The 57,671-nt window shown below is 44.7% G+C and carries 51 protein-coding genes and 1 other RNA gene (1 of these 52 running past the window's edge); 36 read left to right on the forward strand and 16 right to left on the reverse strand.

Annotated features, from left to right (window positions below; genetic code table 11):
* Window positions 1–98: 98 nt before the first annotated feature.
* The 3 genes from NL643_RS07945 to smpB form a co-directional block, all read right to left on the reverse strand.
* Window positions 99–644: a DUF6795 domain-containing protein gene (locus tag NL643_RS07945; RefSeq protein WP_253644238.1), complete on the reverse strand. Its 546-nt coding sequence runs from the start codon at window positions 642–644 to the stop codon at window positions 99–101.
* Window positions 645–1,462: 818 nt separating this feature from the next.
* Window positions 1,463–1,830, reverse strand: a transfer-messenger RNA (tmRNA) gene (gene ssrA / locus NL643_RS07950).
* A 66-nt stretch (window positions 1,831–1,896) separates the two neighbouring features.
* Window positions 1,897–2,382, reverse strand: coding sequence for an SsrA-binding protein SmpB (gene smpB / locus NL643_RS07955; RefSeq protein ID WP_005391476.1), 486 nt, complete (start codon window positions 2,380–2,382; stop codon window positions 1,897–1,899).
* 118 nt (window positions 2,383–2,500) lie between these two features.
* On the opposite strand from smpB, the gene NL643_RS07960 reads away from it, so the two are divergent.
* Window positions 2,501–2,944 carry an SRPBCC family protein gene (locus NL643_RS07960; RefSeq protein ID WP_005391473.1) on the forward strand — a complete coding sequence of 148 codons (444 nt, stop codon included), beginning with the start codon at window positions 2,501–2,503 and terminating at the stop codon, window positions 2,942–2,944.
* On the forward strand, window positions 2,934–3,287 hold the full coding sequence (locus tag NL643_RS07965) for an RnfH family protein (RefSeq protein ID WP_253644239.1): 354 nt from the start codon (window positions 2,934–2,936) through the stop codon (window positions 3,285–3,287). The genes NL643_RS07960 and NL643_RS07965 overlap by 11 nt, the downstream gene beginning before the upstream one ends.
* A gap of 105 nt (window positions 3,288–3,392) precedes the next feature.
* On the opposite strand, the gene bamE is transcribed toward NL643_RS07965, so the two are convergent.
* The 4 genes from bamE to nadK form a co-directional block, all read right to left on the reverse strand.
* Window positions 3,393–3,752: an outer membrane protein assembly factor BamE gene (gene bamE, locus NL643_RS07970; RefSeq protein ID WP_005391468.1), complete on the reverse strand. Its 360-nt coding sequence runs from the start codon at window positions 3,750–3,752 to the stop codon at window positions 3,393–3,395.
* A 330-nt stretch (window positions 3,753–4,082) separates the two neighbouring features.
* A complete protein-coding gene (gene recN, locus NL643_RS07975; protein WP_104971335.1) occupies window positions 4,083–5,747 on the reverse strand; it encodes a DNA repair protein RecN in 1,665 nt (554 codons plus the stop codon).
* Window positions 5,748–5,915: 168 nt separating this feature from the next.
* Window positions 5,916–7,106, reverse strand: a complete 1,191-nt coding sequence (locus tag NL643_RS07980; protein ID WP_084742357.1) for a DUF3103 domain-containing protein — start codon at window positions 7,104–7,106, stop codon at window positions 5,916–5,918.
* A 265-nt stretch (window positions 7,107–7,371) separates the two neighbouring features.
* On the reverse strand, window positions 7,372–8,256 hold the full coding sequence (nadK, locus tag NL643_RS07985) for an NAD(+) kinase (protein WP_005391462.1): 885 nt from the start codon (window positions 8,254–8,256) through the stop codon (window positions 7,372–7,374).
* A 146-nt stretch (window positions 8,257–8,402) separates the two neighbouring features.
* Here nadK and grpE point away from each other — a divergent pair, with 146 nt between their 5' ends.
* The 4 genes from grpE (at window position 8,403) to dnaJ (ending at window position 14,312) form a co-directional block, all read left to right on the forward strand.
* Window positions 8,403–8,999, forward strand: a complete 597-nt coding sequence (grpE, locus tag NL643_RS07990; RefSeq protein WP_012842091.1) for a nucleotide exchange factor GrpE — start codon at window positions 8,403–8,405, stop codon at window positions 8,997–8,999.
* 417 nt (window positions 9,000–9,416) lie between these two features.
* A complete protein-coding gene (locus NL643_RS07995) occupies window positions 9,417–10,691 on the forward strand; it encodes a dicarboxylate/amino acid:cation symporter (protein WP_012842090.1) in 1,275 nt (424 codons plus the stop codon).
* 354 nt (window positions 10,692–11,045) lie between these two features.
* Window positions 11,046–12,959 carry a molecular chaperone DnaK gene (gene dnaK, locus NL643_RS08000; protein WP_048626076.1) on the forward strand — a complete coding sequence of 638 codons (1,914 nt, stop codon included), beginning with the start codon at window positions 11,046–11,048 and terminating at the stop codon, window positions 12,957–12,959.
* A 204-nt stretch (window positions 12,960–13,163) separates the two neighbouring features.
* Window positions 13,164–14,312 carry a molecular chaperone DnaJ gene (gene dnaJ / locus NL643_RS08005; RefSeq protein WP_005391453.1) on the forward strand — a complete coding sequence of 383 codons (1,149 nt, stop codon included), beginning with the start codon at window positions 13,164–13,166 and terminating at the stop codon, window positions 14,310–14,312.
* Between the two features lie 68 nt (window positions 14,313–14,380).
* Here the strand turns inward: dnaJ and NL643_RS08010 are convergent, their stop codons facing one another.
* A complete protein-coding gene (locus NL643_RS08010; protein ID WP_203347270.1) occupies window positions 14,381–14,812 on the reverse strand; it encodes a type IV pilin protein in 432 nt (143 codons plus the stop codon).
* Window positions 14,813–14,915: 103 nt separating this feature from the next.
* Here NL643_RS08010 and NL643_RS08015 point away from each other — a divergent pair, with 103 nt between their 5' ends.
* The 6 genes from NL643_RS08015 to tadA all read left to right on the forward strand — a co-directional run bounded on the left by NL643_RS08015 (window position 14,916) and on the right by tadA (window position 20,385).
* Window positions 14,916–15,431 (forward strand): GspH/FimT family pseudopilin, encoded by a 516-nt coding sequence (locus NL643_RS08015; protein WP_186584447.1) that lies wholly within the window; start codon window positions 14,916–14,918, stop codon window positions 15,429–15,431.
* A 10-nt stretch (window positions 15,432–15,441) separates the two neighbouring features.
* A complete protein-coding gene (locus NL643_RS08020) occupies window positions 15,442–16,080 on the forward strand; it encodes a PilW family protein (RefSeq protein ID WP_253644240.1) in 639 nt (212 codons plus the stop codon).
* Window positions 16,080–17,375: a hypothetical protein gene (locus NL643_RS08025; RefSeq protein ID WP_253644241.1), complete on the forward strand. Its 1,296-nt coding sequence runs from the start codon at window positions 16,080–16,082 to the stop codon at window positions 17,373–17,375. Before NL643_RS08020 ends, NL643_RS08025 begins: the two co-directional genes overlap by 1 nt.
* Entirely contained in the window at window positions 17,365–17,775 is a 411-nt protein-coding gene (locus NL643_RS08030) for a prepilin-type N-terminal cleavage/methylation domain-containing protein (protein ID WP_134647901.1), read from the forward strand. Before NL643_RS08025 ends, NL643_RS08030 begins: the two co-directional genes overlap by 11 nt.
* A gap of 288 nt (window positions 17,776–18,063) precedes the next feature.
* On the forward strand, window positions 18,064–19,623 hold the full coding sequence (locus NL643_RS08035; protein WP_005383758.1) for an AbgT family transporter: 1,560 nt from the start codon (window positions 18,064–18,066) through the stop codon (window positions 19,621–19,623).
* A gap of 213 nt (window positions 19,624–19,836) precedes the next feature.
* Window positions 19,837–20,385, forward strand: a complete 549-nt coding sequence (gene tadA / locus NL643_RS08040; RefSeq protein WP_253644242.1) for a tRNA adenosine(34) deaminase TadA — start codon at window positions 19,837–19,839, stop codon at window positions 20,383–20,385.
* A gap of 586 nt (window positions 20,386–20,971) precedes the next feature.
* Here tadA and mltF read toward each other — a convergent pair.
* The gene (mltF, locus tag NL643_RS08045) at window positions 20,972–22,549 is read right to left on the reverse strand and encodes a membrane-bound lytic murein transglycosylase MltF (protein ID WP_182033352.1); all 1,578 of its coding nucleotides are present in this window, start codon (window positions 22,547–22,549) and stop codon (window positions 20,972–20,974) included.
* A 299-nt stretch (window positions 22,550–22,848) separates the two neighbouring features.
* Between mltF and purL the strand changes: the two genes are divergently transcribed.
* Together purL and NL643_RS08055 are read left to right on the forward strand one after the other, a co-directional pair.
* Window positions 22,849–26,742, forward strand: coding sequence for a phosphoribosylformylglycinamidine synthase (gene purL, locus NL643_RS08050; RefSeq protein ID WP_253644243.1), 3,894 nt, complete (start codon window positions 22,849–22,851; stop codon window positions 26,740–26,742).
* A gap of 294 nt (window positions 26,743–27,036) precedes the next feature.
* On the forward strand, window positions 27,037–27,345 hold the full coding sequence (locus tag NL643_RS08055; protein ID WP_005391432.1) for a DUF3622 domain-containing protein: 309 nt from the start codon (window positions 27,037–27,039) through the stop codon (window positions 27,343–27,345).
* A 90-nt stretch (window positions 27,346–27,435) separates the two neighbouring features.
* Here the strand turns inward: NL643_RS08055 and NL643_RS08060 are convergent, their stop codons facing one another.
* From NL643_RS08060 to NL643_RS08070, 3 genes are all read right to left on the reverse strand, one after another.
* Complete coding sequence (locus NL643_RS08060) at window positions 27,436–27,879, reverse strand: DNA-directed RNA polymerase subunit beta (RefSeq protein WP_253644244.1); 444 nt, start codon at window positions 27,877–27,879, stop codon at window positions 27,436–27,438.
* Between the two features lie 118 nt (window positions 27,880–27,997).
* Window positions 27,998–30,184 (reverse strand): TonB-dependent receptor, encoded by a 2,187-nt coding sequence (locus NL643_RS08065; protein WP_253644245.1) that lies wholly within the window; start codon window positions 30,182–30,184, stop codon window positions 27,998–28,000.
* Between the two features lie 265 nt (window positions 30,185–30,449).
* Window positions 30,450–31,517: a succinylglutamate desuccinylase/aspartoacylase family protein gene (locus tag NL643_RS08070; protein ID WP_005391426.1), complete on the reverse strand. Its 1,068-nt coding sequence runs from the start codon at window positions 31,515–31,517 to the stop codon at window positions 30,450–30,452.
* A 329-nt stretch (window positions 31,518–31,846) separates the two neighbouring features.
* Between NL643_RS08070 and NL643_RS08075 the strand changes: the two genes are divergently transcribed.
* Complete coding sequence (locus NL643_RS08075) at window positions 31,847–32,386, forward strand: DUF3332 domain-containing protein (RefSeq protein ID WP_253644246.1); 540 nt, start codon at window positions 31,847–31,849, stop codon at window positions 32,384–32,386.
* Window positions 32,387–32,448: 62 nt separating this feature from the next.
* On the opposite strand, the gene NL643_RS08080 is transcribed toward NL643_RS08075, so the two are convergent.
* Window positions 32,449–33,921, reverse strand: a complete 1,473-nt coding sequence (locus NL643_RS08080; protein WP_253644247.1) for an aminoacyl-histidine dipeptidase — start codon at window positions 33,919–33,921, stop codon at window positions 32,449–32,451.
* A 1,024-nt stretch (window positions 33,922–34,945) separates the two neighbouring features.
* On the opposite strand from NL643_RS08080, the gene NL643_RS08085 reads away from it, so the two are divergent.
* From NL643_RS08085 to pgpA, 14 genes are all read left to right on the forward strand, one after another.
* Window positions 34,946–36,235, forward strand: a complete 1,290-nt coding sequence (locus tag NL643_RS08085) for an NCS2 family permease (RefSeq protein WP_054867890.1) — start codon at window positions 34,946–34,948, stop codon at window positions 36,233–36,235.
* Window positions 36,236–36,499: 264 nt separating this feature from the next.
* Entirely contained in the window at window positions 36,500–36,964 is a 465-nt protein-coding gene (tet(34), locus tag NL643_RS08090; RefSeq protein ID WP_005391418.1) for an oxytetracycline resistance phosphoribosyltransferase domain-containing protein Tet(34), read from the forward strand.
* Between the two features lie 91 nt (window positions 36,965–37,055).
* Window positions 37,056–38,303 carry an esterase FrsA gene (frsA, locus tag NL643_RS08095; protein ID WP_253644248.1) on the forward strand — a complete coding sequence of 416 codons (1,248 nt, stop codon included), beginning with the start codon at window positions 37,056–37,058 and terminating at the stop codon, window positions 38,301–38,303.
* 115 nt (window positions 38,304–38,418) lie between these two features.
* On the forward strand, window positions 38,419–38,808 hold the full coding sequence (crl, locus tag NL643_RS08100; protein ID WP_005391414.1) for a sigma factor-binding protein Crl: 390 nt from the start codon (window positions 38,419–38,421) through the stop codon (window positions 38,806–38,808).
* A 121-nt stretch (window positions 38,809–38,929) separates the two neighbouring features.
* Window positions 38,930–40,069 (forward strand): glutamate 5-kinase, encoded by a 1,140-nt coding sequence (gene proB / locus NL643_RS08105; RefSeq protein ID WP_005391413.1) that lies wholly within the window; start codon window positions 38,930–38,932, stop codon window positions 40,067–40,069.
* Between the two features lie 17 nt (window positions 40,070–40,086).
* Window positions 40,087–41,337, forward strand: coding sequence for a glutamate-5-semialdehyde dehydrogenase (locus NL643_RS08110; RefSeq protein WP_253644249.1), 1,251 nt, complete (start codon window positions 40,087–40,089; stop codon window positions 41,335–41,337).
* Window positions 41,338–41,543: 206 nt separating this feature from the next.
* A complete protein-coding gene (nrdR, locus tag NL643_RS08115; RefSeq protein WP_005381578.1) occupies window positions 41,544–41,993 on the forward strand; it encodes a transcriptional regulator NrdR in 450 nt (149 codons plus the stop codon).
* 7 nt (window positions 41,994–42,000) lie between these two features.
* Window positions 42,001–43,128 (forward strand): bifunctional diaminohydroxyphosphoribosylaminopyrimidine deaminase/5-amino-6-(5-phosphoribosylamino)uracil reductase RibD, encoded by a 1,128-nt coding sequence (gene ribD / locus NL643_RS08120; protein ID WP_253644250.1) that lies wholly within the window; start codon window positions 42,001–42,003, stop codon window positions 43,126–43,128.
* Window positions 43,129–43,136: 8 nt separating this feature from the next.
* On the forward strand, window positions 43,137–43,790 hold the full coding sequence (locus NL643_RS08125; protein WP_253644251.1) for a riboflavin synthase: 654 nt from the start codon (window positions 43,137–43,139) through the stop codon (window positions 43,788–43,790).
* Window positions 43,791–43,964: 174 nt separating this feature from the next.
* Window positions 43,965–45,074 carry a bifunctional 3,4-dihydroxy-2-butanone-4-phosphate synthase/GTP cyclohydrolase II gene (gene ribBA / locus NL643_RS08130; RefSeq protein WP_047010155.1) on the forward strand — a complete coding sequence of 370 codons (1,110 nt, stop codon included), beginning with the start codon at window positions 43,965–43,967 and terminating at the stop codon, window positions 45,072–45,074.
* 169 nt (window positions 45,075–45,243) lie between these two features.
* Complete coding sequence (ribE, locus tag NL643_RS08135) at window positions 45,244–45,714, forward strand: 6,7-dimethyl-8-ribityllumazine synthase (RefSeq protein ID WP_005381572.1); 471 nt, start codon at window positions 45,244–45,246, stop codon at window positions 45,712–45,714.
* Window positions 45,714–46,181 carry a transcription antitermination factor NusB gene (nusB, locus tag NL643_RS08140; protein WP_005381571.1) on the forward strand — a complete coding sequence of 156 codons (468 nt, stop codon included), beginning with the start codon at window positions 45,714–45,716 and terminating at the stop codon, window positions 46,179–46,181. Before ribE ends, nusB begins: the two co-directional genes overlap by 1 nt.
* Before the next feature lie 77 nt (window positions 46,182–46,258).
* A complete protein-coding gene (thiL, locus tag NL643_RS08145; protein ID WP_109169997.1) occupies window positions 46,259–47,224 on the forward strand; it encodes a thiamine-phosphate kinase in 966 nt (321 codons plus the stop codon).
* Window positions 47,225–47,315: 91 nt separating this feature from the next.
* A complete protein-coding gene (pgpA, locus tag NL643_RS08150) occupies window positions 47,316–47,822 on the forward strand; it encodes a phosphatidylglycerophosphatase A (RefSeq protein WP_046874310.1) in 507 nt (168 codons plus the stop codon).
* Window positions 47,823–47,868: 46 nt separating this feature from the next.
* Here pgpA and dxs read toward each other — a convergent pair whose 3' ends face one another.
* From dxs to xseB, 3 genes are read right to left on the reverse strand one after another with little or no spacing between them, the layout of a single operon-like run.
* Window positions 47,869–49,734, reverse strand: a complete 1,866-nt coding sequence (gene dxs, locus NL643_RS08155) for a 1-deoxy-D-xylulose-5-phosphate synthase (RefSeq protein WP_048626092.1) — start codon at window positions 49,732–49,734, stop codon at window positions 47,869–47,871.
* A 20-nt stretch (window positions 49,735–49,754) separates the two neighbouring features.
* Window positions 49,755–50,639 (reverse strand): (2E,6E)-farnesyl diphosphate synthase, encoded by an 885-nt coding sequence (gene ispA, locus NL643_RS08160; protein ID WP_253644252.1) that lies wholly within the window; start codon window positions 50,637–50,639, stop codon window positions 49,755–49,757.
* A gap of 21 nt (window positions 50,640–50,660) precedes the next feature.
* Complete coding sequence (gene xseB, locus NL643_RS08165; protein WP_005381566.1) at window positions 50,661–50,903, reverse strand: exodeoxyribonuclease VII small subunit; 243 nt, start codon at window positions 50,901–50,903, stop codon at window positions 50,661–50,663.
* A gap of 263 nt (window positions 50,904–51,166) precedes the next feature.
* On the opposite strand from xseB, the gene pomA reads away from it, so the two are divergent.
* The 7 genes from pomA to rlmM all read left to right on the forward strand — a co-directional run.
* Entirely contained in the window at window positions 51,167–51,928 is a 762-nt protein-coding gene (gene pomA / locus NL643_RS08170; RefSeq protein ID WP_005381564.1) for a flagellar motor protein PomA, read from the forward strand.
* 14 nt (window positions 51,929–51,942) lie between these two features.
* Window positions 51,943–52,890, forward strand: coding sequence for a flagellar motor protein MotB (locus tag NL643_RS08175; RefSeq protein WP_253644253.1), 948 nt, complete (start codon window positions 51,943–51,945; stop codon window positions 52,888–52,890).
* 211 nt (window positions 52,891–53,101) lie between these two features.
* Window positions 53,102–54,550 (forward strand): tRNA uracil 4-sulfurtransferase ThiI, encoded by a 1,449-nt coding sequence (gene thiI / locus NL643_RS08180; RefSeq protein WP_031780206.1) that lies wholly within the window; start codon window positions 53,102–53,104, stop codon window positions 54,548–54,550.
* Window positions 54,551–55,061: 511 nt separating this feature from the next.
* Window positions 55,062–55,982 carry a transcriptional regulator GcvA gene (locus tag NL643_RS08185; protein WP_005391378.1) on the forward strand — a complete coding sequence of 307 codons (921 nt, stop codon included), beginning with the start codon at window positions 55,062–55,064 and terminating at the stop codon, window positions 55,980–55,982.
* Window positions 55,963–56,586 carry an alpha/beta fold hydrolase gene (locus NL643_RS08190; protein ID WP_253644254.1) on the forward strand — a complete coding sequence of 208 codons (624 nt, stop codon included), beginning with the start codon at window positions 55,963–55,965 and terminating at the stop codon, window positions 56,584–56,586. The genes NL643_RS08185 and NL643_RS08190 overlap by 20 nt, the downstream gene beginning before the upstream one ends.
* Window positions 56,576–56,974, forward strand: a complete 399-nt coding sequence (locus NL643_RS08195) for a DUF423 domain-containing protein (protein ID WP_005391376.1) — start codon at window positions 56,576–56,578, stop codon at window positions 56,972–56,974. The genes NL643_RS08190 and NL643_RS08195 overlap by 11 nt, the downstream gene beginning before the upstream one ends.
* On the forward strand, window positions 56,971–57,671 hold the 5' portion of the coding sequence (gene rlmM / locus NL643_RS08200) for a 23S rRNA (cytidine(2498)-2'-O)-methyltransferase RlmM (protein ID WP_005391375.1). The gene runs 391 nt beyond the window's last position; the window shows 701 of its 1,092 coding nt (coding positions 1–701); its start codon is at window positions 56,971–56,973; its stop codon lies off the right edge, out of view. The genes NL643_RS08195 and rlmM overlap by 4 nt, the downstream gene beginning before the upstream one ends.

Raw genomic sequence — 57,671 nt, forward strand, 5'->3', positions numbered from 1 at the left:
ACACTCGAATTTGGCGGCCAAAGCTTCATAACGGGTGTTCAAGAGCATCAGACTCGGCTGCTTAAGCTTCTTGGTGTTCTGTATGAAGCAGTTTATTCCTAAATTGGCTGCGGAATGACGGATCCAAATAAATCACATTGACTATTTACGTAGTAGTCATCGTTTTCGTCATCATCAATTGAAAAAGCAAAGTACTTAAGAGGGTTTGCTGCATCACAGACTAGATTAGCCATATTGTTTTTTACGTAATCCTCTATTTCATAGCCATCGAACGAACCTTCCCAAATAATAACGCTTTCATCAATATCTAGTTCTGTGGTTAAAACAATAGTTACATAATGTTCAATAAGCGGGATCTTAACGCTCTCTTTGTTCTCATACACAGGAGAAAATTCAAACCGACCACTGCTGTCAGTAAATGTTGATAAGTCTATTGATTTTCCTGAAGCGCTTAAACCAATACTAAGACTAACCTTTTGGTTATTAATCGGCTTCCCTTTTTTTGTTAGCACACCATTGATTTGTGGTGTGTATTGGTTAACTTTATCGCTATTCAATATACTCTCTCCAAAACTCATATTAATGCTCAACAATATGATTGTAATAAATCCAACTAAGTAATTTTTCACATCGAATTTTTTCATTTTAAAAATCTATAAATGTATATGTATTGTGTGTTTTTACAATATTTAATGTTAACTATGTGATTAGTACTGCATTGTCCTTGTAACTTGTGAATTTGAAAATTACATTTTTAGATTTATGTTTATCTACTTGACCGATTTTTATTAGCATTAATGAAGTTTAAATCTGGAACACTCAGTCTTCGCTAATCTTTGGTAGTTATATTATATTGGATTTTTGAGGCTTTCATCAGGTAATGTGGAAGCAAAATAAACGAGAGCTATCGAATGGTAAAGATCTCTATAAATACCAGGTTTCAGACAATGAAATCATATTGAAAATAGTTAATTAGTCGCTTGGTCAAGAGGTGTTTTTATTAATTTACATCGTAATGCTAGATTGACTTGATAATTTATGTTTCCGCCAATTGTGATAACCAAGAACAAAAGAAAAGGCTTATTAAGTATCTTTTGATGGTTAGTGATAAACCCAAATTGTTCAACTTTAACCCATCATAATTCTATAACTTAGATTTAGCACTCGTAGTTGTTGATACCCCAAAAACTTAGAACACTTTAAATCGAAGAGCATATAGTACACACTTTTTGGCCTTGAATGAGTTCTTCTGAACTTCCATGTGCTTTTGGTTGTGTATTTATGAGCGTATCGTCTGTTACCTAATACTCAACGAGTTTTTAAATCGGCATACGTTCAGAGTTATGCAGCAATGCTCGTGAAAAGTTATCAGGTAGCATGAGTGCGTGAGAAAAGAAGACAATGTGGAAAGTGGATTGTTGATACAAAAAAGACCACCCGAAGGTGGCCTTTTCCAAACGTTTGGTGGAGCTGGCGGGAGTTGAACCCGCGTCCGAAAACCGTTCATCATTGGTACTACATGCTTAGTCGATCTTTAATTTCGCCACCCACCTGCGAACCGACACGCTAATGAATGACTAGCCTGAATTAAAATTCGCCGTTCATCTCTCAGGCGGGAGAATCCGGGCTAGCGCGTTTGGGTTTGATCCCTCGTTATTCCCCGTCTTACGTGCGGAAGCTAGGGCGAGAGAGCTCTGAGCAGGTTATTAAGCTGCTAGTGCGTAGTTTTCGTCGTTTGCGACTATTTTTTTGCGGTTTTTTAACGAGGCCTACCGCACCTCGGCATGCACCTCAGACTTCTGAATTCCCGTCGAATCCTAAATCAGCCCCAGGTAATATTCGCATAGTAACAGAAAAGCATTGGCTGTCCAGTACTATGCGTTTAAGTGGTCAAGATTAACGCAGTGTACTCTTCATTACGCGTGCTTTCTCTCTTGCCCAGTCTTTTTCTTTTAAATCCGTACGTTTATCGTGCAGCTTTTTACCTTTTGCTACGCCAATTTTTAGTTTCACCCAAGAGCGAGACCAGTACAGAGAGAGGGCCGTTAATGTCATACCTTCACGGTTCACACGTCCGAATAGGTTGTCTAGTTCACGACGACTCATTAGTAGTTTACGCACACGTGTGGGGTTCGCCACAACGTGTGTCGATGCCTGATTTAAAGGAGTGATTGTCATGCCACTCACAAAGGCTTCACCGTCACGCATAAATACGTAACTTTCAGAAATATTGGCTTTACCTTGGCGAAGGGCTTTCACTTCCCAACCTTGGAGCTCCAAGCCAGCTTCGATTTCATCATCGATGAAATACTCGTGGCGAGCTTTTTTATTCAGCGCGATAGTATTGCTACCCGCTTTTTGTTTAGTTTTTTTCTTTGCCATAATAGCGACATTATACGGGTTGGATATCGGATAGGAAATCCTTTTATTTGCGCAATCGTGGAATAAAAGTAAAATTGGCAGGAGCTTTAAACCTGTACATGTATCGATAGGAGTATGTATGAAGCAAGTCAGCCGTTCTGCGCTTGTGTCTTTTAGTGCTGAACAGATGTTCAATCTGGTTAACGATGTTGCTAAATACCCTGAGTTTCTGCCTGGTTGCTCGGGCTCTAGAATCATTGAGTCTTCGGGTAATGGTATGGTGGCTTCTGTCGATGTGGCGAAGGCTGGTATCAGCAAAACGTTTACTACTTCAAATGAGCTGATCCCTGGCCAAGCAATTATGATGAACTTGGTGGATGGCCCGTTTAAGACGTTGCGTGGTGGTTGGATTTTTACCGCGCTAGATGAGCAAGCTTGCAAGGTTGAGCTAAAGCTTGAGTTTGAATTCTCAAGTAAAATGATTGAGATGGCCTTCGGTAAGGTTTTTAACGAGCTTACCAGTAACATGGTAAATGCATTCACTAAACGCGCAAAACAGGTCTACGAGTGTTATGAGTATTGAGTCAGATATGATTCACGTAGAGGTTGTCTATGCTCTTCCTCATGAACAGCGTGTATTTAATTTAGTGGTGAATAATCACGCAACGGTAGAAGAGATCATTCGACAATCTGGCGTGTTAGAGTTATACCCTGAAATTGATTTATCTAAGAATAAAGTGGGTGTGTTTAGTCGTAATGTGAAGTTAGATGCGACCGTTCGAGATCGAGATCGAATAGAGATATATCGTCCGTTACTCGCAGACCCGAAAGAGATTCGTCGTAAGCGGGCTGAGCAGGCCAAAGTCGATGGGAATGCAGACCCAGTCACCGGTGGTAAGCCTAGCTCTGTACGTAAGGATAAGTAGACTTGATATCAGTCCCAATGGATGGCGTCATTGATTCAAAGTGTGATTGCGCGATATCTAGATAATAAAAAACCTCTCATGTGAGAGGTTTTTTGCAAAAGTCGTTTACTGAATCTGTTCGTAAAAAGCGTCACTTTTTGGGAAGTCACCACTGATATCTGCGAGTGTGCCTTGATCGTTAAAGTTAACGATCAGGTCTTTTTGCACTGGATCACCGTGACCAGGAGTATGGTGATAAATGTAGTACCAAGTGTTTGGGTAGCCGTTTTCAATAAGCATTGGCGACCCTAGTACGAAGCGAACCTGTGCTTTAGTCATCCCAAACTTTAATTTATCTACCGCACTTTGTTCTACATAGTTGCCTTGGTTGATATCAATGCGATAAACCAGTTTTTCCAATACCGAACATCCTGTCAGCAATGTCATTGCTAATGGTACGGCAACTAACCACTTCTTTAATTGCATAATAATTTCTTAGTAACCTTTAAAATACTGCGCTGATAATAAACAAGCTCGACGCAGATGTAAAAAGCTATGCGTCGTATGATAGGAAATCTGACAACGAATTTTGAGTTGAGTTGCATTTATTGATTCTCTCACATGTATGTTTATGTCGATGAGCGATTTTCTATCCAGTTTAAGCGGTAACTAATGACAAATAGCCAAGTTATTGAGCTATGGGGTGGCACTGACCATTATTTCGAAAGGGAATCAGAACCCAAGCACTTTGATATGGTGATGGGGGAGGTAGAGTCACGGAGTAGTGTTCGTGACTCTATCTTTGAAAGAGCATGGCTAAGCGGCGATGAGGAGCTCTTTGGCGTTTGCAAGGGTAGAATCTGTAATTTGGCTACCTCCAAGTAGGCGAGCTAATTCTGCCACACGTTGTTGTTCATCTAATGCGTGCATTTGTGTTTCGGTTTGGCCAGCTTTTGTTTGTTTAGCCACGAACATTTGTTGATGGCCACAACCTGCAACTTGAGGGAGGTGAGTGACACACAATACCTGAGTAGACTCGCCAAGCTTGCGTAGCATTTTGCCGACTACAGCTGCTGTTGGACCACTAATACCGACATCCACCTCATCGAAGATCAAGCTTGGTGTATCCACTTTCTGAGCGGTAATCACTTGGATAGCTAATGAGATGCGTGATAGCTCACCGCCTGACGCAACTTTTGCTATAGGTTGCAATGGCTGTCCTGGGTTGGTCGATACTAAGAAGCACACACTGTCCATGCCAAGTGGTGATGGGTGCGTGTTTTCATTGCTGACTTCGATATTGAATACCGCTTTTTCCATGCTCAATTCGTGCATGCTTTGTGTGATCAGTTTGTTCAGTTCTTTTGCGTAACGGCTGCGTGATTTGTGTAGTTTTTCTGCTTGGTTTAGGAAGCTTTGGTACTTTTGTTCCACTTCTTGCGCGAGTTCATCTAAACGTTCATCAGAGCAATCTAACGCTTCTACTTGAGCCAGAAGATCTTGGTGATGTTGGTATAGTTCTTCTGGCATCACGTGGTGTTTGCGAGCAACAGACATCACTTTAGAAAAACGTTCTTCTACATAAGCCATACGAGCAGGATCCACATCTATGCCATCTAGATAACTGCGTAATTCGTTCTTCGTTTCTTCCAGTTGAATCATCGCTTCTGACAACATGTTGGGTAGCTCAGATAGCTTTTCATCTAACTCAGCTAGTTGAATTAGGGAGTGATTGGCCGATTGCAAAATACCAAGCGCATTGACTTCTTCACCTTCGTAAATAAGTTCGATGGCTTGCTGACAGGTAGTGGCGAGTTCACCACTATTGGATAGTCGTTTGTGCTCTTGCTCGAGCTCTGCAAATTCTTCTTCACCTAGCGATAACTCATTTAGTTCTTTGATTTGGTATTCAAGCAACTGTTTTTGCGCCTGGTTTTGCTGGCTATTTTCTTTTAGTTGCTTGAGGTTATTGTCTGCCTGACGCCAATGCTGGTAAGCACTTCGTGTGCTTTTTAGTAGGTTTAGATGACCTGCATATTGGTCGAGCATAGCCATTTGGTGTTCGCTTTTCATCAATTGATGATGAGCGTGTTGCCCATGGATATTGATCAGCAGTTGCCCTAAAGATTTGAGCTGTGATAGTGGGACAGGACTGCCATTAATGAAGGCTCTTGAGCGACCTTCTTTTGTGATGATACGACGCAAAATACATTCACTGCCATCAAGCAGATCGTTATCTTCTAGCCAACGCGTTGCATGTAGGTTGTTGTCCAGTAAAAAAGCGGCACTAACTTCGGTTTTTTCTTCACCTTGTCGAACCATGCCAGCATCGGCTCGTCCGCCTAAGCAGAGCCCTAAAGCATCGATAGCAATGGATTTACCCGCGCCTGTTTCACCTGTGATGGTGGTCATGCCCTTAGACAGCTCGAGTTGTAAAGACTTAACAATCGCAAAATTATTAACACTTAGATGAGCCAGCATTTTTTATTTACCTGTATAACTGAACAATACTGTATAAGAGAACAGTATATACTGTTTCTTTATACAGTAAAGACGGGTGAGAAAAAATTTCTGTGTGGGGTGCTTTTTTGTGATGAAGTGGGAAAAATGAGCCGAAGTGATTACAACGACTCATTAAAATTGAACAGGTTACGGACGAGTTGGGTTAATCGTGAGCGGCTCTAATGTGACTACTGCATTCACACCAGCACCTGGATGATCCACGTATGATGTGTCTTGCATTAGTGTGTAGTAAACGTCGACGAAGTCATCATCATTCGTTAGGACGCCGTCAGGGATCGTGTCGATGATCTTATTAGTGATTTGCGGAATAATCGCGTAAGCCTGAACTTCTGGATCTGGAATCGCTTTCAGCACTTCTCCAGCAACTTGAACGAGGAGTTTTGCCAACTGTTTATAGTCTGTACCATCATCTTGTTCCATGAGCACGATATCTGCAGCGCCCCAGCGGTAACGAGACCAGTGAATAATGATCTGATTCGGGTAGTAATCTTGGTTATCGTAGTCTAAGTATGGAAGCTCCACTAAATCGAGAGTCGGTTCATCACGACTTGGATTGACGCCCGTTACGATAGCGTAGATTTCTGCCTTGCCAGAGATCCAAGGTTCTTTGTCATCGGCTAGACGGATCTTTTTCAACTGCGTTGTTTGAATTGGAGCCGCTTCGCCCACTGTGCTACTTGACAATAGCGGTGCATTTTGGCGTTGTTCATCAGCAACGTATGGTTGAACTAAAGCTGGCTGACCGAGTTTTTTCATCTCAGCTTGCATAGCTTGCAAGCCTGCTTTTAGCTCAGCAGAGCTGTTGTTATCAACAACGAGTACAGGTACATCTGGGAGTTGGTAAACATCGAGTTGATGGATGTTGCCATACACATCAAATGCTTCGATATATTGCCAATTCTCATCATCACCACTTGGTTCAAATGCAAATAATGGCTCGACCTCGCCACTTTGCCATGCTGTTATCATGCTCTCATTCGCTAAACGAACTTCCAGCAACTGATCTGAGTATTCAGAAATACCTTTCCAGCTACGAATTTGAGTGTCAGCTTGTACAAGCTGATGGCTAAACTCGGAGTTGGGGTTTTGTTGAACAAATGCTGATACAGAGACGCTAGTCTGTTGTGGAGTAATATCTCTTCTCAACATGGGTTCAATGGCAGCATAGTTCTCACTCAATTGTTGAGCGAGGGCACGCTTCGTCTTAGTGATATCTTCCGCTTTTGCGTTGGATACACTGTTGACTTGCGTTTCCTCTGATTGGCAGCCAATAAGTGCTAATGTACTGAGAACAGACAGAATGATGGTTTTCTTCATAATATGTCCTTTATTGATTTTATGAAATAGAGTTAATACTCTATTCATGGTGAGAATATCACCGGACATAGGTCATTGAATTTGCTTTTCTATCTTTTGTGTAAACTTTGCCCACAGGATCAAAATTTATAAACTTCTCTTTAATGACAGCAAATATCGTGTCGCCTCACTACTTTGTGTCTATTTCTTGTCTAAGAAAGCCAAAAGCCAGTGGCAATTAAGCTGCTGGCTTTTTTATTGAAGTCATTTCCCTGAGTAACAAGTGTTAGAACAATTTACTAGACCAACCAAGCTTGTTACGTAAAACGTGATAGTAGCTGTAGTCCTTGGGATGGATGAGTTTGAGCACATTTGGACTTTGATAGATGTGGATTTCGTCTCCTGGAGAAACAGGGAGAGACACTTGTCCATCACAGCTAACTTCTTGTGTTCCTCGGTTCTCTGGTGACACCACCAATTTAATTCGACGCTTTCCATCAACCACCAAAGGTCGACTCGACAAGGTATGAGGAAACATTGGCACGAGTGAAATGGCATTCAAGCTAGGCGAAAGAATTGGACCACCGCCAGAAAGCGAATATGCGGTCGAGCCCGTTGGTGTGGAGACAATCAAACCATCGGCTCGTAAAGAGAAGGCGAAGCTTTCATCAATGTACACTTCAAATTCAATCATATGGGCAATTTGCCCTGGGTGAAGTACAGCTTCATTTAGCGCAGCGTTGTGGCTTTTAATTTGCCCGTGACGGTGTACTTCCGCTTCTAAGAGAAAGCGCTCTTCTTCAATATACTCACCGTCGAGTACCGCTTGCAGAGACGCTTGGAACTCGTCTGGGTTTAAGTCAGTTAAGAAGCCCAGGTTTCCACGGTTCACCCCTATGACTGGTACATCAAATCGGGATAAAATTCTTGCCGCGCCTAGCATGTTGCCATCCCCACCAACCACAATGGCTAGATCGGCATTTTTTCCTAGTTCAACTAAACTGGCAAATTGACTCTGCGGGATATCATCCAGTATTGCGGCAAGGCGATCGTCAATAAATACTTTATAGCCTTCAGAGGTCAGCCATTGGTACAACTCTTTATGAGTTTGAATTGCTTGTTGATCTCTTGGTTTTCCGATAATCGCGATCACGTTACATGGATTTTTCATAGCATTTCCGCATTAAAGAGGCTTGAATCAGGAATCTTCATCCCCATAATAATGGCAAGTCACCTAAATATGCGAATTTTTATGTGGTTAAAGCCCGCAAAAACGCGCATGGCTTTAAGGGCATTATGTTGAATTCTGGAGATATCATGAGCAACGAAGAAAACAAAGTTACAGAAGAAGAGCTTGATCAAATCATCGAAGAGGCTGAAAAAGTAGAAGCTGAAGCACAAGAAGTTGAAGCTGAGCTTGAAGAAATTGGTGATGAGACAGACGCTAAGATTGCTCAACTAGAAGCGGCACTATTGTCTAGCGAGGCAAAAGTAAAAGAGCAGCAAGATGCGGTGTTGCGTTCTAAAGCTGAAGTAGAAAACATGCGTCGTCGTACCGAGCAAGAAATCGATAAAGCACGTAAGTTTGCGTTGAACAAGTTTGCCGAAGAGTTGCTTCCTGTTATTGATAACCTAGAGCGTGCAATTCAAGCGGCAGATACAGAGAATGAAACGGTTAAGCCGTTCCTAGAAGGTGTTGAGTTAACACATAAAACGTTTGTAGACGTTGTAGCGAAATTTGGCTTGAAAGCAATCAACCCTGAAGGTGAAGCATTCAATCCAGAGTTCCATCAAGCGATGTCGATTCAGGAGAGCCCTGATCATGAATCAAACACAGTTATGTTTGTTATGCAAAAAGGCTACGAACTAAACGGCCGTGTGATTCGTCCGGCAATGGTAATGGTTGCTAAATAACCTTAACTGCCTGTTTTCAAATATAAAGCGCCCATCATTTTTTGATGGGCGCTTTTTTGTTTTAAACGTAAGTTGTTGTAATGAGCTTCATTGTATATCGATAAAATGGAAGTTTGATCCCCTTCATGTTTTTTCTTATTGGTTAATTATTTTCCTATAGGAGATTTCTTCTCATCTCACTGCGTGTTTATGAACGAAGAGGGCTATAAGTAACTGTAATCATTCGTTGTGTGAATGTTTGTCCTGCATAGGAATGTAAAGATAGTCATTTTTTCTACAATAATTCTGTTAACAAAAGTGTAAATTATCACTTTATTTTGTAACCTTCGTGTGTATGATTTGCGACTAATGCTTTAAAAGTAAGCATATATAACTACAAAGATGTAAATAGCAAACACAACATATCGGAGATTTATAATGGATAAATCGCTTTCTAGTAAGATTTTTATAGGCTTGTTTGCCGGCCTTGTGCTCGGAACAGCAATTCAGTACTTATTTAGCGGTATTGCGATTTTTGATACATACCTACTTGGAGCAGCAGAAGGCGTTGGCGGCATGTTTGTCTCGCTGATCAAATTGCTTGTTGTTCCTTTAGTTTACGTTTCAATCGTATGCGGCATTGTTGACTTGAAAGACATCAGTGCATTTGGTCGTCTTGGTGGAAAAACTTTTACCCTCTACATTCTTAACACCATCATTGCGATTACGGCGGCTTTGACTGTTGGTTTGATTTTCCAGCCAGGAGCGGGTGCTAATCTGGCAGGAACGGTATCTGAGGCCGTACAGCTGACGACGACAGAAACGCCGGACATTTTCTCTCTAGTTGTTAACATTGTTCCTAGCAACCCAGTACAAGCGTTTGCTAACGGCGACATGCTGCAAATCATCTTCATGGCAATTCTGACAGGTCTTGCAATTCAAGCTTTGGATTCTCGTGGTGGTCCTGCCATCCGCACGTTCAAAATGGCAAATGAAATCATGATGAAACTGGTTGGGTTAGTGATGAGTCTTGCGCCATATGGTGTGTTCGCGCTAATGATTCAATTGGGTGCAACACTAAACGCCAATACATTGATGTCCGTGGCTGGTTATGTGGCCTTGGTGGTTGCGATGTTGGTGTTCTGGATCTTCTTCTTCTATCCAATGGCAGTAAGTCTTGCGACAGGGACCTCTCCAAAGACTTTCCTACGTGCAACTCGTGAGCAGATTCTGTTCTCTTTATCTACCGCGAGCTCAAACGCGACTATCCCGGTAACGATGCGAACACTGACAGAAAAGCTTCAGGTCTCTAAATCGGTTGCTGGCTTCGGTGTACCACTGGGCGCAACGATGAACATGTCTGGTGTGTCTATCTATATTGCTCTAGCAACGATGTTTGTTGCGAACGCTTTTGGCCAGCCAATTAACACCGCAGACATCTTCACGCTTGGTTTAACTATTCTTCTATTATCTATTGGTGCTGGTGGCGTTCCTGGAGGCGGCGTGGTAATGGTAGGCGTTTTGCTTCACCAACTAGGCTTACCACCTGAAGGCTTGGCAATTATTGCTGCGGTTGACCGTATTAATGACATGTTCTGTACGTCTTCAAACGTTGTGGGCGACACGGCAGTGAACACCATTGTGGCAAAAACAGAAGGTGAGATTGGTAAAGAAGAAGGCGTTGACGCTGAGCCTGCTCAAGCGAACGCTTAATGCCTTGAATCATTTATTTTAACCCTAATCCTAATATTGAAACGAGCTCTTATGAGCTCGTTTTTTTGTTTAGGAAGAGTCGGGCATAAATACATTTACCTGAGAAATGGTGTTTTGTTGCGCTACAGCAGTGTGACGAGTTCCCAACTAATCAGAAAGAAACACATAAATTTCGAAAAAAGACGCTTTTTTTTAATTCTGCCCTTGAAAAGCATTTTGCCGCCCTTATCTATGTGGCATAGAGAAGCAAACATTGATTATTTTTGTTTGTGAGCAAGGGTTGAAACCCGATTCTCCTCCCCCCACATTGGGGTTATAACCAAACGAAAATAGAATTTATTCGGAGATAGCCAGATGGGTAAAATCATTGGTATTGACTTAGGTACTACTAACTCATGTGTTGCTGTATTAGACGGCGACAAACCACGTGTAATTGAAAACGCAGAGGGCGAACGTACTACTGCATCGGTTATTGCTTACACTGACGGTGAGACGCTAGTAGGTCAACCTGCGAAACGTCAAGCAGTAACTAACCCAGAAAACACGCTATTTGCAATTAAGCGTCTAATCGGTCGTCGTTTTGAAGACGAAGAAGTTCAGCGTGACATCCAAATCATGCCTTACAAAATTGTTAAGGCTGACAACGGTGACGCTTGGGTAGAAGCAAAAGGCCAAAAAATGGCGGCTCCTCAGGTTTCTGCTGAAGTTCTTAAGAAAATGAAGAAAACTGCTGAAGATTTCCTTGGTGAGGAAGTAACTGGCGCAGTTATCACAGTACCTGCTTACTTTAACGATGCTCAGCGTCAAGCTACAAAAGATGCTGGCCGTATCGCAGGTCTAGAAGTTAAACGTATCATCAACGAACCAACAGCAGCAGCGCTAGCTTACGGTCTTGATAAGAAAGGCGGCGATCGCACTATCGCGGTATACGACCTTGGTGGTGGTACATTCGATATCTCTATCATCGAAATCGATGAAGTTGAAGGCGAGAAAACATTCGAAGTTCTAGCGACTAACGGTGATACCCACCTTGGTGGTGAAGACTTTGATAACCGCCTAATCAACTACTTAGTAGACGAGTTTAAGAAAGAGCAAGGTATCGATCTTAAGAACGATCCACTAGCAATGCAGCGTGTTAAAGAAGCAGCAGAAAAAGCGAAAATCGAGCTTTCTTCTACTTCTCAAACTGACGTAAACCTACCTTACGTTACTGCAGATGCAACTGGTCCTAAGCACATGAACATTAAAGTGACTCGTGCAAAACTAGAATCTCTAGTTGAAGACCTAGTACAACGCTCTCTTGAGCCACTAAAAGTAGCTCTAGCTGACGCTGATCTATCAGTAAACGACATCACTGACGTAATCCTAGTTGGTGGTCAGACTCGTATGCCAATGGTTCAAGCGAAAGTTGCTGAGTTCTTTGGTAAAGAAGCGCGCCGTGACGTAAACCCTGACGAAGCAGTAGCAATGGGTGCTGCAGTTCAAGGTGGTGTACTTGCTGGTGACGTTAAAGACGTACTACTACTAGACGTAACTCCACTGTCTCTAGGTATCGAGACAATGGGTGGCGTAATGACTAAGTTAGTTGAGAAGAACACAACTATCCCAACTAAAGCGAACCAAGTTTTCTCTACAGCGGAAGACAACCAGAGCGCGGTTACTATCCACGTTCTACAAGGTGAGCGTAAGCAAGCGATGTACAACAAGTCTCTAGGTCAATTCAATCTAGAAGGCATCCAGCCTGCACCACGTGGTATGCCACAAATCGAGGTTACTTTTGACCTTGATGCGGACGGTATCCTACACGTGTCAGCGAAAGACAAGCAGACTGGTAAAGAGCAGAAGATCACTATCCAAGCTTCTGGCGGTCTAAGCGATGAAGACATCGAGAAAATGGTTCAAGAAGCAGAAGCTAACAAAGAAGCGGACAAAAAGTTCGAAGAGCTAGCGACTGCACGTAACCAAGCTGACCAAATGATTCACGGTACTCGTAAGCAAGTAGAAGAAGCTGGTGAAGCACTACCTGCAGAAGAGAAAGAGAAGATTGAAGCAGCAATTTCTGAGCTAGAAACAGCGCGCAAAGGCGAAGACAAAGAAGCTATCGATGCTAAAGTTCAAGCACTAATGACAGCTTCTCAAAAGCTGATGGAAATCGCTCAACAACAAGCTCAAGCGCAGCAAGCACAAGGTGCTGATGCAGGTGCACAGTCTAAAGAAGACGACGTTGTAGATGCTGAGTTCGAAGAAGTTAAAGACGACAAGAAATAATATTTCTTAACCAGATGGCTGCAAAGCCATCTGGGGTCGATAAGACTTCGTGTGCGGGCGTTTGGGGCAACTCTTACGCCCGTCTGTTTGTAAACGCTGTCTTTCTAGTTAAGTATGTTGCGGATAAGTGCACTTACCTAGAACGATACAAACACCAAGCGGTGAATCGATGCCGTTTGTAGTAATTAACTGGTGACGAAGAACATGTCAAAACGTGATTTTTACGAAGTATTAGGCGTAAGCCGTGATGCCTCAGAGCGCGATATCAAAAAGGCGTATAAGCGTCTAGCGATGAAATTCCACCCAGACCGAAACCAGGGTGATGAGTCTGCGGCGGACAAGTTTAAAGAAGTAAAAGAAGCGTACGAAGTTCTGACCGACCCTCAGAAGAAAGCGGCGTACGACCAGTACGGTCATGCTGCTTTTGAACAAGGCGGCGGTGGTTTCGGTGGCGGTGGCTTTGGCGGCGGCGGCGCTGATTTCGGCGACATCTTTGGCGATGTATTCGGCGACATTTTTGGTGGTGGTCGTCGTGGCGGTGGTGGTCACCGTGCTCAACGTGGTGCGGACTTACGTTACAACATGGAACTGACGCTAGAAGAGGCGGTTCGTGGTGTAACGAAAGAGATCGAAGTACCAACACTAGTACACTGTGATACCTGTGATGGTAGTGGCGCGAAGAAAGGCTCATCTGCTGAAACATGTGGTACCTGTCATGGTCATGGTCAAGTACAGATGCGCCAAGGCTTCTTCGCAGTGCAACAAACCTGTCCAACCTGTCACGGTAAAGGCAAGATCATTAAAGACCCTTGTAATGAGTGTCATGGTCAAGGTCGTAAACAGAAAACCAAAACACTTAACGTTAAGATCCCTGCAGGTGTTGATACTGGCGACCGTATTCGTCTATCTGGCGAAGGTGAAGCGGGAGAGATGGGAGCTCCAGCGGGTGACTTGTATGTACAAGTGCACGTGAAAGAGCACCATATCTTCGAACGTGATGGTAACAACCTATACTGTGAAGTGCCTGTAAGCTTTGCGATGGCGGCTCTAGGTGGTGAAGTTGAAGTGCCAACTCTAGATGGTCGCGTAAGCCTAAAAGTGCCTTCAGAAACACAAACAGGTCGTATGTTCCGCATGCGTGGTAAAGGTGTGAAAGGCGTTCGCGGTGGTGGTATCGGTGACTTGATTGTTAAGTTGGTTGTTGAAACACCAGTAAACCTAAGCTCACGCCAAAAAGAACTGCTCAAAGAGTTTGAAGAGTCTTGTGGTGGTGAAGCGGCGACAAAGCACAAGCCTAAATCAGAAGGCTTTTTCAACGGTGTGAAAAAGTTCTTTGATGATTTAACCAGCTAGACGTTAGTGAAAAGCACAAATACAAAGGCCTGCTAAAATGCAGGCCTTTTTGCATCTCGGTGTTCTTTCTAATTCCAGCAATCACTTGGTTCTTCGACATTTGTTGACGTTAAAGTAATCGTTTTAGCGCCAGTCAAGCACTCGTCGTCGTCTTGTCCCAGAGCCGATTTTGCTGTTGCTGTAATGGTATAGGCCGTACTTGCAGAGCTCGCAATATTGAAAGAAAATCTATCTGTCTCTGAATCGCATAGAGTGCATGTGCCTCCAGAGATAATATGACTCCAGTCGTACCCACCATCATAAGATGTTTCTAGCTCTAGCTGAATTCGACTAAGATCGCTCAAGGCAACTGTCCTATGAGACTTGAGCACATGATTGGTGTAAGAAGGGTAGGCGACAGCCGCAATGATCCCGACAATCACTACGGCTATCAGCAATTCGATCAATGTCATCCCTCCCAATCTTTTTTTGTAGCTGTTACAGCGAGAAATTCGAATCATCACGAGTAGTTTCCTTTTCACTTTTCCGCCTATTTTTGGCAGGTGATAGCATCTGTGCAAGATGAATTACGGCCCTTTTGCCGTTTACATAGGAATTTGGGAAATGCCTCGCGGGTTTACGTTGTTGGAGCTTCTTATTACTGTTGCTGTACTGAGTATTATATTGGCGTTTGCAGCACCATCTTTCCAAAATGTTTTTGAAACCAACAAAATGCAGCGCTTAGCTAATGAATTGCATGGCTTTGTTATTGAAGGCAAGTCTGAAGCAGTATTACGGCGTGAAAGACTTTGGGCACACATCATCATGTCTGGGAGTTCATCCAGTGACGGAAACTGGCGTATTGATTTGACAGATAACGGAGCTGAGGGGGCTGGGACTGTGTTGTTCTCTTTATCAGGTAAGCCGTATGACGGTATTGTCGTTACACCTAACTACGATTCAGACCAAATCAGTTTTGACGACGTTTATGGCCGACCATCATCAGGAAACTTGAAGTTTCATCCTGTTGGTGAATCATCAAAAGTCTTAAAACTTATTTCCCACACTTTATCTGCTCGCGTGCGAGTGTGTAGTGATAGCAACAGTACAGAATATTACGGTTATTCAACTTGCTCTTAAAAGGATGATTATGTTTAAACAAAAAGGGGCAAGCCTTGTTGAGTTTATGATCGCATCTGCACTTGGGCTTATTTCTCTTGCGACAGTGGGGGCAATTTATGTGAGTGGTCAAAGGGTGATAATGGAACGGTCGAAAGAGCTAATGTTGTTACAGAACTCTGAAAGTGTCGTGCAAATGCTCAAGAGTGACATTCAGCGTGCTGGTTTTGATGGTAACGATGGCAATTCTATAAAAATATCTGGCTCATCAAACACAATTTACACTCTCGATGATGTTGATAGAGGGGTGATTGCTTATGCTTATTACATAGGTGTTTCTGGCGCTGGCGCTAGCTCTTTTCCTTTATATAAAAACGTAGCTTATGAGCAACGAGTTAGCACGCCAGAGTCGCTATTTGTTTGTGAAAAAAAGCAAACAACGATATGGGATGTTGATGACGTGATTAACCTTGCAGGCACTGGCTCATGTAAAAATCTTTTTGATAAGAAAGTTATTCACGTTAATCGTTTTGACCTTACTAGTGAACTGTTAGAAAGCACTGATGCAAAAAGTGTACTGGTGACCGTTACATTGGGAACCGAATTGAAAGATGCGACTGATATTCGCACTCAGCAGTCGTTTACTGCGATGCAAAGGAACTGGCAGTAATGAAGAAACAACAAGGTGCAGTAGCGTTACTCGTTGTCAGTGTATTACTTGTCGCAGCGTTAATGATGTCGCTTGGTAGCTACAAGTCTCTTTTTTATCAGATCAAGCGTGCCAATAATCAAATTGAATCACGACAAGAGCATTGGCGTGCTGAAGGGGGATTGGAGTGTTTCTATTCTTTAGTTCAAAGTACCGGTGATGTTTCTTCTGCAACTTCACTAATTTCAAGCCGATGTGAAACGCCTTTAGGTTTACATCAATTAGCATTGGAACCCGACAACAAGCTGTTAAGTAAGCCAGTTCCAAACTCCAGCCGGACCGTTGAAAAACAACTTATCCTTTCAAGAGGAAGAGCGTCCGGAGCAATAAAAAGTAGTACAGATTTATACGTTAATGGTAGCTCTGTATTTTCAACACCAGACCCTGGTGAATTTGTAGGAAGTGGGTGGGAGTGTGTTGCTATTCGCTATAAGAATGCATTTCACTCACGTGCTGGAGCGACAAACCAAGGGGTTATACATGGTTCTGCCCCTTATGCTGACTTTGTTCACAACAATATAGATTGTAAATCGGAACATATGAGTGTGACCTCTTCTGACTCAGGTTACGGAGAGGACTTTATTCAAGATGCAGACCTGGAGCCATTTTACGACATTTTTAGAGAGCCACGCAGTGACTGGAACTCGGTGAAATCAGGCTGGGGGTTTACTACGATTGATTACGACGACTCAGCTAACCAAGTCGTTACTGATTGTGGAAAGAAAGTTGGGGAGCAAATTTCAGCAGGGAAAACACATATTTGGGTTACTGGGTCCTGTGAGTTTACTTCCTCGAAAAAGAATGGCTCTGGAGAGTATGAGAATGATTCTGATGGGATACCAATCAAAGGGGGCATTGATTATCTTAATGAAGCTTTTGCCGCTACTGGAGAAGCTCCAATATTACTTGTGGTTCAAGATGGTATTTTTGCTGTACATGGTTCAATGACATTCCCTGGTATGCTCTATCAACTTACGACTAATTCACTTACAGATTTAGATACACATTGGAACTTGTTCGAGGCCAAAGATCATTTTGGGGATGCGGCTAACTTTCCCACGCTTGCTCTAGATAAAGTCGTTTACCTGCAGCGTGGTTCATTTAGTTTTTCGGGGGGACAAGTGTTAGATAGTCCAGGTTATAGTGCTTATTTTGTTAACTCTCTAAATTTTGCATACAACCGAGATAACATCGATGAGGTCGTTGATCCGATTATTAATTTCCGCTGGAAAAAGGGCTCTTGGAATGATCTCTAAACAAAAAGGTTTTAACCTTCTTGAAGTTCTAATTTCTTTTCTGCTTATCGGTGTTGGGGCACTAGGTTTAACAAAGCTAAACGTGTATCTCGAACGTGAATCCGAATATGCCATAAAAAGTATTGAAGCACTTCGTCTAGCAGAAAACCAGCTCGAATGGTTCCGGACGCGTGGTGCTTCTGCGGCGATGTCTACCATCACACCTGCAAATTTTGCTTCTATTGCAACAGGCTCTTCTGTTACTGGACCTTATGTCGTCGAGTGGGAAGTTCCAGCTGCCACGGTTTCAGGAACACTGAAAACTATCACCATTACCTCTAGCTGGAAGGATAGAGTCGGCGAGACGCGATCAGTTCAGCTAAAAACGATGATTTCACAGTACAGTGAATTCGAAAACTAAGTTCAATTGCATACATGGGCTGAGACAAATGCGGGTGTAATTCCTGTTTGATACTGGATTTGTCACGGTTAATAAATGGTTTTTGAACTGTTAATCGAGTTGATGTGCTACTGTTTTTATTATGTTTAATTGAAGTGGTGTTTTTGCAAAATATGTCTCCAATTATGAAAAAAAATATAGAACCTTGTGCTTTCTCCATTAGTGTTTACTAGAATACTCGTTGGATAGTAGGCCGTCATAATTACTCAAATAGGCCTTGGCACCAACATCATTCACTATGGAGTTACCATGAGTAACCAAGCTGTAAATAAGGCACCATCATCGAAGCCGAGCGGGATGGAGCGCTTTTTAAACTTTATCGAGAGGACAGGTAACAAAATTCCTGATCCTGCGATTTTGTTCTTCTGGGCATTGATCATTACTTGGGCGGCGTCAGCACTTTTGTCGAATGTATCATTCGATCTTCCAAACCCTCGAACGGGCGAAGCTCTTACCATCACTAATTTACTTACGGGCGAAGCGCTAGCAAGTTTCCTTGCTAACATGGTGACGACGTTTACTGGTTTTGCGCCACTGGGTATCGTACTTGTCGCGATGCTAGGTGTGGGCGTTGCAGACTCTTCGGGCTTTATTACGACGGGTCTTAAGAAGATGCTGAACTTCACGCCAGCTAAGCTTCTTACTCCAATGCTTATTTTGGTTGCTATTGTGTCGCATACTGCGGCAGATGCAGGCTATGTTCTGGTTATTCCTCTGGGCGGTATTATCTTCCATGCGGCAGGTCGTCACCCTCTAGCGGGTATTGCGGCAGCATTTGCAGGTGTATCTGGTGGCTTCTCTGCAAACTTTATCCCTTCTGGTATCGATCCACTACTTGCAGGCTTTACGCAAACCGCGGCGCAGGTTCTTGATCCTGAATACGTGGTTAACCCATTAGCAAACATCTTCTTTACTGGCCTATCTTCCATCATTATTGTAGCGATTGGTTGGTACGTGACAGAGAAAATCATCGAGCCTCGTTTGTCAAAAATGCCAATTGATGACGATGCGGAAACCGCGCCAAACCTAGGTTCATTTACTGAACTGGAATCAAAAGCATTCCGTTATGCAGGTTGGGCAATGATGGCGGGTATTGCTTTACTTGTTGCAGCGTTAATTCCAGAAACATCAGCACTTCGCTCGCCTGAAGGTGAAATTACTGCCTTCTCAGCACCGATCATGAAGTCTATCGTGCCGTTGATCTTTATTCTGTTTATCATTCCTGGTTACGTTTACGGTAAAGTGTCTGGAACGTTCAAGACCAGCAACGACATTATCAAAGCGATGGCTGATACTATGTCGACCATGGGCGCATACATTGTAATGTCGTTCTTCTGTGCTCAGTTCCTATCTGCATTTGCTCAGTCAAACATCGGTACGATGCTAGCGTTGTATGGCGCAGAAGGCTTAAAAGCGATGAACCTACCAGGTGAAGTGACTATCATCGGTATGATCCTTCTAACCGCGTCTGTAAACCTACTTATTGGTTCGGCATCGGCAAAATGGGCTTTAATTGGTCCAATCCTAGTGCCAATGCTAATGGCGGTTGGTATCTCGCCTGAGCTATCTCAAGCGGCTTACCGTGTGGGTGACTCTGTATCGAACATCATTTCGCCTCTAATGGTATTTTTCCCTCTTGTAGTGGTTTACTGTCAGCGTTATGTGAAGTCGGCTGGTATCGGTACGCTTGCGTCACTAATGATGCCATTCTCGATCGCAATGCTGATCGGTTGGTCTATCTTCCTAGTTGCTTATTGGATGGTAGGCATCCCGCTAGGCATTCAAGCTCCTTACACTTATACAATGTAAAAATGTGTAGGGTGTGAAAGCCGCTAATTGGTAGCCAAAAAGCGCAGGTCTTCGATCTGCGCTTTTTTGTTCTCGCAAAACGAACATCGATAGGTCTTGTAACTAGTTTTTTTGGAGTTGCAAACTTTGTCTCGTGATGTGTTGCTGTAGTGAAACCGAAGTTGGTGATAAAATTCCTGACTTCAATCGTTTTTTGTTTCTTTGGAGCCTCCTTTGTCTAACCATCCGTTTACCCCTCAAGATGAATTGTTTATGCGCAGAGCGATAGTGCTTGCTGAGCAAGCAGAAGCTGAGGGGGAAGTACCTGTCGGTGCAGTGCTTGTCAAAGATGGTGAAATTATCGCTGAGGGGTGGAATCGCTCTATTGGTACTAATGACGCTACCGCACATGCTGAGATTCAAACACTGCGTAAAGCAGGCCAAAAGCTAGAAAATTACCGCCTTCTGGATACGACTTTGTATGTAACACTTGAGCCATGTCCAATGTGTGCCGGAGCCTTATTGCATAGCCGCGTTAAGCGGGTCGTTTTTGGAGCGCCAGATTTAAAAGCTGGAGCAGCAGGAACAGTGCTTAATTTGTTTGAAAGCCAAGCTGCTTACCATTACGCCTTAGTTGAAAAGGGGCTACTAGAAGATGAGTGCCGTACTCAGCTACAAGCGTTTTTTAAGCGTCGCCGAAAGGAAATTAAAGCAAAGAAACAAGCACAAAAAGCATTAGAAAATGGAGAGAGCGAAGAAGGTAGTGGGAGTAGTGAGGGCTAGCAAACACCTACAACGTGGTAGATGTTTGCTTGGACGCACTAGTGATTGACTAAATGTACAAAAACACGATTACGTGAACTTACTTTCTTTTTCATACATGTCAGTTTACGTTTACGTCGGATAGCAGCTACTGTGTTATTTAAACGCTTTGACTGCACTCTACGTCTTCTCATATTCAAAACCTCCTGCAGACAAGACTTATACCAGTAAATAGCGGTTCATCGATGCTTTACAATAGGCTCGATAATCGCACTAAACATTTGATGGTTTAACGTTCTTCATTTGACTTCTGCATTGCACAGAGCCAGCAAACAATTTCAATACGGTGCTTAATAATATGAGTGACGTTATTTCGGCAGAGCGTAGCCGAAAGCGCCGCTTCATCAAGTGAGCTAAACCATGTGGTTACGAAGCAATCTGTTACAAAGCAATCAGTTTAACTAATGGTGAAGAAAAGGCGACCAACCATAGGAATGATTGAGTGTGGTTGGTGTCACTCAGAATATTGGATTCTAGATAAGTTTTCGCTAGGACTCAACAAAAATGACGAGCTCATGGGCTCGTCATTTTTTAGTTTACAGCGGGTCTATTCTTCAGGGCTTTCTTGTTCGGTGTCTTCTTCAACCGTGACGTCAGAAGCGCCAGATATTTGCTCTACAACGGTCTCTACTGCTCCTGATATCAAAATGTCAGGGTTGAGCGGCGGGATAACTTGCAAGTCATCGCTATTCTCATCAATCGCTGGTCTTTGGCTGACATGACCAATGATGGATTGGTAGTAACGTCGAATATTTTCTACGTAATTACGCGCTTCATCACCTCTGGCGTACCCATAGCGAGTTTGACTGTAGTAACGCTTCTGACGCAGTAAAGGCAATCTGTCTTTTACATCCGCCCAAGCGTTTGGATCGCCACCTTGCGCTTTAGTAAGTCGTCGTGCGTCCATCATGTGGCCATAGCCAATGTTGTATGAAGCCAGGGCAAACCATATTTTTTCATGCTCGTTGATGCTATCAGGCACGCGACCTACAATGCGACGTAAGTACTCGACACCACCACGAACAGATTGCTCAGGGTCTAAACGGTTTGTTACCCCGACGCTTTTCGCTGTTGGCAGAGTAAGCATCATCATCCCTCTAACACCCGTTGGCGATTTTGCCGCTGGCTTCCAGTGTGATTCTTGATACGCCAATGCTGCAATTAAGCGCCAGTCGAACTCTTCGCTGTACTTTTGGAATAAAGGTGCCCACTTAGGCAATTTGTCATCCAGAGCTCGAATGAATGCGCGAGTATCAACGTAGTCAAATGCTTCAATATGACCAATGTACTTCTCTTCGAGAGTGGACAGTTCTCCTGATTGTTTAATGTTACCGAAAAACTCTATCAGCATCGCATACAAACTTTCGTCTTCAGAGCGTCGAGTAAACCACGATACTGGTTGATCTTCTGTAAGTTCAAACGCGAGCGCAAGATCGGGGTAAAGGCGCTGAGCTAGGGAAAGTTCTACAGAGTCAGTCACAGTAAAACGCAACTCACCAGTGGATACATATTTAAGTAAGTCTCTCGTATCTGCATCGCCAACAATTTCAAACTGTAGCTCTGGGTATTGCTTCTTTAATGCGGTTAGGGTCGGAACATATTGCGATTGTTCGACGATCTTTAATGTTTGTGCGCCTGCATTTGTATCTTCGTCAGATTCGCTGTCTTTCGATGCTTGGTATTCAATCAGCTGTTCGATATCACGTGGTCGAAGTTGCCCCTTTTTATACACAACTTGTTGGCTTACATAATAGTAAGCAGGGCCCGGTCTAAAGCGTTTTACCGCTTGTGATGTTTGATTTAAGCCCGTGGCGATGAGATCAATATCTCCTTTCTTAAGAGCAGGAAAAAGCTCGGCTTGACGAAAGGCAGGTTTAATCTCGAGCTTGACGCCGAGCTGCTCCGCAAACTGACGCGCCAATTCGTAATCCAACCCAGCGGGACCATCGGGACCAATATAATAGGAAAGCTGATTGTTTAGCGTGCCAACACGAAGCACGCCACGTTCCTGAATCTTTTCGAATTCACTTTTGGGTTCCGACTCAATCTGGCAGGCAGAGAGTAGTAGCACAGAAACAAAAATTAGAGCGCTGCGCTTGAGTCGGTTGAGCTGGCTTATTTGCATTAATAGGTACATCTTAGGAAATTTCTATTTGCCTTTATATCAAAGCGAGCTCATGGGGCAAAGTGAATCACACACTTATAGCGTGACATTGTGTGTTTTATCGACATTTTAGTCGTAATTCAAATTTGACAAAAAAAATGACGCAAACGGTTGCTTTTGATGTTACATCACAAAAACAATTGCTATATAATGCGCTCGCAATGACGAGGTGGAATCGGCATAGGTTCGACAGGGCTTATTTTAAGTGTCTGAATTTATTCCAATATCACCTTAATCAATTGCATAAGAGACCTAAGCACATGAGAATTTTGCGTGGCTCCCCAGCTCTTTCTGAGTTTCGTGTTAATAAACTACTGGAACTTTGTCGTGAACAAGATCTGCCTGTAACTGGCATTTATGCCGAGTTTATGCACTTTGCCGATCTAAAGTCTGACCTTGATGACCAAGAGTTAGAAAAACTTGAAAAGTTAATAACTTACGGCCCAACCATCGAAGAGCATGAGCCAGAAGGTCTTCTACTTCTTGTTACGCCTCGTCCAGGCACTATCTCGCCTTGGTCTTCTAAATCTACCGATATCGCTGTTAACTGTGGCTTGGATAAAGTGAAACGTCTAGAGCGCGGTACGGCTTATTATGTCGAATCTTCAGTTGTTCTATCAGAAGCTCAAGTTGGCGCTGTCAAAGCGTTAATTCATGACCGCATGATGGAAACGGTATTTACAGAATTTGAAGCTGCGTCAGCGCTGTTTACAGTCGCAGAGCCTAAGCCAGTGGCGCATGTTGATATCTTAGCGGGCGGTCGTCTTGCGCTTGAAGAAGCAAACGTTTCCCTTGGCTTGGCACTCGCAGAAGATGAAATTGATTACTTAGTAGAGAACTTTACTAAGCTTGGGCGTAACCCAAACGACATTGAATTGATGATGTTTGCTCAGGCGAACTCAGAGCACTGTCGCCACAAAATTTTTAACGCAGATTGGACTATCGACGGGGTAGATCAACCTAAGTCTCTGTTCAAAATGATCAAAAACACGTTCGAAACGACACCTGACTATGTGCTGTCTGCATACAAAGACAACGCGGCCGTTATGACGGGCTCTAAAGCGGGTCGTTTCTTCCCAGACCCTAAATCTCGTCAATACACTTACCACCATGAAGATGCACACATCTTGATGAAGGTAGAGACGCACAACCACCCAACGGCAATCTCTCCATGGCCGGGCGCATCGACTGGTTCAGGCGGTGAGATCCGTGACGAAGGCGCGACGGGTATCGGCGGTAAGCCAAAAGCGGGTCTGGTTGGTTTTACAACCTCTAACTTACGTATTCCTGGTTTTGAACAGCCATGGGAAACCGACTTCGGCAAGCCTGGTCGTATTGTAAATGCGCTAGACATCATGCTTGAAGGTCCTCTAGGCGGCGCGGCATTCAACAACGAATTTGGTCGTCCAAATCTATTGGGTTACTTCCGTACTTACGAAGAAAAAGTGACCTCTCACGCGGGTGAAGAAATCCGTGGTTACCACAAACCAATCATGATTGCTGGTGGTATGGGTAACATTCGTGACGAACACGTGCAGAAGAAAGAAATTCCAGTGGGTGCGAGCTTGATCGTACTTGGTGGTCCGGCAATGAACATTGGTCTTGGTGGTGGTGCGGCGTCTTCGATGGCATCTGGTCAGTCAGCAGAAGATCTGGACTTTGCTTCAGTACAGCGTGAAAACCCAGAGATGGAGCGTCGCTGTCAAGAAGTGATCGACCGTTGTTGGCAGCTAGGCGACGACAACCCAATCGCATTTATCCACGATGTAGGTGCGGGCGGTATCTCTAACGCATTGCCTGAACTTGTCGACGACGGTGAGCGTGGCGGTAAGTTCCAATTACGCGATGTACCAAACGATGAGCCGGGCATGAGTCCGCTAGAAATTTGGTGTAATGAATCACAGGAACGTTACGTTCTTGCGGTAGCGCCAGAAAACATGGAAGCATTCGATGCAATCTGTAAGCGTGAACGCGCACCATATGCAGTGGTGGGTGTGGCAACTGAAGAGCGTCATCTAACGCTAGAAGATTCTCACTTCGACAATACGCCAATCGATATGCCAATGGATATCCTGCTTGGTAAGCCACCGAAGATGCACCGCGACGCAACCACACTAAAGGTGGAAAGCCCTGCCATTGTTCGTGATGGTATTGAGCTTAATGAAGCGGTGGATCGCGTACTTCGTCTTCCAGCGGTTGCAGAAAAAACATTCCTAATTACTATCGGTGACCGAACAGTAACGGGTCTGGTTGCTCGTGATCAAATGGTTGGCCCTTGGCAGGTACCAGTAGCAAACTGTGCAGTAACAGCGGCAAGCTATGACACTTACCACGGCGAAGCAATGTCGATGGGTGAGCGCACGCCAGTGGCATTACTAGACTTTGGTGCATCGGCTCGCCTAGCGGTTGGTGAGTCACTAACGAACATTGCGGCAACAGACATCGGTGATATTAAACACATTAAACTGTCTGCGAACTGGATGTCGCCAGCGGGTCACCCAGGTGAAGATGCAGGTCTTTATGAAGCAGTCAAAGCGGTGGGTGAAGAGCTCTGTCCTGCATTAGGTTTGACGATCCCAGTTGGTAAAGACTCCATGTCGATGAAAACCAAGTGGGAAGAGAACGGCGAGAGTAAAGAAGTCACTTCTCCACTGTCTCTAGTTATCACGGCATTTGGTCGTGTGGAAGACGTACGTAAGACCGTGACTCCACAACTACGCACTGACAAAGGCGATACTTCTCTAGTTCTTGTTGACTTGGGTAACGGCAAAAACCGCTTAGGTGCGACAGCATTGGCACAAGTATACAAACAGCTGGGTGACAAACCTGCTGACGTATATAACGCTGAGCAGCTAAAAGGCTTCTTTGATGCAATGCAAGCGTTAGTACGTGATGACAAGCTAGTGGCTTACCACGATAAAGGCGACGGTGGTCTGTTTGTTACACTGGCTGAGATGGCGTTCGCGGGTCATTGTGGCGTAAAAGCGAACATCGCAGAGCTGGGTGATGATGCGCTAGCCGTTCTATTTAACGAAGAGCTAGGTGCGGTTGTTCAAGTTAAGAATGATGATCTGGATTCAGTTCTATCTACTCTGGCGGCAAACGGTTTAGAGGCATGTTCACATGTGATTGGTTCTGTTGAAGCTTCAGACGACTTTATTATCACTTCTGGTGATGCAGTTGTGCTTGAACGCTCACGTACCGAACTACGCGTTATCTGGGCTGAAACAACGCATAAGATGCAGGCGCTACGCGATAACCCAGCATGTGCAGACCAAGAGCACGAAGCTAAGAAAGACAACTCTGACCCGGGTCTAAACGTTAAGCTAAGCTTCGACGTAAATGAAGACGTTGCAGCGCCTTACATTGCAAAAGGTGCGAAGCCTAAGATGGCGATTCTACGTGAGCAGGGTGTTAACTCCCACGTTGAAATGGCAGCAGCGTTTGACCGCGCAGGTTTTGAAGCAACCGACATTCATATGAGTGATATCCTAACGGGTCAAGCCGTTCTGGATGAATACCATGGCCTAGTAGCTTGTGGTGGCTTCTCTTACGGCGACGTACTAGGTGCGGGTGAAGGCTGGGCTAAGTCTATCCTGTTTAACGCACAAGCTCGTGAACAGTTCCAAGCCTTCTTTAACCGTAAAGAGACGTTCTCTTTAGGTGTATGTAACGGTTGTCAGATGCTTTCTAACCTGAAAGAGCTGATCCCGGGTGCAGACTTGTGGCCACGTTTTGTTCGTAACGAATCTGAGCGTTTTGAAGCGCGCTTTAGCCTAGTTGAAGTTCAGAAATCTGATTCTGTATTCTTCGACGGAATGGCTGGTTCGCGCATGCCAATCGCGGTTTCCCACGGAGAAGGGCGTGTAGAAGTACGTGATGCAGAGCACCTGGCAGCGATCGAGGCATCAGGTACGGTTGCGGTTCGTTACGTGGATAACCTCGGTAACCCGACGCAACAATATCCGAACAACCCGAACGGTTCGCCAAACGCGATTACTGGCTTAACAACAGCAGATGGTCGCGTGACTATCATGATGCCTCACCCAGAGCGCGTATTCCGCACAGTTGCAAACTCTTGGGCTCCGGAAGGTTGGGGTGAAAATGGTGCTTGGATGCGTATGTTCCAAAATGCCCGTAAGAATATCGGTTAATTAACCAAAGGTTAATCTAGCTTAAGTAAAGCGTTGGTTGAGAGACCAGCGCTTTCTTTTTTCTTATCACTCTTTTTCTTCGCCGCTCTTTCTAGTGACTTGGCGAAACGTTGCTTTGTTCTGCCTCTTCTTTGTCATCTATTATCTCGCGTAAAAAACTTGCAGCGTTTAGATTACTTTTATGCTCTAATACCGCGCTTACCAAGGGATGGTGTTAAACAGCTCAGCTTAGATGGAGTTATCAAGTTGACCGAATCCCTGATTGATCCCTAAATCCCTTAGGAAATGAAAGAAATGTCTAAGAATCCAAAATTTGCTATCCGCGTCACTGAAAAACGTAACGGCTGGAGCGCAGAAATCACTCGCCAAGTGACATCTCGTAAGACTGTAGTATCAAAGCGTGAAACTGGCTTTGACAGCGAAGAGAAAGCACAAGCTTGGGCTGAACAAGAACTGGCTGGTTTTATCCAAAACCAAGTGGTTCGTAACGAGCGTAAAGCAGCGCAACGTCAAGAGCGTGAAGCAGAACAACTAGCGGCAAAAGTTCGTAAAGAAGAAGCCCGCAAAGCACGTGACGCTGAAGTAGACGCTGACGAAGAATAGATTCAAGTCGGTGAGATGGTGACGTCACCCATCAAACAAAAAGTGAAAATGCCCTGAGCTTTGTCTCAGGGCATTTTTTATTGTATCGACTTAAAAACAATCCGAAGATACTGACAGACTAAACGTACCGTCTTCAGGGACTGCAAATTGTTTATTGCCAGGAAGAAGGTGAGGGTTATTAGCATAAGTGCGATGTGTTGACTTGCCCTTTGCCGAGTGCCTCTCTGGTAAATCAAAGTGTTGCAATCCGTCAGATAGATCGTTTGCTTCACCGTAGTCGAAATGCGTTGCGACGTCTTTAGGCTGCTTGGCGTAACGACAGTGATCCGGCTTTCCATCTTCATGCCAAGTTAACGCGTTTGCTTTGGCGTCTAGATTCAGATTATTTGTTGTTGGTTGTGCGTAATGATCCTCAATAACCTGGTGCTGACTCTGCTCTTGTAAGTAGTCAGCAATGCTCTCAGAAGTCTGTGCCAGGCTTTGACTTGCTGGAACGAAGCAAGCAAGAAGAAACAATGTTTTTAAGTTGTTCATAGTGTGTATGCAAGCAAAAAGAAATGATAGTACTGATAAATAAAACGGTGTGCAATTATGGTTGTTCGTTAAGAAACAGCAGGGCAGTTAATGTCTGCCCTGCATCTTTTAGGTATGGTTAGTATTGATAAGTGAGGTGCAGTTTGACTTCGCGACCAGGCGAAGGCACGCCATTAGATAGGTATGCTTCGTAGTAACGATCGGTTAAGTTTTTCACAACAGCGCCAACACTCAAGCCTTCGACTTGTTGTATTTCCCAAACCACGTAAGCGTTTTGTAGCGTGTATTGCTCACTTGGCGATTTCACTTTTAAATTGTTGCCACTTGCCTTGGTTTTGGTTTGCGCATCATACCAACGGACTTCCCAGCCCGTACGTAAACCCGGAATCCATTCGTAACCTAAACCCAGATTAATGTTTAATGGTGGCACATCAGGGTGATCATCATCTGAACCTGTAGAGTCAGATAAACTGCCTTTGTTTTTGCCGCGAATGTAACTTGCTGAGAAATTACTGTAGAAATCTTCAATCCGGTATTGTGAAATTAGCTCAAAGCCGTAGTTTTTAAAGCCATCTAGGTTTGTATTCCAGCTTTGTAACTCAGTAGTACTTTTGTCGAGGTTTTCGCCCGTTCGTATATCAACTGTGTCGCTAACATCGTTATAGAATAAAGTTAACTCTGTTGCGAGGTTATCGCGAGAGTTCACCAGCCCTTCCGTTAAGTTGATAACGCTTGCTTGATAAGCATGGATACGAGACACGTCCAGGTTCAAAGCAGTAGCCGTAGCGGTAGCTCGCGCATATTGCACTGAGTAGATGTTATCAACGGTTGGTGCTTTTAAAGCGTAGGCGTAGGAGGCGTTTAAACGCGTATTATTGGTCGCATCAAAGTCGATATCCAAACGTGGGCTAAAGCCTTTATGCGTCGTTTCACCGTAGTCATGTCCGGCGGCTGGATCATTATAATCCGGCGCGGCGTTCCCTTTTCCTTCACTCTTGATGTATTCGTAACGCAGAGAAGGTGTGATGGTTAGACGGTCTGTTGCTTGATAGTGATCAGCAATGTAAGCCGCATAAATTGACTGAGTGCCAGATGGTTCGTAGTAAGGGGTATACCAACCGTAGTTTTTGGCTTCATTACTGTCGTATGATGCGTTGAATACTAATGAGTCTCTATCGGTTTTTTGATATTGAAGCCCTGTCACTAGAGTGTGGTCTCCGAACTGCGCTTGGTTAAACACATCAGCATAGTCACGCTCGTAACTTAACCAAGACTCGTGACCGTAACTGCCAACAGAAACGAACATTTTCTCGAATGCCACGTCAGGACGAACCCAGTGACGATCGTTTTCAGAACGTGCCATTTTGATATTGAAATCAATATACGGGTTAGTCGGCATGTAGTGGTAAGAGATGGTCGTGGTGTTATCCGTGTATTTATTATCGACGGTGTATGCGTATTTGGCTTTTTCTAATGATCCGTATTTCTTGATGTTGTACTCAGTGATGTTAGGCATTTTTCCGCGGCGGTTAGCCCAAGGTTTACGACCTTCATCTTTGTAGCGAGTGTGGCTAATTTCAAACTCGTGATCGTTGTTTTCATAACCGACTTTTACGAGCATGTTTTCTTGCTCGTAACCTGAGTAATCCAGCGTTTCACCACCACCGACTTTAATGTCATCAGAATCTTTTACAGAGCCATTCGCTAGAAAATAAAAACCAGCATCGTTTTTACCATAGAGTGTTAGCGTGTAGGCATTCTCATCGCCGTTGTTGTTATATGCACTTGATATGCGAGCACCAAAGTTTCTATTGCCGTACAGTAGGTCATCGACACTCTTGGTTTTAATACGAATTGAGCCACCAAACTTTCCGTTGAGTGCTCGATAGTCGTGCGCGCCCTTGATAATTTCTGCTTCACCAATCAAGAACGGATCAAAAAAGAAAGTTCCGTAGCGGTATTGTTGAAAGCCAATTGGAGCGCCATCGACAAATACGGCGATATCGCTTGGATCATCAAAACCACGAATATTAATACGTTCGCCGCCGGAACGGCCGCCGCCATCTAATGATGCGCCCGGAACGGCATCGATCATTGAGGCAAAATTGGAGTACTGTTGCTCTTCAATCTCTGACCAATTAATGGTGGTTTGCGCAGGCTCAGCAATGGTAATAGGTTTGGCATAACGCACACCGATGACTTCAAGCTCTTCACTTGGCGTTGTCTCGGCATATGAATAAAGAGGGAAGAGCAAAGTCAGTGAAATGAGATTTACTTTGAATGGATGACTTTTTAATCGTTTCATATTGATGATTTATAGTGTTTTTATGAAGCTCGGATTATAAGAACATTATTACGATTAATAAATGATAATGAGATTAATTATCAAATGTATTTTTTGCGATGGCTTGTAAAGTTTTTTATCCATTTGTGGAAACTACGATGAGTATCGTTAGCTTACAGAAAACAAAAAGCCCAGCATCATGGACGCTGAGCTCATTGGCTTTTAAACAAGATGGTGCGAGCACTGTTGCTCCTTTCGAGCTAATCAAGTGCGTACTTGGTAGGAATTACTGAGTTTCTAACGGGATCTGTCCGGTAGTCAGTGGCTCGACATCGAACTCGGTCAGTCCTTCAATGTAACTTTCAACGGCTTGTTCTACCGAATCATCACCTTGGTTGAAGTAAGCAAGGTGGAAGATCGCATCGCCTTCATTAACCAGTGGCAAAGTTTGTTGACCGATCACCAAGCCACGCTTTGGCGCTTTGAGCTCTACCTCATCATGTCCAAGAGGAGAGCTGATATAGGCGAGCGTTTCCCCCTGTTCTACTTTGTCTCCCAGATTAACGACAGTACGCAAAATACCGTTACCTGACGCACGAACCCAGCTGGTGGACTTCGCTATGATAGGCTCAGGCAGCTTTTTCCTGCTCGCACGCAACATACCAATGGCTTGCATTACGCGCCGAACCCCGAGTACACCAGCGCTGATTGACAGTGGATCAAAACGCAATGCTTCGCCAGCCTCGTAGGTGAGCACGGGGATATCACATTTTTCTGCTTCACTGCGTAAAGAGCCATCACGCAATGCTGAATCAACAATCACTGGCGTCGCAAACGCCTGAGCAATACGCAGAGTTTCTGGGTTGCTTAAGTTTGCGCGAATCTGTGGCAGGTTCGTGCGGTGAATGGCCCCAGTGTGCAGATCCAAAATGTAGTCACAACGCTTGGCAATGTTGTTAAAGAACCCGTGTGCCATTCGAGATGCAAGCGCGCCTTTTTCACTGCCAGGAAAGCAACGGTTGAGATCTCGTCGATCGGGCAAGTACCGTGATTTATGGATGAAACCAAAAACGTTAACGATAGGTACTGCAATGACAGTGCCTTTCAGTTTTTGTGGATCCAGTTGGTTAATGATCTGACGAACGATTTCTACGCCATTAAGCTCATCACCATGGATAGCAGCATTCACCATCAACACAGGCCCTTCTTGTTTCCCATGGATGATTTCCACAGGAATAGATAAAGGCGAATGTGTGTATAGCTTCGCTGCTTCAAATTCGATCTCTAATCGTTGTCCTGGTTGTATTTGATGCCCTAAGAGCTCAAACACTTTGCTTTTTTTACTTCTGGCCATAAACCATCTCTGTCAAATGCGTTATCAGCAATGTAACAATTGCTGCAAAATTGCACTAATCATTCTCATTAAGGACACGACAAATTACTTTAATCGTCATGCGCGAAACCTCAGCATGTGTGAAGTTTTTGTTTTCAATATGATCTTTTCTATCAGTTTAATACATAACGAGAGGTACAGAAGGAAGAGCAATCATAGGCTTAAAAAATGTGACTGTATTAAAAATAATACTGATAATGAAGGACAAAAAAACGGACTTTTAACCCTACTTTTTATCCGATAATATCCGCGCCGAATTTGAGGTCTAACATTTCTAACTAGAGGTTTTGATGAAAAAGGCAATTGCTAAAATTGGTGCATTGACTGCTGTAGCAGTTTCACTTTCAGGTTGCGTTGGCAGTAATGCCGTGACAGGTTATGTCATGGGGTTTAACTTGAAAGCTGTAGATAACCGTTACGCTCGAGGTGGTCTAAACATGCTTTTAGCACCTGTTTATGGTGTCGCAATCGCAGCGGACTACATCGTGTTTAACTCTCTAGAGTTTTGGACGGGTAAGAGCCCTTTAAATGGTAAGCCACATATCTTCGATACAAAGATGGATACTTACATCGATGTCAATCACCAGTTAGATAAATCGTTAACGACGGCGCCAATTGCACCGTTAGCGAATAACCGTGTTATTGAGCAGGGTCGAATGCAGCAAATCGATGAGAATACTGTTCAAATGGATATTACTTACAATAACGGCGAGAAGGCGACACTCATGGGTGTGCGCGATGGTGAGTTTGTCACTTACTACATTGATGGCGAAGTCGTTGCACAAACCTCAATGGATGAGCTAGCTGCTTATACGCAAAATCGCGTGTAATTTGGTCCAGCCAAACAAAAAAGGGTGCCGTAAAGCACCCTTTGTCGTTTTTCGTGGTTGAATTACGCTTTCTCTGGAATTGCCTCTAGAAGCGCTACCATTTGGTCCCAGTACAGCTGAACGGTATCAATCTTCACTTTCTCATCTGGTGAGTGAGGGAATTTAATTGTTGGACCGAAAGACACCATATCCATGTGTGGGTATGGTTCTTTAAACAGGCCACACTCAAGACCAGCATGGATGACCATGATGTTCGGCTTATGACCGTAAATGCTTTCATACATATCACGGAAAATTGCCATGATCTCGGAATCTGCATCTGGCTTCCAGCCAGGGTAAGCACCTGAGAACTGAATTTGCGCGCCTGCTAGCTCAGTAATCGAGCGCAGCATGCTTTCCACTTGGCTACGGCCAGAGTCAATGAGAGAACGAATCAAGCAAAGCACGGTGACTTTATTTTCTTCTGTGCTGATCACACCAACGTTTAGAGAAGTTTCAACAACACCTTCCACCTCGTCACTCATACGCATTACTCCGTTTGGACAAGCGTTAAGTGCCGCAATGAATCGTTGCTGATCGGCGATTGAAAATACTTGCGCGTCAGTCGTGATCACTTCATTAAAGGTTACGATACCTGTTTCGATTTTACCCAATTCAGTTTTAAGCAGCTCAGTGTAGTGGTTGAACAGCTCAGCAAGCTTGTCTTGGTTTTCGACAGGAAGCGCAACAGTAACAAACGCTTCGCGAGGGATTGCATTACGTAAGCTACCACCACGGAATTCGACTAAACGTAAATCAAGCTCTTGAGCATGACCGGCAAGGAAACGACCAAGTAATTTGTTGGCATTACCACGACCTGTGTGAATGTCACAACCTGAGTGACCACCTTTTAGGCCTTTCAGCGTTAGTTGGCGTGTTACAAAACCTGCAGGTGTTGCTTCTCGAGAAATGCCGAAAGTCATGGTGCCATCAACACCACCGGCGCAACCCATGTAGACTTCGCCTTCTTGTTCAGAGTCTGTGTTGAGAAGGATCTCACCTTCTAACCAACCAGCCTCAAGACCAAATGCGCCAGTCATGCCTGCTTCTTCATCAATCGTAAGCAGAACTTCGATTGGGCCGTGCTTAATGTCTTTAGATGCCAATACAGCAAGGCAAGAAGCCATACCAATCCCGTTATCTGCACCAAGCGTCGTGCCTTTCGCCGTTACCCATTCGCCATCGATGTAAGGTTGGATTGGATCTTTGGTGAAGTCGTGTTCGGTGTCTTCGTTTTTCTGCGGCACCATGTCGATGTGTGCTTGAAGTACAACAGCCTTCTTATTTTCCATTCCAGGTGTCGCGGGCTTTTTGATGAACACGTTACCGGTTGGATCACGGCGAACGTCAAAGCCTTGCTCTGTTGCCCAGTTGATAATGTACTGTGCTAATGCTTCTTCATGTTTAGATGGGTGAGGGATAGAACAAATCTTATCGAAAAACTGCCAAAGTGGAGCAGGTGATAAGGTACTGATTTCAGAATGGAACTCAGACACGGAGGACTCCTTTTGATGTGCTTTGCCAAATATATACCGTAAAAATATTGTCAAAATAGCATTAAATGCTAGACGATTTGGCCTTCAAATTGCCGTTTAGCATACCACCAGATAAGGAGTACGAGTAGTCGCGTGCACAAGGATTTCTCTCAGAACTGTCACAGTTTGTGAACACAATAACAGGCACTATGTGTTCTTTATCATACATTCTGAAAGTGGCTTTATTTTTAATTCATAAAACTGTAATTTAATTACATTTAAACTTTGATGAAGGTCAATTTATACATTTTTTGTGATTTTAATCACTAAAATACTTGTAATTAAATTTCTTGGTGGTATATTTGTAACCAGCTTCTGAGAGAAGAATGAAATGCTCAAAGGATGAGTCCGTTTTATCGCCTCCAAGGAACCGAGAAATCAACGAATGTTTAATTGATTTAAAAGGTGATAGTTATGAAAGGTTTACCAAGTACAATGTTCTGGAATAGCAAGTCTGTTTACACCGGCAACTTTGTATACCCAACAAGCTTTGGCTACTAAGTGAAGTCAACGCATGTGACTCGAACAGTTTGTTCACCCCTATAAATTGGAATTTTTTTTCAGTGATAGTGCTGACATGATTCGCCGCCACCCAAATTGGGTGGCGTTTTTTTATCTCCACTTTCTCTTTCTGACACATTTTCTGCCATCAAGGCTGGGTTCTATTCTCTGTTCTTCAGTTTTATCGACTTCCCCGTCAAATCCACCTAGATATGACGCTTAAAACGCCCAGTTTCTATTTGAAAGTTTAGTACATTGTTCAGTTTTTATTCTGTTGTTGGGTTATGAACGATAATTGTTAATTGTTGTTTTATAAGAATATATTTCCTGTTTTGCTTTTAAAAATTAGCGAATGGGTTTCATATCCAAAGAAAAAAATCGCATTAGAGTGAAGATTCTATCTAGAATTTGCTATTTGATAACTTTATAATTCCCGCCAATCGATTACGCAACCGTTTACTTTTTACCTTTACAGGATTCGATCATGCTCGAGAGGCTTTTTAAGCTCAGTGACAATGGCACAAATGTGCGCACTGAGATCATTGCAGGTGTTACCACCTTCCTAACCATGGCTTACATTATTTTTGTAAACCCAGCGATCCTGTCGGATACCGGTATGGACCGTGGTGCCATTTTTGTTGCAACTTGTCTTGCGGCCGCTATCGGCTGTTTCATCATGGGATTTGTTGCCAACTACCCAATTGCACAAGCACCAGGAATGGGGCTGAACGCATTTTTCACTTACTCTGTTGTTTTGGGAATGGGCTATACGTGGCAAGTTGCGTTAGCGGCGGTGTTTGTTTCAGGCCTGCTGTTTATTCTTTTGAGTATATTTAAGATCCGTGAGTGGATTATTAACTCGATCCCGCATTCTCTTCGAACTGGTATTTCAGCCGGTATCGGTCTTTTCTTAGCATTTATCGCATTAAAAAATGCAGGCATCGTCGTTGATAACCCTGCGACATTAGTTTCTATGGGAGACATCACATCATTGCCATCTGTATTGGCTGCGATTGGTTTCTTCCTTACTATCGCGCTTGTTCACCGTGGTGTGAAAGGTGCGGTGATGATCGCCATTCTTGGTGTTACAGCGCTTGGCCTTCTATTTGGTGATGTGCAGTGGAGCGGCATTATGTCTACGCCACCAAGCATTGCACCAACTTTCATGCAACTGGATTTCTCTGGTTTGTTTGAAGTTGGCATGATTTCCGTTGTGTTCGCTTTCCTATTTGTCGATTTGTTTGATACCGCAGGTACGCTAGTTGGCGTTTCTCAAAAAGCAGGCCTCACGGATGAGAATGGCAACATCCCGCGTCTAAACAAAGCGTTACTTGCAGACTCAACAGCAACGTCAGTAGGTGCACTACTTGGTACCTCAAACACCACATCTTACATTGAGAGTGTTTCTGGTGTGGCGGCTGGTGGTCGTACTGGTCTAACAGCCGTGGTTGTTGGTGTGCTCTTCCTACTTGCTCTATTGTTTTCACCGCTAGCAGGAATGATCCCTGCTTATGCAACATCGGGCGCTCTGTTCTATGTCGCGATTTTGATGCTGTCTGGACTGGTAAGCATTGATTGGCGTGACCTAACGGAAGCATCACCAGTTGTTGTGACTTGTTTGGTGATGCCATTAACGTTCTCGATTGCAGAGGGTATTACGTTAGGCTTTATCGCGTACGCGGCGATCAAATTATTCAGCGGCAAGGGCCGTGAAGTGTCGATGAGTGTGTGGGTGATGTCTGCCATCTTCATCGTCAAATACCTCGTCGGTTAATTTCTCGAGCAAAAAGCCAGTGTGGATTTATTCACGCTGGCTTTTTCTTTTTTCACGTTGTTCACTTCAGACGGTTTTTCTGCGGAATAGGCAGAGAATTTTGATATCACCGTTGGTATTAGCGGTGTGTTTCGGTAGAATAATCGTTTGCGCAGCTTGAAATCCTCATCTCCATACGTTTTGGAGAGGTCAGTGAGCATTCCGCTTTTGAGTGAGTTCGCTAGATTTTGAGGATGCATATTTTCAAATTATTAGGTTATTACAATGAGTAAAAAATTCATTATCACTTGGGATGCAATGCAGACTTACTGCCGTGAACTGGCTGAAAAACAAATGCCAGCTGAGCAATGGAAAGGGATTTGGGCGGTAAGCCGCGGTGGTTTGGTTCCTGGCGCTATCTTGGCTCGTGAACTGGGTATTCGTTACGTTGATACAATCTGTATTTCAAGCTACGACCATGATCATCAGCGCGATATGACGGTACTAAAAGCACCTGAAGGCGATGGTGAAGGTTACCTAATCGTTGAAGACCTAGTAGACAGTGGTGATACGGCGCGCAAACTACGTGAGATGTATCCAAAAGCGAAGATGATCGCTGTGTGTGCGAAACCTTCAGGCAAAGCGTTGCTAGATGATTACGTGGTAGATATCGCGCAAGACACTTGGATTGAACAACCTTGGGATATGTCAATCCAGTACGCTGAGCCTGTAAACCGCAAGCAAAAATAAACGCTATTAAAGAATATTGAGAAATGCCCCTGTATAGGGGCATTTTTTTTATTATCATAACAACTCATGCTAATAGCCTAAGGTTCTTCCTATGTCTGAAGACGTCAGTAAAAATCTTTCCGAAACTTTGTTCGTGAAACATAAGCAAGCAAAAGAAACCTCTGCGCTTACCCAGTATATGCCGACCAGTCAAAAAATACTTGATGAGCGAGAGGCGCAGGATGATCGTGCTTGGTATCGTCATTTGCGCCGCTTGCAATGGGCTTGGCAAGGGTTGTCTCCGATAGAGATGGAAGGTGTGCTTTCTAAAATCGCTTCTTCTTCCCACTCTCGAACCAATGATGATTGGTTAGACACCGTAATGGGGTACCACAACGGCAACTGGACATTTGAGTGGATTAAGCTCGGCATGGAGCATCAGAAGCGTTCAAATGAAATGCAAGGTGAGGAGGCCGCCGATGAACTCTTCACCGCTTCTTTGTGTTTTAGTATCGCAGGCTACCCACATCTGAAGAATGATAATTTGGCCTTGCAGGCTCAAGTGCTGGCAAACAAAGCGTATTCTGACGGCGCAGAGAAGACCAAGTACACCATCAAGCAAATTGAAGTGCCTTACCAAAATCGCAAAATCATCGCGAACCTTCATTTGCCAAGAACCGACAAACAACTGCCTGTGGTGATGGTGAGCGCTGGTCTCGATACGTTACAAACCGACATGTGGCGTTTGTTCCGCAATCATCTTGCACCACGAGATATTGCAATGTTGACGGTCGACATGCCTTCGGTGGGGCACAGTTCTCACTGGCCTTTGACTGAGAACTCAAGCTGCCTGCACCAAGCGGTACTAAATGAGCTGTATTCATTGCCTTGGGTGGATCATCACAAAGTGGGGTTAGTTGGATTTCGTTTTGGTGGTAATGCCATGATCCGACTCTCTTTTGTTGAGCAAGAGAAGATCAAAGCTTGTGTAGCCCTCGGCGCACCCGTACATGATATTTTTACTTCCCCTGAGAAGCTGCAAAAAATGCCGAAGATGTATCTGGATCTGTTGGCTTCTCGCTTAGGGAAAAGCGCGGTTGATATTAATAGCATGGCGGGCCAGATGATGGCCTGGTCATTGAAGGTTCAGGGCTTCTTGAGCAGTAGAAAAACTAAAGTACCTATTTTAGCTTTGAGCCTTGAAGGCGATCCGGTGTCTCCACACAGTGATAACCAACTCGTCGCGCTGTTTAGCCAGTATGGCAGAGCGAAAAAAATCAGTTCCAAAACGATTACAAAAGGATATGAGCAATCCCTCGATTTAGCCATAAAGTGGCTAGAAGATGAATTATTAGGGTGACAATTCTCCTAAATTAGTTAAAAGTGATATATCTGAGCAAAAAATAAGCTCATGATAATTAAAAATAATAATCATTCTTGGGTGTTTACTTTTAACTATGAAAACGGAGATTCATATGTCAGAGACGACTCAGGGCCCGACTCACTTTCGCTTGATGTCAAAGTTGAAGGCGATAGGGCCTTACCTGCGCGAACCACAATCGCAAGAAGGGCGCTATTATTTTGATTGTCTATCTGTTTGTGTAGACGACAAAAAATCGCCTGAGAAGCGTGAATTTTGGGGCTGGTGGATGGATTTGGAATCCATCGAAGGAGGCTTTACTGCCAAATATCATATCGGCAAGTACAACAAAGAAGGGCAATGGGTATCTGAAGCCCTGCCTAAAAAAGCGGTAGAGGAAGTGTATCTGACGCAGAGCACATTCCATCAAAAGCTGGTTGATACTTTAGAAGAACACTTCAAATTAGAAGTCGAATATCACACGGAGTCTTTCGATTTCGCTTAATTTGGTTGTTTTCATTTAATACCAAACAAAAAGGTGCGAAAACGCACCTTTTCTCTTGTTAATTCCCTCTTTGATTGTTAAAACATCCTCTCTTTATTTGTTTTTCACTTCAGAAGACATCATGACAACGAATCAACAAAATGCAGTTGTTTCACAACCACAAACTGTCGTTGTGAAACTGGGTACAAGTGTGCTGACAGGCGGCACTCTGGCACTCGACCGTGCTCACATGGTTGAGTTAGCGCGCCAGTGTGCTGAGCTTAAAAAACAAGGCCATTCAGTGGTAATGGTTTCGTCTGGTGCTATTGCAGCAGGCCGTGAGCATCTTGGTTACCCCGCATTGCCCAACGAGATGGCGAGTAAACAATTACTTGCGGCGGTAGGGCAAAGTCGCTTGATTCAAACATGGGAGTCTTTGTTTGGTATTTACGGTATCAAGATCGGCCAAATGCTACTAACTCGTGCTGATTTAGAAGATCGCGAGCGATTCTTAAACGCACGTGACACCATCAATGCGCTCGTTGCGAACGATATTATTCCTATCGTAAACGAAAATGATGCCGTTGCGACCAGTGAGATTAAAGTGGGCGATAACGACAACCTTTCCGCTTTGGTGGGCATTTTGTGTGGCGCAGATAAGCTCTTGCTTTTAACTGACCAAAAAGGTCTGTTTACTGCTGACCCTCGTAAAGACCCAAATGCAGAGTTGATCAAGGAAGTAAAAACCATCGACGATACGCTGCGTAAAATCGCAGGAGGAAGTGGTACAACATTGGGTACTGGCGGTATGGCAACGAAGCTGCAAGCCGCAGACATCGCTCGCCGCGCTGGTATCGAGGTTATTATTGCTGCCGGTAGTGCACCGAATGTTATCTTTGACTCTTTGAGTGCAGAGCCACAAGGCACACGCTTCCTACCTTGCGCTGAAGCTTTAGAAAACCGTAAACGCTGGATTCTGGCGGGACCTGCGGCATCGGGCGACATCATTATTGATGACGGTGCGGTAAATGCTGTGGTCGGTAAGGGCAGTAGCCTACTTGCTAAAGGGGTAATCAAAGTAAGTGGTGACTTTGCACGAGGCGAAGTGGCGCGTGTAACAAATTCTCACGGTAAGTTGGTGGCTCGTGGCATCAGCGCCTACTCAAGTGATGACCTAACTAAAATTACTGGTAAGCACAGTAAAGATATCATCTCTATTTTGGGGCATGATTATGGCTCTGAGGTGATTCATCGCGATGATTTGGTCGTCATTCAGGAATAGAATTAGAGGGAAGCAAAGTGGATTTAACGAATATGGGTAAAGCTGCTAAAGATGCAGCTTTCGAATTAGCGACAGCGTCAACTGCGCAAAAGAACCAAGCTTTAGCGATCATTGCTGATGAGCTAGAAGCAAACTCCGTTGCTATTTTGGCGGCAAACGCTAAAGACATCGAACTTGGCCGTGAAGCGGGTTTAACCGATGCACTGCTTGATCGCCTTTTGCTGAATGAAGAACGATTGACTGCAATTGCTAATGATGTTCGCAACGTCATTAGCTTGAGCGATCCTGTAGGCAGCGAAATCGACAGTAAGGTACTGGAAAATGGGATGTCATTGTCTCGTCGCCGCGTACCACTGGGTGTTGTGGGCGTAATTTATGAAGCGCGTCCTAACGTGACTATTGATATTGCGGCACTGTGCTTGAAAACCGGCAACGCAAGCATTTTGCGTGGCGGCAAAGAGACATTTTTCTCGAATATGGAATTAGTGAAGGTTATTCAGTCTGCGCTAGCAAAGGCGAACCTTCCTGCCGCTTCGGTTCAGTACATTGAAAAGCCAGATCGTGAGCTAGTCTCTCAACTGCTTAAATTGGACGATTACGTCGACATGATCATTCCACGCGGTGGTGCTGGCCTACACAAAATGTGTAAAGAAAACAGCACGATTCCGGTGATTATTGGCGGCTTTGGTATTAGCCATATCTTTGTCGACGAATCCGCTGATCTAGAGAAATCCCTGAATGTGGTTGAAAACTCGAAAGTTCAACGCCCATCAGCATGTAACTCACTAGATACGCTGCTCGTGCATGAAAAAATTGCAGCACAGTTTCTACCAATGATCGTTGAGCGTATGGACGAAAAAGTGACGTTCGTGGCAGAGCCAAAAGCAAAAGAACTCATGGAGCAAGCGAAACAAGTACGCGATGCTGTTGAAGGTGACTTTGATACGGAATGGTTGAGCTACACCCTTGGTGTAAAAGTCGTGTCTGATGTGAAAGATGCAATTGATCATATGCGTGTTCATAACGCGAGCCACTCAGATGCGATCATGACCAATAGTTTGGAAAACTCAGAACTGTTCATCAATTCTGTCGGTTCGGCGGCGGTTTATGTGAATGCTTCAACGCGCTTTACAGACGGTGCGCAATTTGGCCTTGGCGCAGAAGTCGCAGTATCCACGCAAAAGCTACATGCCCGTGGTCCAATGGGCTTAGAAGAGCTAACTAGCTACAAGTGGGTTGGTAAAGCGAACTACTTAGCACGCAGTTAACACATTCGACGAGATCTTGAGTGAAAAAGGGGCCTTTGCGCCCCTTTTTGTTTTGTCTAACATTCCAATTCCGCTACACTACATGAGCTTTTATTTCGGTTTGAAAGCGTTATACCCAAATAGCTTTAATAGAGTCCGTATAACCATGAACGCGTGGTTATTCGTGATTGCTCATGAGGTTATTTGGGTATAAATATGGAGGTGATATGCATTGTCCTTTTTGTTCCGAGAACGATACCAAAGTTATTGATTCCCGCTTAGTGGCTGATGGCCATCAAGTTCGACGTCGCCGTCAGTGCTTGGCGTGTAGCGAGCGTTTTACTACGTTTGAAAGCGCAGAGTTAGTGATGCCTAAAGTGATCAAATCGAATGGCAACCGTGAACCATTTGATGAAGATAAAATGGTTGGCGGTATTCAGCGTGCATTAGAGAAACGCCCAGTGAGTGCCGATTCTATAGAGTTAGCGATCAGTATGATCAAATCACAACTGCGTGCGACGGGTGAGCGAGAGGTTCCGAGTGAAATGATTGGTAATTTAGTCATGGACCAGCTCAAAGAGCTCGATAAGGTAGCTTACATTCGTTTCGCTTCCGTTTACCGCAGCTTTGAAGATATTCGCGAGTTTGGCGAAGAGATTGCCCGCCTAGAAGACTGAGTAGCTCATGACTCAACACACTCCTGAAAGAGCGTTTTCTGATTTAGATTTCGCCATGATGTCACGAGCTATTAAGTTAGCGAAACGTGGCATTTATACCACCGCCCCGAATCCAAATGTAGGGTGTGTCATCGTTCGTGATGACGAAATTGTCGGTGAAGGATATCACCATCGTGCTGGTGAGCCACATGCCGAAGTGCACGCGATGCGCATGGCGGGTGAAAAAGCAGTTGGTGCAACCGCTTATGTGACGCTCGAACCTTGCTCTCATTACGGCCGTACACCGCCATGTGCTGAAGGGCTAATCAAAGCCAAAGTGGCACGTGTGGTTTGCGCAATGGTAGACCCAAACCCTAAAGTTGCGGGGCGGGGCATCCAGATGTTGCGTGATGCCGGAGTTGAAGTACAAATCGGCTTGTTAGAGCGAGATGCTCTTGCCCTTAATCCAGGGTTTATAAAGTACATGCGTACAGGCATGCCGTTTGTTCAATTAAAAATGGCTGCCAGTTTGGATGGGCAAAGCGCACTCAGCAATGGGCAGAGCCAATGGATCACCTCCCCAGCGGCCCGCCAAGATGTGCAGCATTATCGAGCGATGAGTGGTGGCATTCTCTCTACCAGCAAAACGGTGATTGATGATAATGCGTCACTCAATGTGCGTTGGGATGACTTACCTACCAGTGTTCAAGCGCAGTATTTACGAGAAGAACTTCGTCAACCAGTACGTGTAATCTTAGACCGTCAGAACCATTTAACGGATGCGCTCAAGCTGTTCCACACCGATGGAGAGCGAGTTATTGTTAGCCCAGATGGAGACTGTATCCCTCTATTGGACAGCGCTGACCAAATTGACTTATCAACAACATTAAAACGTATCTCGGATGAGCACCACATCAATCACTTATGGGTTGAAGCTGGAGCTACGCTAGCGAGTGCGATGATAAAGGCTAACCTTGTAGATGAGCTCATTGTTTACCTTGCGCCAAAACTCATGGGCAGCGATGGTCGGGGGCTTATCGGTGCTTTAGGGTTAAGCGCTATGGCTGACGTCATAGATTTAAACATTACAGACGTTCGTATGGTTGGGGTAGACATTCGCATCACCGCCACCATAAAACGTAATGAACTTAGATAAGAAATAGTATGTTTACAGGAATAGTAGAAGCAGTTGGCAAGTTAGCTGCGATTACGCCGAAGGGCGAAGACATCACCGTCACGATTGAAACGGGTACGCTTGATATGTCAGACGTTAAGTTAGGCGATAGCATTGCGACCAATGGTGTTTGCTTAACGGTAGTTGACTTCGGAAGGCACTATTACAGTGCTGATCTGTCATTAGAAACCTTGAAGAAAACTGGGTTTGCCGAGTACCAAGTGGGCGATAAGGTGAATCTAGAAAAAGCCATGTTACCAACAACGCGATTGGGTGGACATATCGTTTCTGGCCATGTCGATGGGGTTGGTGAAATTGTCGAACGCAATTCAGTTGGCCGTGCGATAGAGTTTTGGGTTGCAATGCCAGCGGGAATTAGCAAGTACGTTGCAGAGAAAGGCTCGATTACTGTTGATGGTATTAGCCTAACCGTCAACGACTTACGTAAAAATGCTTTTAAGCTGACGATCGTTCCTCATACGAGTGAAGAAACTACGATTGACCAGTTTCAAGTGGGGCGCAAAGTAAACTTAGAAGTTGATGTACTTGCGCGTTATATGGAGCGTTTACTGCAAGGGCAGCAAGAAGATAAGGCCGAGTCTCGTATCACGATGGACTTTTTACAGCAAAACGGTTTTGCATAAGTCTTGGGAGTGGCTGCGTGAGGCATGCGATAAAGAGCAGACTCACAGAACACCGCGAGATTCATTGACTTGCTTGGTGCAAAGCTCAAACTATTGACCTCACCAGCATTCACTGCAACATGATTTTTTCATTGCTGCCGCAATAACAAATTTAGAATAACGGGAAAACAGACTATGCCAATCAGTACGCCACAAGAAATTATTGATGATATTCGCGCAGGCAAAATGGTCATCCTAATGGATGATGAAGACCGCGAGAATGAAGGTGACTTGATCATGGCTGCCGAGCATATTACGCCGGAAGCCATCAACTTTATGGCAACCTATGGCCGTGGCCTGATTTGTTTAACCATGACCAAAGATCGTTGCGAAAGCCTAGGTCTGCCACCAATGGTGCAAGACAATAATGCGCAATACACAACCAACTTTACTGTTTCGATTGAGGCGGCAGAAGGGGTAACGACGGGTATTTCAGCCGCGGATCGCGCACGTACGGTTCAAGCGGCAGTCGCGCCAAACGCCAAAGCTGCGGATTTGGTGCAGCCTGGTCATATCTTCCCGCTCGCGGCCCAAGATGGCGGCGTACTGACTCGCGCTGGTCACACTGAAGCTGGATGTGATTTGGCTCGCCTTGCTGGTTTAGAGCCTGCATCGGTGATTGTTGAGATCTTAAATGACGACGGCACCATGGCTCGTCGCCCTGATCTAGAGATCTTTGCAGAGAAGCACGGTATTAAATTGGGCACTATTGCCGACCTAATTGAGTACCGCAATAACACTGAGACAACGATTGAACGTGTGGCAGAGTGCAAGTTACCGACAGAGTTTGGCGAGTTCACGTTATTCACCTACAAGGACACCATTGATAACCAAGTGCACTACGCAATGTGCAAGGGCGATTTGAAAGAAAAAGCGCCACTGGTTCGCGTACATCTTCAAGACGTTTTTACCGACTTACTACGTAGCGATCGTAATGCAGAGCGCAGCTGGACACTAGATAAGGCAATGAAACGCATTGGTGAAGAAGGCGGTGTGCTGGTTGTTCTTGGCCATGAAGAATCGACCGATCTACTTATCCATCGCGTGAAGATGTTTGAAGCGCAAGACAAAGGTGAAGCACCAACGCTTGCTAAAAAACAAGGCACGTCTCGCCGTGTTGGTGTGGGGTCACAGATTCTTGCGGATCTCGGTGTACATGATATGCGCCTTCTGTCATCGACCAACAAAAAGTACCACGCATTAGGTGGTTTTGGTCTGAACGTGGTTGAGTACGTCTGCGAGTAACAACCGAACAATAAGTTCCTAGTCTTTTACGCACTCAACTCGTCAATGGCTAGGAACCGGTGATTTGCCTCCAATTTCCATTAGATATTGCTCACAAATTTGTGCTAGAATCCGGCGATTCTCACTTGATGAACATATTTCACTTATAAATAGAGTTAAAGGAAAGCTTATGAAAGTGATCGAGGGTGGCTTCCCAGCGCCAAATGCAAAAATTGCTATCGTTATTTCTCGTTTCAACAGTTTTATTAACGAAAGCCTACTTTCTGGTGCGATCGATACACTAAAGCGTCACGGACAAGTAAGCGAAGACAACATCACGGTTGTGCGTTGTCCAGGTGCCGTAGAACTACCTCTAGTAGCTCAGCGTGTTGCTAAAACTGGCAAATTCGACGCTATTGTTTCTCTAGGGTCTGTTATTCGCGGTGGAACGCCTCACTTTGACTATGTTTGTAGTGAAATGAACAAAGGTCTAGCACAAGTGTCTATGGAATTCAGCATTCCAGTAGCATTTGGTGTTTTGACTGTTGATACGATCGATCAAGCGATTGAACGCGCAGGAACCAAGGCTGGTAATAAAGGTGCAGAGGCTGCACTAAGCGCACTTGAAATGATTAATGTACTATCTGAAATTGATTCCTAATGGGGGCCAGTGTGAAACCAGCCGCACGTCGTAACGCACGTCAATTCGCTCTACAGGCGATCTACTCATGGCAAATTACTAAAGAGAATGTTGCCAAGATTGAAGAACAGTTTTTGTCTGGCGACAAATACGATGAAGAAGAACTTCATGCATCTGAGCCAGCGCTTGCTGCTCCAGAAACAGACGTAGCTTACTTCCGTGAACTACTAAGCGGTGTTGTACTTAGCCACGCTGAGCTAGATAGCAAAATTCGTCCATACATCTCTCGTCCTATGCAGGATTTAGATATGATGGAACTTGCTCTTCTTCGCCTTGCTATGTACGAGATGACTCGTCGCGAAGATGTTCCTTACAAAGTTGTTATCAATGAAGCGATTGAACTTGCAAAAGTCTTCGCAGCAGAAGATAGCCACAAGTTTGTGAACGGTGTACTTGATAAAGCAGCACCTCACATTCGTAAGAAATAACGATTTCTTCAATGAAAAGGTCAGCACATGCTGACCTTTTTTGTATCAAAAGCTTTTACATCAAAAAGTAAGTGATTATGTCTGGTGAATTTAATCTGATAGACAAGTACTTCGTCGGTCGTCAGAGCCAACGTAAAGATGTCCATCTAGCCGCTGGTGATGATTGCGCTTTGGTCAAAGCGCCAGCTAATGTTCAGATTGCGATTAGCACGGATACATTGGTAGCTGGAACGCATTTCTTAGCCGACGCGAACCCAGCATGGGTCGCACACAAAGCATTGGCTTCTAACATCAGTGATTTGGCTGCGATGGGCGCAACGCCTGCGTGGGTGAGCTTTGCATTAACGATGCCCGAGCCAGATGAAGAATGGCTGGCTCCTTTCTGTGATGCATTTTTCGAACTGGCTGATTACTATGGTATCCAGTTAATAGGCGGTGACACCACCAAAGGGCCATTGTGTCTGACACTAACGGTGCAAGGTTTTGTACCTGAAGACAAAGCGCTCACGCGATCCGGCGCAAAGCCTGGGGATTGGGTATACGTAACGGGAAACCTTGGCGATGCAAAAGCTGGTTTGGATGTGATTCTAGATGACTCTCTGCGCAGCAGAGTCGGCGCGGAAGCACTAGAGCGAGCTCATTACCTTAGTTCTCCGCGTGTGCTTGCTGGACAAGCTCTTGTTGGCTTAGCCTCGTCGGCGATAGATATTTCAGATGGTTTAATCTCTGATATTAAGCACATTTTACAGCGATCTCAGGTTGGGGTGAGTATTGATGTCTCTCAGCTACCGATCTCTTCAGAATTAGTCCAGTTTTTAGATGATAAGATCAGCGCGCAGCAGTATGCTTTAGCAAGTGGCGAAGAATACGAGTTGTGTTTTACCGTGCCGGAGCAAAATCGAGGCTCGTTACAAAGCGCTTTATCTCATACTGGCTGTAAGGTCACATGTATTGGTCAAATCCGACCAAATGGAACCTTCGAGCTGCATGATAACAATCAACCACTTGATTGGGACTTAAGTGGCTTCGACCACTTTAAATGATCTGAGCTAAGCTCTAGCCAAGAGCCTGTTACTATTGAGCAACTCACAGGCATGACGATTGAAACCAAACTAGCAGTATAGGTTTAAGGATATGACCAACCCTCTTTCTCTGATTTCATTAAAGAACCCGTGGCATCTATTGGCGACGGGTTTTGGCAGTGGATTATCCCCGTTTATTCCAGGAACAATGGGGACACTGGCGGCCGTGCCCTTCTTTTTGTTGTTGGCGCAATTGCCATTTACGGCGTATGTCATTGTTGTTCTGATTTCGTGTGTGATCGGCATTCAAATCTGCCAAGTGACGTCTGCAGACATGAAAGTACATGATCATGGTTCAATCGTATGGGATGAATTTGCGGGTTTTTGGATTACGATGGGTATCGTCCCTGCGTTAAATATTCCGTTGACCGAGTGGAAGTGGTTGCTCACTGGCTTCATCCTGTTCCGTTTTTTCGACATGGTAAAACCGTGGCCAATTGGGTGGCTAGATAAGCGAGTTCACGGTGGGCTGGGTATTATGGTTGATGATATCGTGGCGGGAATTATGGCTGGTGTTGCCCTGTTTCTAGTCGCAAAATACGCAGGCTGGATGAATTAAACGTTGGACATAAAAAAGGGATGCCATGAGCATCCCTTTTTAAATTCTATTTTGCTAAATAATCCAAGATGGATTGTTCAATCCCTTTTGCATCGAGACCAAGCTCTTCATGCAGTTCATCTTGTGTTCCCTGATGAATAAACTCATCGGGTAAACCTAGGTTCAACACAGGTTTAATGATTTTATCTTTCATCATGAACTCAACGACACCAGCACCTGCACCACCTGCGATAACATTTTCTTCTAACGTCACGAGCACATCATGATCTGCGGCTAATTGACGAATTAATGCTTCATCGAGCGGCTTCACAAAGCGCATATCAGCAACAGTGGCGTTAAGGTATTCTGCCGCTTCTAGCGCGTTACCCAAGAAAGTACCAAAGTTCAGAATAGCAACTTTTTCACCTTGGCGAACCATGCGTCCTTTACCGATTTCTAAAGCCGTAAACTCAGTTTCGATTTCTACGCCCATCCCGCTACCGCGAGGGTATCGAACCGCACTAGGGCCAGTATGTTTATGGCCAGTGTAAAGCATTTGTCGACATTCGTTTTCGTCACTTGGCGCCATGATCACCATGTTCGGAATACAGCGCATAAAGCTTAGATCGAATGCGCCTTGGTGAGTTTGGCCGTCTGCACCAACGAGACCTGCACGGTCGATAGCGAACATTACTGGTAAATCCATGATCGCGATATCGTGGATCAGTTGGTCATAACCACGTTGCAAGAAAGTCGAATAGATAGCTACGATTGGATGATCGCCCGCAATTGCCATGCCTGTTGCAAGTGTCACAGCGTGTTGCTCAGCAATCGCCACGTCAAAGTATTGGTCTGGATATTCTTTTGAGAAACGTACCATACCCGAGCCTTCGCGCATTGCTGGCGTAATTGCCATTAGCTTAGGATCTTGGGCCGCCATGTCACATAAAAAGTCACCAAAGATCTTTGAGTAAGTTGGCTTACCGCCACTGCTTTTCGGTAGACAGTTATGCGTTGGATCGAATTTAGGAACACCATGGTAGCCGATAGGATCTTTCTCGGCAGGCTCATAACCTTTGCCTTTCTTGGTCATGATGTGTAGGAACTGAGGACCTTTGAGCTCACGCATGTTTTTTAGCGTTTTGACGAGTTCATTGACGTCGTGCCCATCAATCGGGCCAATGTAATTAAAGCCGAACTCTTCGAACAGAGTACCAGGCACTACCATGCCTTTGAGGTGTTCTTCCGTACGGCGAACCAACTCTTTAATAGGTGGAACACCAGACAACACTTTTTTACCGCCTTCACGGATAGAAGTGTACAAGCTGCCAGAAAGTACTTTCGCAAGGTGGTTATTCAGGGCGCCGACGTTTTCTGAAATCGACATTTCGTTGTCGTTCAGAATAACCAACATATCAGGATGAACGTCGCCAGCGTGGTTCATGGCTTCGAATGCCATGCCTGCTGTAATTGCGCCATCACCAATCACACTGACGATTTTACGACCTTTACCTTCTTTTTGTGCGCTGATGGCCATGCCAAGACCTGCACTAATAGATGTCGAAGAGTGACCGACAGATAAGGTGTCATATTCACTTTCTTCACGCCAGGGGAAAGGGTGTAGACCATCCTTTTGGCGAATTGTTGGCATTTTATCGCGACGTCCGGTGAGGATTTTATGCGGGTAAGCCTGATGACCAACATCCCAGATCAATTTGTCGATAGGGGTGTTGTAAACATAATGCAGAGCGACAGTTAGCTCTACGGTGCCTAAGCCAGACGCTAAGTGTCCGCTAGATTGGCTCACTGAATTTAGCAGATACGTTCGCAGTTCATCACACAGATTTGGTAATGTTTCTTTCGGAAGGAGACGTAATTCTTCCGGTGTATTTGCTAACGCCAGTGTTGGGTACTTTGAAATATCAAGAGTCATATAAATGCGCGCTTATAGTGTTAATTTTTGCGCTCGATGACATATCGGGCGAACTCTTCGAGTAACTGAGTATTGTATGGGATAGCTTCCAATGCTTGAAGTGCTTCCTGTAACAGAGTGTGAGCTTTCTCAATGGCTCCCTCTAAACCCAGCAGGGAAGGATAAGTGCTCTTATTCAGACCTTGGTCAGAACCTTGAGGCTTACCCAGTGTTTCTGTGTCACTGATGATATCAAGAATATCGTCTTGAACCTGAAACGCCAAACCAATTGCTTTTGAGTAGCGCTCCAAGTGAGGTAGAACCTCGATACCTTTCTCACCAGCAGCTAATGCACCTAATTTTACCGCACAATCAATCAGAGCTCCGGTTTTTTTACGGTGTATCTCTTCCATTTCTTCAAGAGAAACTTGGCGATTTTCTGCGCCTAAATCTAAGGCTTGCCCAACACACATGCCGTTGGCGCCAGAAGAATGCGCCAACGCTTTGATCATGTTGATGCGTTGAGTTTCTGCCGCCGGGGTTAATTGACCATCTGCAATAATGGTGAAGGCGAGAGTTTGTAGTGCATCACCTGTCAGTATTGCGGTTGCTTCATCAAACTTAATATGACAAGTTGGTTGACCTCGACGCAGTTCATCATCGTCCATGGCTGGCAGATCATCATGAATGAGTGAATAGGCATGTATACATTCGATAGCAGCGGCAGGAGTGTCTAAGTCTTCAGGTTTACAGCCGAGCATTTGACCTGTGATGTAAACAAGAAAAGGGCGAACGCGTTTTCCACCTAGCAAAAGGCCGTATTTCATTGCCTGAATCAATGGCTGCTCTTGATATGGAAGCTGATCGAGCCACAAGTTCAATTGCTGATTGTTTCTTTGTTGAAAAGACGTCAATGTCTGTTGCATCACATTGCTCACTACTGATGGTTATTCTGAATCTGGTTTGAAGTCACTCAGTGGTGCTTCATCATCTTCGCTGAGAAGAATACTTACGCGCTGTTCGGCGTCGCTAAGTTTAGTTTGGCCGGCACGAGCTAAGGCAATGCCTCGTTCAAACTTACGTAGAGCATCATCTAGGGCAAGATCGCCATTTTCTAATTGATCAACCAAGCTATCAAGCTCTTCAATGGTTGCTTCGAAGGTCATGTTTTCTGGTTTCTTGACCGCCATCTTTTTTCTGCCTTAATCAAGCCTTGGAGAAGATGCACGAAAGTTACCTTAGCCTAGTAACTTGGTCAAATTTAACCTTATATAATTGTCACAAAATTAGCGTTAAACGAGCCTAAGCGCTGAAACCCCATATTTTGGTTAAGGTTGTTAAGTCTAATTTGTGATCCATTAGCTAAGATTTTTCTAAAAATTCTGCGCGAGTTGTCGATACAGGTAATAATCCGCCCAATGGCAGTATTTGAGTATAGCGTGAGGAGTGCTTTGTGGATTTAGCAACCCTATTAGGTTTGATTGGTGGTTTTGCATTCGTCATTATGGCGATGGTGCTTGGTGGCAGCATCGGCATGTTTGTCGATGTCACGTCGATCCTTATTGTCGTTGGTGGCTCAATATTTGTAGTACTGATGAAGTTCACAATGGGACAGTTCTTTGGTGCAACAAAGATCGCAGGCAAAGCCTTCATGTTTAAAGCGGATGAACCGGAAGACTTGATCGCAAAAATTGTGGAAATGGCCGATGCGGCACGTAAAGGTGGTTTTCTTGCTCTTGAAGAGATGGAAATAAACAACACATTCATGCAGAAAGGCATTGATCTACTGGTTGATGGCCATGATGCCGACGTTGTGAGAGCGGCACTCAAAAAAGACATCGCGCTTACGGATGAACGACATACTCAAGGCACTGGCGTATTTCGCGCCTTTGGTGACGTTGCCCCTGCAATGGGGATGATTGGTACCTTGGTTGGCTTAGTCGCGATGCTCTCAAATATGGATGATCCAAAAGCGATTGGACCAGCAATGGCGGTTGCACTCTTAACCACATTGTATGGCGCGATCCTGTCCAACATGGTGTTTTTCCCTATTGCGGATAAGCTTTCTCTGCGCCGTGATCAAGAAACGCTAAACCGCCGTTTGATCATGGATGGCGTATTAGCGATTCAAGATGGTCAAAACCCGCGAGTGATTGATAGCTACTTGAAGAACTACCTCAACGAAGGTAAACGTGCCCTTGAGATTGACGAGTAACTTGGAGAGTAGTGATGGATGATGAAGATAACAAATGCGATTGTCCGCCACCTGGTCTCCCGTTATGGATGGGGACATTCGCGGACTTAATGTCGCTACTGATGTGTTTCTTTGTTCTTCTGCTCTCGTTTTCTGAGATGGACGTGCTGAAGTTCAAACAGATTGCGGGATCAATGAAATTTGCCTTCGGTGTACAAAATCAACTTGAAGTGAAAGACATTCCCAAAGGTACTAGCATCATTGCTCAAGAGTTTCGACCGGGCCGACCGGAACCAACGCCGATTGATGTCATCATGCAGCAAACCATGGACATCACTCAGCAGACGCTCGAATTTCATGAAGGGGAGTCTGACCGAGCTGGTGGCACAAAGCGTGATGAAGGAAAGTTAACCGGTGGTCAATCGCCAGAAACGTCAACGCAAAACAATCAATCTGCAGAAGCGGACATGCAACAGCAGCAATCTGAAGAGATGTCGCAAGAGATGGAAACCTTGATGGAAAGCATCAAGAAAGCCTTAGAGCGAGAGATTGAACAAGGTGCGATTGAAGTTGAAAATCTTGGCCAACAGATTGTTATACGTATGCGTGAAAAAGGTGCATTCCCTGAAGGTTCGGCCTTTTTGCAGCCTAAATTCCGTCCTTTAGTTCGACAAATTGCAGAGTTAGTAAAAGACATGCCAGGCATTGTGCGAGTATCTGGTCATACGGACAACCGACCGTTGGACTCAGAGCTTTATCGTTCTAACTGGGATCTCTCTTCTCAGCGCGCCGTATCGGTTGCACAAGAGATGGAGAAGGTGAGAGGCTTCTCTCATCAACGTTTGAGAGTGCGAGGCATGGCAGATACTGAACCATTGTTGCCGAATGATTCTGATGAAAATCGCGCGCTTAACCGACGGGTTGAAATCAGCATCATGCAAGGCGAACCACTATACAGTGAAGAAGTGCCTGTAATTCAATAACTAGACTTTAGTTTTAAGTCAGTAGAGAGATAAGAAAGCGAGCAGATTGCTCGCTTTTTTTGTTTTTCCAATCCGCTTGGGTGTATAATCTTGCGCCTTAAAAGTGAGCTCAGACTACTTTTTGTGACTGAAACGCGGTTTTACTGCGTATGAAGTATTGAAGTTGAGTGTCACTCTTTGTTGATTGCGAAACTAACCTGCGAATTAGACTATGAAATTTATTGTAAAGCCCCATCCAGAAATTTTTGTAAAAAGTGAATCTGTGCGTAAGCGCTTCACAAAGATTTTAGAGTGCAACATTCGTAACATCATTAAGAGCCGCACGGAATCTGTCGCGGTATTCAACCGTCGTGATCACATTGAAGTGACCTCTGAGAGTAACGAATTCCACGCTGAAGTTCTTGAGGTTTTGACTCATACACCAGGCATTCACCACGTACTGGAAGTGAAGCAGACCGAATTTAAAGACTTGCACGATATCTTCGAACAAGTACTGGAGCTAAATCGCTCTGCACTCGAAAATAAAACCTTTGTTGTACGTGCGAAGCGTCGCGGTAAGCACGACTTTACCTCTATCGAACTAGAGCGTTATGTCGGCGGTGGTTTAAACCAAGCGATTGAGAGCGCAAGAGTTAAGCTGCAAAACCCAGACGTGACGATCAAGGTGGAAGTCTCGAACGATAAGCTAAACCAAGTGCTGGCTCGTCATAAAGGTCTAGGCGGCTTCCCACTGGGTACGCAAGAAGACGTGTTGAGCTTGATCTCTGGTGGTTTTGACTCTGGTGTTTCTAGCTATCTACACATCAAACGTGGCTCAAAAGTACACTACTGTTTCTTTAACCTAGGTGGTCCAGCGCACGAAATCGGCGTTAAGCAGGTTTCTCACTACCTATGGAACAAATACGGCTCTTCAGCAAAAGTACGTTTCATCTCAGTTGATTTCGAACCTGTGGTTGCGGAAATCCTAGAGAAAGTCGATGACGGCCAAATGGGGGTTATCTTGAAGCGTATGTTCATGCGTGCAGCAGGCATGATCGCTCAGAAGATGAAGATCGAAGCATTGGTAACAGGCGAAGCGCTCGGTCAAGTATCGAGCCAAACGCTAACTAACCTCCGCCATATCGATAACGTAACGGACACGTTGATTCTGCGCCCACTTATCAACTGGGATAAAGAAGACATCATTAACCTAGCACGCGAAATCGGCACGGAAGACTTTGCGAAGACTATGCCAGAGTATTGTGGTGTTATTTCTAAGAAGCCGACAGTAAAAGCGATTAAAGCGAAGCTAGAAGCGGAAGAAGAGAAGTTTGACTTTAGCATTCTTGAGCAAGTAGTTCGTGATGCACGCATGATGGACATTCGTGATATCGCGAAAGAGTCTGAGCAAGCAGCACCAGAAGTCGAGCAGGTTGAAGCGGTAGAAGAGCACGCGGTTGTGCTAGATATTCGTAGTCCTGAAGAGGAAGACGATAACCCGCTCGAAATCGAAGGTGTGGATGTGAAACATATCCCATTCTACAAGTTGGGTACACAGTTTGGTGATTTAGACCAATCTAAGACATATCTATTGTACTGTGACCGTGGGGTGATGAGCCGTCTGCAAGCACTTTACTTGCAAGAGCAAGGCTTCAATAACGTAAAAGTTTACCGCCCATAGTTGACTGATAAAAAGACGTTAAAAGGCGCAAATTGAGACATCAATTTGCGCCTTTTTTGTTTTTGATCGCGTTACAGCTAATCATTACTTAGCATAATGTTGAGGCTTATCGCAAAGCCATATACTTTGTGTTGATATAACGATAATTAATCCGAAAGAAGAGTAATAAAGTGATGTTGCTGCCAGATATGCGGATGAGATTTTCGATAGATAAAAAAACACCGCCTAATTTAGGCGGTGTAACAAATTTGACAGACAGGTCAAAAATAAATACAGGAAGTATATGTTTTGTCACAGGGAGTGTGGACAAAACATTATGGTAGAAATCTACCTAACTCGAAATACGAGTTTGCAAACACAACATCGCAACAACGAAGCCAATTGATTTCCAAAGAAATCAAGCCGTTCAGGCTCGTGTTGCGGGGTGAAATATAGAATTTATCTGGCTGTTCGACAACGGACATTTTATAATGTTTCAGATTAAAAAAACTAATCCTATTTGAGGTCCCATATGTCTCGCAGATTGCCTCCATTAAATTCGCTTCGAGTCTTCGAAGCGGCTGCTCGCCATCTCAGTTTTACGCGAGCGGCAGAAGAGTTGTTTGTTACTCAAGCCGCGGTCAGTCACCAAATTAAAGCACTCGAAGAGTTCTTATCGTTGAAGCTCTTTCGTCGCCGTAATCGTTCGCTATTGTTGACAGAAGAAGGACAAAGTTACTTTCTCGACATCAAAGATATTTTCACCTCGATTGCCGAGGCGACAGATAAGGTATTGGAACGTAGTGAAAAAGGGGCATTGACGATCAGTCTACCGCCGAGTTTTGCTATCCAATGGTTGGTGCCTCGTTTGGCCGATTTTAATGCTCAAGAGCCAGATATCGATGTACGTATTAAAGCTGTGGATATGGATGAAGGTTCACTGACTGATGATGTAGATGTGGCTATCTATTATGGCCGTGGGAATTGGCCGGGTTTGCGAGCGGATAAATTGTACCAAGAGTTTCTGATCCCACTTTGTTCACCTTCGTTACTTTTAGGCAACAAACCATTAGAATCTCTAAGTGACCTCAAATTACACACTTTGTTACATGATACTTCGCGTAAAGACTGGAAGCAGTTTGCGCGTCATTACAACATCGAAGGTATCAATGTAAACCACGGTCCTATTTTCAGTCACTCGACGATGGTGCTACAGGCTGCTGCGCATGGTCAGGGGGTTGCGCTTGGTAACAACGTACTCGCCAAGCCAGAAATGGAAGCTGGACGACTCATCGCGCCATTCGACGAGGTGTTAATCTCCAAGAATGCATTCTACGTGGTGTGTCATGAACAGCAGGCAGATATGGGCCGAATCGCAACGTTTAGAGACTGGATGTTAGCGACCGCGAGAAAAGAGCAAGAGGAAGTACTAGATGAGCCAATGGATAGTTGAGGGACCTGAGAGCGGTCCTCTATTTATCTTTGCCCATGGCGCTGGAGCGGGGATGGAACATGATTTCATGACCGCCGTTGCCAAAGGATTAGTTGAGCAAGGAATTCGCGTGGTGCGATTTAACTTCCCGTATATGATTAAGCGAGCGGAAGATGGGAAAAAGCGCCCACCAGATCGTGCGCCAAAACTGCTGAAAGCTTATGAAGAAGTGATTGCTCACTTTACCTCTCAACCTATTGTCATTGGTGGTAAGTCAATGGGTGGCCGCATGTCGAGTTTACTGGCTGAAAATGAGCTGGTGGCGGGCATTGCCTGTTTAGGGTTTCCATTTCACCCACCGGGAAAGCCAGAAAAGTTCAAAGGCGATCACTTAGCGAATATCGAGAAACCTACGCTGATTCTACAAGGGGAGCGAGACACCTTTGGTAAGCGTGAGGAATTCGATGACTTTGTCCTTTCATCGCAAGTTAAGGTGAGTTTTTTACCCGATGGTGACCACAGCTTTAAACCGCGCAAGAGCTCAGGCCATACCGAGGCGGGTAACATCGATCTCGCGGTAGAGCAGTTAGCGGCGTTTATCAAAGAGGTGTACCGTGAAAAGTAAGTGGTTACTCTCATTTTCTGGTTTGTCTGGGCTGGTTTCTGTCGCTCTAGGAGCCTTTGCTGCACATGGGCTAAAAGCTCAGTTGGCTCCGTATTTACTTGGCGTATTTGAGACCGGAGTGTTGTACCAGTTTATTCACACGCTGGCGATTGTGTTTTGTGCGGTTTTATTGCTATTGAATTTGGGACAAAAAGCACAAAAATATTTTTTCATTGCAGCGATTTGCTTTATCATCGGCATCTTTTGTTTTAGCGGCAGTCTTTACGCACTGGCGCTGACAGGCATTAAGTGGTTTGGGCCGATTACTCCAATGGGAGGATTGCTGTTCATGATTGGTTGGTGTCTGTTCTTTTTTGCTGCGTTCAATATCAAAGAGGTCTCCAAGTGAAACAACTAATGCTCTATTGCCGTTCTGGCTTTGAGAAAGAGTGTGCTGGTGAAATTCAGGACAAAGCGACACAGTTGGAAGTGTATGGCTTCCCTCGTGTGAAGAGAAACTCAGGTTATGTTGTCTTCGAGTGTTACCAAGATGGAGATGCGGACAAACTTGCGAGAGGTTTGGACTTTAAGTCGTTAATCTTCGCTCGCCAAATGTTTGCGGTAGCGGCTGAGTTTCAATCGCTGCCAAGTGATGACCGCATTAGCCCAATTTTGAATGAGCTAGCAGACATTGAAGCGTTTCCTCGCTGTGGAGATTTGAGAATTGAAACTCCGGATACGAATGAAGCGAAAGAACTACTGAAATTCTGCCGTAAATTTACTGTCCCAATGCGTCAAGCGTTGCGCGGTAAAGGTCTAATGTTGAACAAAGACAACGCGAAGAAGCCAGTATTGCACATTTGTTTTGTGGAGCCTGGCCATTGTTATGTCGGTTATTCTTACACTGACAATAACTCTCAGTTCTTCATGGGTATTCCTCGCCTTAAGTTCCCAGCAGACGCCCCAAGTCGTTCAACGCTTAAACTGGAAGAAGCATTTCACGTCTTTATTCCACGTGAAGAGTGGGATGAGCGTTTGGCTCCAGGAATGTGGGGGGTCGATTTAGGCGCATGCCCAGGCGGTTGGACGTACCAACTGGTGAAGCG

The sequence above is a fragment of the Vibrio sp. Y42_MX_L11 genome, assembly GCF_024181785.1.
GTDB lineage: Bacteria > Pseudomonadota > Gammaproteobacteria > Enterobacterales > Vibrionaceae > Vibrio > Vibrio diabolicus.

Bases quoted from the DNA above. Each gene is read 5' to 3' on its own strand.
- ribBA (WP_047010155.1), top strand. From the start codon at position 43,965: ATGCCAATCAGTACGCCACAAGAAATTATTGATGATATTCGCGCAGGC.
- NL643_RS08085 (WP_054867890.1), top strand. From the start codon at position 34,946: ATGCTCGAGAGGCTTTTTAAGCTCAGTGACAATGGCACAAATGTGCGC.
- thiL (WP_109169997.1), top strand. From the start codon at position 46,259: ATGTCTGGTGAATTTAATCTGATAGACAAGTACTTCGTCGGTCGTCAG.
- NL643_RS08075 (WP_253644246.1), top strand. From the start codon at position 31,847: ATGAAAAAGGCAATTGCTAAAATTGGTGCATTGACTGCTGTAGCAGTT.
- NL643_RS08065 (WP_253644245.1), bottom strand. From the start codon at position 30,184: ATGAAACGATTAAAAAGTCATCCATTCAAAGTAAATCTCATTTCACTG.
- thiI (WP_031780206.1), top strand. From the start codon at position 53,102: ATGAAATTTATTGTAAAGCCCCATCCAGAAATTTTTGTAAAAAGTGAA.
- NL643_RS07945 (WP_253644238.1), bottom strand. From the start codon at position 644: ATGAAAAAATTCGATGTGAAAAATTACTTAGTTGGATTTATTACAATC.
- NL643_RS08020 (WP_253644240.1), top strand. From the start codon at position 15,442: ATGTTTAAACAAAAAGGGGCAAGCCTTGTTGAGTTTATGATCGCATCT.
- crl (WP_005391414.1), top strand. From the start codon at position 38,419: ATGTCAGAGACGACTCAGGGCCCGACTCACTTTCGCTTGATGTCAAAG.
- ispA (WP_253644252.1), bottom strand. From the start codon at position 50,639: ATGCAACAGACATTGACGTCTTTTCAACAAAGAAACAATCAGCAATTG.
- nrdR (WP_005381578.1), top strand. From the start codon at position 41,544: ATGCATTGTCCTTTTTGTTCCGAGAACGATACCAAAGTTATTGATTCC.
- NL643_RS07980 (WP_084742357.1), bottom strand. From the start codon at position 7,106: ATGAAGAAAACCATCATTCTGTCTGTTCTCAGTACATTAGCACTTATT.
- recN (WP_104971335.1), bottom strand. From the start codon at position 5,747: ATGCTGGCTCATCTAAGTGTTAATAATTTTGCGATTGTTAAGTCTTTA.
- NL643_RS08125 (WP_253644251.1), top strand. From the start codon at position 43,137: ATGTTTACAGGAATAGTAGAAGCAGTTGGCAAGTTAGCTGCGATTACG.
- NL643_RS07965 (WP_253644239.1), top strand. From the start codon at position 2,934: ATGAGTATTGAGTCAGATATGATTCACGTAGAGGTTGTCTATGCTCTT.
- NL643_RS07995 (WP_012842090.1), top strand. From the start codon at position 9,417: ATGGATAAATCGCTTTCTAGTAAGATTTTTATAGGCTTGTTTGCCGGC.
- xseB (WP_005381566.1), bottom strand. From the start codon at position 50,903: ATGGCGGTCAAGAAACCAGAAAACATGACCTTCGAAGCAACCATTGAA.
- dxs (WP_048626092.1), bottom strand. From the start codon at position 49,734: ATGACTCTTGATATTTCAAAGTACCCAACACTGGCGTTAGCAAATACA.
- pgpA (WP_046874310.1), top strand. From the start codon at position 47,316: ATGACCAACCCTCTTTCTCTGATTTCATTAAAGAACCCGTGGCATCTA.
- frsA (WP_253644248.1), top strand. From the start codon at position 37,056: ATGTCTGAAGACGTCAGTAAAAATCTTTCCGAAACTTTGTTCGTGAAA.
- NL643_RS08025 (WP_253644241.1), top strand. From the start codon at position 16,080: ATGAAGAAACAACAAGGTGCAGTAGCGTTACTCGTTGTCAGTGTATTA.
- smpB (WP_005391476.1), bottom strand. From the start codon at position 2,382: ATGGCAAAGAAAAAAACTAAACAAAAAGCGGGTAGCAATACTATCGCG.
- NL643_RS08055 (WP_005391432.1), top strand. From the start codon at position 27,037: ATGTCTAAGAATCCAAAATTTGCTATCCGCGTCACTGAAAAACGTAAC.
- mltF (WP_182033352.1), bottom strand. From the start codon at position 22,549: ATGCAAATAAGCCAGCTCAACCGACTCAAGCGCAGCGCTCTAATTTTT.
- NL643_RS08190 (WP_253644254.1), top strand. From the start codon at position 55,963: ATGAGCCAATGGATAGTTGAGGGACCTGAGAGCGGTCCTCTATTTATC.
- NL643_RS08030 (WP_134647901.1), top strand. From the start codon at position 17,365: ATGATCTCTAAACAAAAAGGTTTTAACCTTCTTGAAGTTCTAATTTCT.
- NL643_RS08175 (WP_253644253.1), top strand. From the start codon at position 51,943: ATGGATGATGAAGATAACAAATGCGATTGTCCGCCACCTGGTCTCCCG.
- NL643_RS08185 (WP_005391378.1), top strand. From the start codon at position 55,062: ATGTCTCGCAGATTGCCTCCATTAAATTCGCTTCGAGTCTTCGAAGCG.
- bamE (WP_005391468.1), bottom strand. From the start codon at position 3,752: ATGCAATTAAAGAAGTGGTTAGTTGCCGTACCATTAGCAATGACATTG.
- NL643_RS08015 (WP_186584447.1), top strand. From the start codon at position 14,916: ATGCCTCGCGGGTTTACGTTGTTGGAGCTTCTTATTACTGTTGCTGTA.
- NL643_RS08010 (WP_203347270.1), bottom strand. From the start codon at position 14,812: ATGATTCGAATTTCTCGCTGTAACAGCTACAAAAAAAGATTGGGAGGG.
- NL643_RS08035 (WP_005383758.1), top strand. From the start codon at position 18,064: ATGAGTAACCAAGCTGTAAATAAGGCACCATCATCGAAGCCGAGCGGG.
- ribE (WP_005381572.1), top strand. From the start codon at position 45,244: ATGAAAGTGATCGAGGGTGGCTTCCCAGCGCCAAATGCAAAAATTGCT.
- ribD (WP_253644250.1), top strand. From the start codon at position 42,001: ATGACTCAACACACTCCTGAAAGAGCGTTTTCTGATTTAGATTTCGCC.
- grpE (WP_012842091.1), top strand. From the start codon at position 8,403: ATGAGCAACGAAGAAAACAAAGTTACAGAAGAAGAGCTTGATCAAATC.
- dnaK (WP_048626076.1), top strand. From the start codon at position 11,046: ATGGGTAAAATCATTGGTATTGACTTAGGTACTACTAACTCATGTGTT.
- nusB (WP_005381571.1), top strand. From the start codon at position 45,714: ATGGGGGCCAGTGTGAAACCAGCCGCACGTCGTAACGCACGTCAATTC.
- proB (WP_005391413.1), top strand. From the start codon at position 38,930: ATGACAACGAATCAACAAAATGCAGTTGTTTCACAACCACAAACTGTC.
- NL643_RS07960 (WP_005391473.1), top strand. From the start codon at position 2,501: ATGAAGCAAGTCAGCCGTTCTGCGCTTGTGTCTTTTAGTGCTGAACAG.
- dnaJ (WP_005391453.1), top strand. From the start codon at position 13,164: ATGTCAAAACGTGATTTTTACGAAGTATTAGGCGTAAGCCGTGATGCC.
- purL (WP_253644243.1), top strand. From the start codon at position 22,849: ATGAGAATTTTGCGTGGCTCCCCAGCTCTTTCTGAGTTTCGTGTTAAT.
- NL643_RS08060 (WP_253644244.1), bottom strand. From the start codon at position 27,879: ATGAACAACTTAAAAACATTGTTTCTTCTTGCTTGCTTCGTTCCAGCA.
- nadK (WP_005391462.1), bottom strand. From the start codon at position 8,256: ATGAAAAATCCATGTAACGTGATCGCGATTATCGGAAAACCAAGAGAT.
- NL643_RS08070 (WP_005391426.1), bottom strand. From the start codon at position 31,517: ATGGCCAGAAGTAAAAAAAGCAAAGTGTTTGAGCTCTTAGGGCATCAA.